Annotated in this window: 52 protein-coding genes and 1 riboswitch (1 of these 53 cut by a window edge); of the genes, 25 read left to right on the top strand and 27 right to left on the bottom strand. The window is 70.5% G+C overall.

Annotation, left to right across the window (positions count from 1 at the left end):
• A protein-coding gene (locus tag ACZ6Z4_RS35845; protein ID WP_465575632.1) for a carbon-nitrogen hydrolase family protein crosses the window boundary here: on the bottom strand, positions 1–589 show its 5' portion. It extends 218 nt beyond the left edge of the window; only the first 589 of its 807 coding nucleotides appear in the window; it begins with the start codon at positions 587–589; its stop codon lies beyond the left edge, outside the window.
• Between the two features lie 28 nt (positions 590–617).
• On the opposite strand from ACZ6Z4_RS35845, the gene ACZ6Z4_RS35840 reads away from it, so the two are divergent.
• A complete protein-coding gene (locus ACZ6Z4_RS35840) occupies positions 618–1,256 on the top strand; it encodes a GntR family transcriptional regulator (RefSeq protein ID WP_465575628.1) in 639 nt (212 codons plus the stop codon).
• Here ACZ6Z4_RS35840 and ACZ6Z4_RS35835 read toward each other — a convergent pair.
• Positions 1,243–2,580: an MFS transporter gene (locus ACZ6Z4_RS35835; protein WP_465575626.1), complete on the bottom strand. Its 1,338-nt coding sequence runs from the start codon at positions 2,578–2,580 to the stop codon at positions 1,243–1,245. The genes ACZ6Z4_RS35840 and ACZ6Z4_RS35835 overlap by 14 nt on opposite strands.
• Before the next feature lie 77 nt (positions 2,581–2,657).
• Between ACZ6Z4_RS35835 and ACZ6Z4_RS35830 the strand changes: the two genes are divergently transcribed.
• Together ACZ6Z4_RS35830 and ACZ6Z4_RS35825 are read left to right on the top strand one after the other, a co-directional pair.
• Complete coding sequence (locus ACZ6Z4_RS35830; protein WP_465575623.1) at positions 2,658–3,341, top strand: DUF2848 family protein; 684 nt, start codon at positions 2,658–2,660, stop codon at positions 3,339–3,341.
• Between the two features lies 1 nt (position 3,342).
• Positions 3,343–3,666 (top strand): cupin domain-containing protein, encoded by a 324-nt coding sequence (locus ACZ6Z4_RS35825; RefSeq protein ID WP_465575616.1) that lies wholly within the window; start codon positions 3,343–3,345, stop codon positions 3,664–3,666.
• Between the two features lie 21 nt (positions 3,667–3,687).
• On the opposite strand, the gene ACZ6Z4_RS35820 is transcribed toward ACZ6Z4_RS35825, so the two are convergent.
• A complete protein-coding gene (locus ACZ6Z4_RS35820) occupies positions 3,688–5,181 on the bottom strand; it encodes a leucyl aminopeptidase (protein ID WP_465575611.1) in 1,494 nt (497 codons plus the stop codon).
• 166 nt (positions 5,182–5,347) lie between these two features.
• On the opposite strand from ACZ6Z4_RS35820, the gene gcvT reads away from it, so the two are divergent.
• The 7 genes from gcvT (at position 5,348) to ACZ6Z4_RS35785 (ending at position 16,042) form a co-directional block, all read left to right on the top strand.
• Positions 5,348–6,442, top strand: coding sequence for a glycine cleavage system aminomethyltransferase GcvT (gene gcvT / locus ACZ6Z4_RS35815; protein ID WP_465575608.1), 1,095 nt, complete (start codon positions 5,348–5,350; stop codon positions 6,440–6,442).
• Positions 6,443–6,702: 260 nt separating this feature from the next.
• Positions 6,703–9,546, top strand: a complete 2,844-nt coding sequence (locus ACZ6Z4_RS35810) for an AfsR/SARP family transcriptional regulator (protein ID WP_465575604.1) — start codon at positions 6,703–6,705, stop codon at positions 9,544–9,546.
• A gap of 377 nt (positions 9,547–9,923) precedes the next feature.
• Positions 9,924–10,931 carry an ABC transporter permease gene (locus tag ACZ6Z4_RS35805; protein ID WP_465575601.1) on the top strand — a complete coding sequence of 336 codons (1,008 nt, stop codon included), beginning with the start codon at positions 9,924–9,926 and terminating at the stop codon, positions 10,929–10,931.
• 40 nt (positions 10,932–10,971) lie between these two features.
• Entirely contained in the window at positions 10,972–12,729 is a 1,758-nt protein-coding gene (locus tag ACZ6Z4_RS35800; protein ID WP_465575598.1) for an ABC transporter substrate-binding protein, read from the top strand.
• A 105-nt stretch (positions 12,730–12,834) separates the two neighbouring features.
• On the top strand, positions 12,835–13,827 hold the full coding sequence (locus ACZ6Z4_RS35795; RefSeq protein ID WP_465575594.1) for an ABC transporter permease: 993 nt from the start codon (positions 12,835–12,837) through the stop codon (positions 13,825–13,827).
• Positions 13,828–13,865: 38 nt separating this feature from the next.
• A complete protein-coding gene (locus tag ACZ6Z4_RS35790) occupies positions 13,866–14,972 on the top strand; it encodes an ABC transporter ATP-binding protein (protein WP_465575591.1) in 1,107 nt (368 codons plus the stop codon).
• A gap of 8 nt (positions 14,973–14,980) precedes the next feature.
• The gene (locus ACZ6Z4_RS35785; protein WP_465575588.1) at positions 14,981–16,042 is read left to right on the top strand and encodes an ABC transporter ATP-binding protein; all 1,062 of its coding nucleotides are present in this window, start codon (positions 14,981–14,983) and stop codon (positions 16,040–16,042) included.
• Positions 16,043–16,110: 68 nt separating this feature from the next.
• Here the strand turns inward: ACZ6Z4_RS35785 and dnaN are convergent, their stop codons facing one another.
• Positions 16,111–17,199 (bottom strand): DNA polymerase III subunit beta, encoded by a 1,089-nt coding sequence (gene dnaN, locus ACZ6Z4_RS35780; protein ID WP_465575585.1) that lies wholly within the window; start codon positions 17,197–17,199, stop codon positions 16,111–16,113.
• Between the two features lie 149 nt (positions 17,200–17,348).
• Here dnaN and ACZ6Z4_RS35775 point away from each other — a divergent pair, with 149 nt between their 5' ends.
• The 4 genes from ACZ6Z4_RS35775 to ACZ6Z4_RS35760 are packed head-to-tail and all read left to right on the top strand — an operon-like array spanning position 17,349 to position 20,976.
• Positions 17,349–18,377, top strand: a complete 1,029-nt coding sequence (locus tag ACZ6Z4_RS35775; protein ID WP_465575579.1) for an NAD(P)-dependent alcohol dehydrogenase — start codon at positions 17,349–17,351, stop codon at positions 18,375–18,377.
• Between the two features lie 9 nt (positions 18,378–18,386).
• Positions 18,387–19,415 (top strand): amidohydrolase family protein, encoded by a 1,029-nt coding sequence (locus ACZ6Z4_RS35770; RefSeq protein ID WP_465575574.1) that lies wholly within the window; start codon positions 18,387–18,389, stop codon positions 19,413–19,415.
• Positions 19,412–20,113 carry an iron-sulfur cluster assembly protein gene (locus ACZ6Z4_RS35765; RefSeq protein ID WP_465575571.1) on the top strand — a complete coding sequence of 234 codons (702 nt, stop codon included), beginning with the start codon at positions 19,412–19,414 and terminating at the stop codon, positions 20,111–20,113. The genes ACZ6Z4_RS35770 and ACZ6Z4_RS35765 overlap by 4 nt, the downstream gene beginning before the upstream one ends.
• Positions 20,114–20,172: 59 nt before the next feature.
• Positions 20,173–20,976, top strand: a complete 804-nt coding sequence (locus ACZ6Z4_RS35760; protein WP_465576273.1) for an IclR family transcriptional regulator — start codon at positions 20,173–20,175, stop codon at positions 20,974–20,976.
• Between the two features lie 116 nt (positions 20,977–21,092).
• Here the strand turns inward: ACZ6Z4_RS35760 and ACZ6Z4_RS35755 are convergent, their stop codons facing one another.
• The 7 genes from ACZ6Z4_RS35755 to ACZ6Z4_RS35725 all read right to left on the bottom strand — a co-directional run bounded on the left by ACZ6Z4_RS35755 (position 21,093) and on the right by ACZ6Z4_RS35725 (position 28,049).
• Positions 21,093–22,385 (bottom strand): sugar ABC transporter permease, encoded by a 1,293-nt coding sequence (locus tag ACZ6Z4_RS35755; RefSeq protein WP_465575565.1) that lies wholly within the window; start codon positions 22,383–22,385, stop codon positions 21,093–21,095.
• The gene (locus ACZ6Z4_RS35750; RefSeq protein ID WP_465575562.1) at positions 22,382–23,191 is read right to left on the bottom strand and encodes an ATP-binding cassette domain-containing protein; all 810 of its coding nucleotides are present in this window, start codon (positions 23,189–23,191) and stop codon (positions 22,382–22,384) included. Before ACZ6Z4_RS35750 ends, ACZ6Z4_RS35755 begins: the two co-directional genes overlap by 4 nt.
• A gap of 93 nt (positions 23,192–23,284) precedes the next feature.
• Positions 23,285–24,361, bottom strand: coding sequence for an ABC transporter substrate-binding protein (locus ACZ6Z4_RS35745; protein ID WP_465575557.1), 1,077 nt, complete (start codon positions 24,359–24,361; stop codon positions 23,285–23,287).
• A gap of 164 nt (positions 24,362–24,525) precedes the next feature.
• Positions 24,526–25,701: an ROK family transcriptional regulator gene (locus tag ACZ6Z4_RS35740; protein WP_465575552.1), complete on the bottom strand. Its 1,176-nt coding sequence runs from the start codon at positions 25,699–25,701 to the stop codon at positions 24,526–24,528.
• A gap of 199 nt (positions 25,702–25,900) precedes the next feature.
• Positions 25,901–26,779 carry an adenosylcobinamide-GDP ribazoletransferase gene (locus ACZ6Z4_RS35735; protein WP_465575549.1) on the bottom strand — a complete coding sequence of 293 codons (879 nt, stop codon included), beginning with the start codon at positions 26,777–26,779 and terminating at the stop codon, positions 25,901–25,903.
• Positions 26,780–26,806: 27 nt separating this feature from the next.
• Positions 26,807–27,508: a bifunctional adenosylcobinamide kinase/adenosylcobinamide-phosphate guanylyltransferase gene (locus ACZ6Z4_RS35730; protein WP_465575546.1), complete on the bottom strand. Its 702-nt coding sequence runs from the start codon at positions 27,506–27,508 to the stop codon at positions 26,807–26,809.
• Positions 27,501–28,049 carry a TetR/AcrR family transcriptional regulator gene (locus tag ACZ6Z4_RS35725; protein ID WP_465575543.1) on the bottom strand — a complete coding sequence of 183 codons (549 nt, stop codon included), beginning with the start codon at positions 28,047–28,049 and terminating at the stop codon, positions 27,501–27,503. Before ACZ6Z4_RS35725 ends, ACZ6Z4_RS35730 begins: the two co-directional genes overlap by 8 nt.
• A 109-nt stretch (positions 28,050–28,158) precedes the next feature.
• Between ACZ6Z4_RS35725 and ACZ6Z4_RS35720 the strand changes: the two genes are divergently transcribed.
• Entirely contained in the window at positions 28,159–28,692 is a 534-nt protein-coding gene (locus ACZ6Z4_RS35720; RefSeq protein WP_465575540.1) for a hypothetical protein, read from the top strand.
• A 4-nt stretch (positions 28,693–28,696) separates the two neighbouring features.
• On the opposite strand, the gene ACZ6Z4_RS35715 is transcribed toward ACZ6Z4_RS35720, so the two are convergent.
• The 8 genes from ACZ6Z4_RS35715 to ACZ6Z4_RS35680 form a co-directional block, all read right to left on the bottom strand.
• The gene (locus ACZ6Z4_RS35715; RefSeq protein WP_363671312.1) at positions 28,697–29,494 is read right to left on the bottom strand and encodes an ECF transporter S component; all 798 of its coding nucleotides are present in this window, start codon (positions 29,492–29,494) and stop codon (positions 28,697–28,699) included.
• Positions 29,491–31,092 (bottom strand): ABC transporter ATP-binding protein, encoded by a 1,602-nt coding sequence (locus ACZ6Z4_RS35710; protein ID WP_465575535.1) that lies wholly within the window; start codon positions 31,090–31,092, stop codon positions 29,491–29,493. The genes ACZ6Z4_RS35715 and ACZ6Z4_RS35710 overlap by 4 nt, the downstream gene beginning before the upstream one ends.
• Positions 31,089–32,186: an energy-coupling factor transporter transmembrane component T gene (locus tag ACZ6Z4_RS35705; protein ID WP_465575531.1), complete on the bottom strand. Its 1,098-nt coding sequence runs from the start codon at positions 32,184–32,186 to the stop codon at positions 31,089–31,091. The genes ACZ6Z4_RS35710 and ACZ6Z4_RS35705 overlap by 4 nt, the downstream gene beginning before the upstream one ends.
• A gap of 4 nt (positions 32,187–32,190) precedes the next feature.
• Positions 32,191–32,976, bottom strand: coding sequence for an SCO2322 family protein (locus ACZ6Z4_RS35700; RefSeq protein WP_465575528.1), 786 nt, complete (start codon positions 32,974–32,976; stop codon positions 32,191–32,193).
• Between the two features lie 298 nt (positions 32,977–33,274).
• Positions 33,275–33,484, bottom strand: a complete 210-nt coding sequence (locus ACZ6Z4_RS35695; protein WP_465575522.1) for a hypothetical protein — start codon at positions 33,482–33,484, stop codon at positions 33,275–33,277.
• Positions 33,481–34,494: an aldo/keto reductase family protein gene (locus tag ACZ6Z4_RS35690; RefSeq protein ID WP_465575517.1), complete on the bottom strand. Its 1,014-nt coding sequence runs from the start codon at positions 34,492–34,494 to the stop codon at positions 33,481–33,483. Before ACZ6Z4_RS35690 ends, ACZ6Z4_RS35695 begins: the two co-directional genes overlap by 4 nt.
• A gap of 46 nt (positions 34,495–34,540) precedes the next feature.
• Positions 34,541–35,884, bottom strand: a complete 1,344-nt coding sequence (locus tag ACZ6Z4_RS35685; protein ID WP_465575511.1) for an MGH1-like glycoside hydrolase domain-containing protein — start codon at positions 35,882–35,884, stop codon at positions 34,541–34,543.
• Positions 35,885–35,898: 14 nt separating this feature from the next.
• Entirely contained in the window at positions 35,899–36,489 is a 591-nt protein-coding gene (locus ACZ6Z4_RS35680; RefSeq protein WP_465575508.1) for a DUF3043 domain-containing protein, read from the bottom strand.
• A 167-nt stretch (positions 36,490–36,656) separates the two neighbouring features.
• On the opposite strand from ACZ6Z4_RS35680, the gene ACZ6Z4_RS35675 reads away from it, so the two are divergent.
• The 9 genes from ACZ6Z4_RS35675 (at position 36,657) to ACZ6Z4_RS35635 (ending at position 45,790) form a co-directional block, all read left to right on the top strand.
• Positions 36,657–37,466, top strand: a complete 810-nt coding sequence (locus ACZ6Z4_RS35675) for a PspA/IM30 family protein (protein WP_465575504.1) — start codon at positions 36,657–36,659, stop codon at positions 37,464–37,466.
• On the top strand, positions 37,463–37,738 hold the full coding sequence (pspAA, locus tag ACZ6Z4_RS35670; RefSeq protein ID WP_465575500.1) for a PspA-associated protein PspAA: 276 nt from the start codon (positions 37,463–37,465) through the stop codon (positions 37,736–37,738). The genes ACZ6Z4_RS35675 and pspAA overlap by 4 nt, the downstream gene beginning before the upstream one ends.
• Before the next feature lie 257 nt (positions 37,739–37,995).
• A complete protein-coding gene (locus ACZ6Z4_RS35665) occupies positions 37,996–39,519 on the top strand; it encodes a sugar transferase (RefSeq protein ID WP_465575495.1) in 1,524 nt (507 codons plus the stop codon).
• A gap of 77 nt (positions 39,520–39,596) precedes the next feature.
• On the top strand, positions 39,597–40,349 hold the full coding sequence (locus ACZ6Z4_RS35660; RefSeq protein WP_465575492.1) for a 3'(2'),5'-bisphosphate nucleotidase CysQ: 753 nt from the start codon (positions 39,597–39,599) through the stop codon (positions 40,347–40,349).
• Entirely contained in the window at positions 40,346–41,251 is a 906-nt protein-coding gene (gene cysD, locus ACZ6Z4_RS35655) for a sulfate adenylyltransferase subunit CysD (protein ID WP_465575489.1), read from the top strand. The genes ACZ6Z4_RS35660 and cysD overlap by 4 nt, the downstream gene beginning before the upstream one ends.
• Positions 41,252–41,258: 7 nt before the next feature.
• Positions 41,259–42,503: a sulfate adenylyltransferase subunit CysN gene (gene cysN, locus ACZ6Z4_RS35650; protein WP_465576271.1), complete on the top strand. Its 1,245-nt coding sequence runs from the start codon at positions 41,259–41,261 to the stop codon at positions 42,501–42,503.
• On the top strand, positions 42,500–42,997 hold the full coding sequence (gene pssD, locus ACZ6Z4_RS35645) for a PssD/Cps14F family polysaccharide biosynthesis glycosyltransferase (protein ID WP_465575486.1): 498 nt from the start codon (positions 42,500–42,502) through the stop codon (positions 42,995–42,997). The genes cysN and pssD overlap by 4 nt, the downstream gene beginning before the upstream one ends.
• Complete coding sequence (locus ACZ6Z4_RS35640) at positions 42,994–43,611, top strand: glycosyltransferase (protein ID WP_465575482.1); 618 nt, start codon at positions 42,994–42,996, stop codon at positions 43,609–43,611. Before pssD ends, ACZ6Z4_RS35640 begins: the two co-directional genes overlap by 4 nt.
• A gap of 222 nt (positions 43,612–43,833) precedes the next feature.
• A riboswitch (cyclic di-AMP (ydaO/yuaA leader) is annotated at positions 43,834–43,993 on the top strand.
• Positions 43,994–44,107: 114 nt separating this feature from the next.
• Positions 44,108–45,790 (top strand): CBM96 family carbohydrate-binding protein, encoded by a 1,683-nt coding sequence (locus ACZ6Z4_RS35635; RefSeq protein WP_465575478.1) that lies wholly within the window; start codon positions 44,108–44,110, stop codon positions 45,788–45,790.
• Positions 45,791–45,850: 60 nt separating this feature from the next.
• On the opposite strand, the gene ACZ6Z4_RS35630 is transcribed toward ACZ6Z4_RS35635, so the two are convergent.
• A complete protein-coding gene (locus ACZ6Z4_RS35630; RefSeq protein ID WP_465575475.1) occupies positions 45,851–46,576 on the bottom strand; it encodes a class I SAM-dependent methyltransferase in 726 nt (241 codons plus the stop codon).
• Between the two features lie 140 nt (positions 46,577–46,716).
• Here ACZ6Z4_RS35630 and ACZ6Z4_RS35625 point away from each other — a divergent pair, with 140 nt between their 5' ends.
• Positions 46,717–47,823 carry a glycoside hydrolase family 26 protein gene (locus ACZ6Z4_RS35625; protein WP_465575472.1) on the top strand — a complete coding sequence of 369 codons (1,107 nt, stop codon included), beginning with the start codon at positions 46,717–46,719 and terminating at the stop codon, positions 47,821–47,823.
• Between the two features lie 6 nt (positions 47,824–47,829).
• On the opposite strand, the gene ACZ6Z4_RS35620 is transcribed toward ACZ6Z4_RS35625, so the two are convergent.
• From ACZ6Z4_RS35620 to ACZ6Z4_RS35590, 7 genes are all read right to left on the bottom strand, one after another.
• On the bottom strand, positions 47,830–49,125 hold the full coding sequence (locus tag ACZ6Z4_RS35620; protein WP_465575469.1) for an RCC1-like domain-containing protein: 1,296 nt from the start codon (positions 49,123–49,125) through the stop codon (positions 47,830–47,832).
• A 116-nt stretch (positions 49,126–49,241) separates the two neighbouring features.
• The gene (locus ACZ6Z4_RS35615; protein ID WP_465575466.1) at positions 49,242–50,834 is read right to left on the bottom strand and encodes an oligosaccharide flippase family protein; all 1,593 of its coding nucleotides are present in this window, start codon (positions 50,832–50,834) and stop codon (positions 49,242–49,244) included.
• A complete protein-coding gene (locus tag ACZ6Z4_RS35610; protein WP_465575461.1) occupies positions 50,834–52,570 on the bottom strand; it encodes a P-loop NTPase family protein in 1,737 nt (578 codons plus the stop codon). Before ACZ6Z4_RS35610 ends, ACZ6Z4_RS35615 begins: the two co-directional genes overlap by 1 nt.
• A gap of 29 nt (positions 52,571–52,599) precedes the next feature.
• The gene (locus ACZ6Z4_RS35605; RefSeq protein ID WP_363671269.1) at positions 52,600–53,538 is read right to left on the bottom strand and encodes a glycosyltransferase family 2 protein; all 939 of its coding nucleotides are present in this window, start codon (positions 53,536–53,538) and stop codon (positions 52,600–52,602) included.
• Positions 53,535–54,833 (bottom strand): hypothetical protein, encoded by a 1,299-nt coding sequence (locus tag ACZ6Z4_RS35600; protein WP_465575456.1) that lies wholly within the window; start codon positions 54,831–54,833, stop codon positions 53,535–53,537. The genes ACZ6Z4_RS35605 and ACZ6Z4_RS35600 overlap by 4 nt, the downstream gene beginning before the upstream one ends.
• Positions 54,830–55,735, bottom strand: coding sequence for a sulfotransferase family protein (locus tag ACZ6Z4_RS35595; protein ID WP_465575453.1), 906 nt, complete (start codon positions 55,733–55,735; stop codon positions 54,830–54,832). Before ACZ6Z4_RS35595 ends, ACZ6Z4_RS35600 begins: the two co-directional genes overlap by 4 nt.
• On the bottom strand, positions 55,732–56,902 hold a 1,171-nt coding region (locus ACZ6Z4_RS35590; RefSeq protein ID WP_465575450.1), incomplete at its 5' end, for a hypothetical protein. The genes ACZ6Z4_RS35595 and ACZ6Z4_RS35590, both read right to left, overlap by 4 nt.

Genomic DNA, 56,902 nt, shown 5'->3' with positions numbered 1-56,902 from the left:
TCAGCAGATCCCACTGCTCCTCCTTGCCCGGCCCAGCACCCCAAGAAGCCGGTACGACGACCAGCTCCGCGCCCAGCCGCCCCAGCGCGCTGAACTGATCCGCGAACCGCAGGTCGTAGCAGGTCGCCAGCCCCACCGTCAGCCCGCCCAGCGCGAACGTCACCAGCTCCTTGCCCGGAGCAACCAGGTCGGACTCGCGCGACCCGAACGCGTCGTACAGGTGGATCTTGCGGTACGACGCCTCGACGCCCGGCCCGGTCGCGAGCAGCGTGTTGTGCACCCGCCCGTCGGCCGCCGGCTCGAACAGGCCCGCGACCACGACCACACCGGTCTCCTCGGCGACCTTGCGCAGCCCGGTCGCGAACGGCCCGTCGAGCGGCTCGGCGACCGCCCGCAGATCACTCCCGAACGCGGCCAGCGTGGCCTCCGGCAGCGCGACCAGCTGCGCCCCGGCGTCCGCGGCCCGCCGGACGGCGTTGATCGCGGCAGCTAGATTGGCGACAGGATCGGCACCGGTCAGGATCTGGGCGGCAGCAACCACGATCGGCATCGACTCGCCAGCAGCATTCTGCGCGGTCAGGGATGTCATGAACCCTCCAAGGCTGTATACATTGAGTATGCAATTGAGTGGGGACTCCGGCCGCGACCGCGCCTACCAGTACCTGCGAGGGACCGTGCTCAGCGACCCCGCGGTCTCCGGCACGTTCATCAACGAGCAGGCCGTCGCGACCGAGGTCGGGATCTCCCGGACGCCGGTCCGGGAGGCGCTGCTGATGCTGGCCGCCGAGGACCTGGTCCAGCTGGTCCCGCACCGCGGCGCGTTCGTCGCGCCGGTGCCCGGCCGCGAGATCGCCGAGATGATGCAGGCCCGCGGCGTGATGGAGTGCTGGGCCGCGACCACCTGTCTGGCCGCCGGTACGACGCCGGTCGCGCCGATGTCCGCCGTACTGGAGCAGCAGCGGGCGATCGTCGAGTCCGGCGACGCCAAGGACTTCATCGAGCTGGACAGCCAGTTCCACGCGCTGCTGATCGAATCGGCCGGTAACTCGGTGCTCGGCCGCCTGTACGACAGCCTGCGTGCGCGGCACGTGCTGCTGGGCGTCGTGGCGCTCGGCCGCAGCGCCACCCGCCGCCAGGACGTGCTGTCCGAGCACCAGGCCATCGTGGACGGCCTGGCCGGCGGCGACAAGGCAGCTGCCGAGGCGGCGATCCTCCGCCACCTCGACACCACCGGGGCCATCCTCATGCAGGGCTAGTCGTTGCCGCGGCGTCCTGCGGGCTGGCCGCCGCATCGTCCTGTACGGCGCGGCCGAGCCGCAGCCCGACCAGCGTGACCACACAGGCGACCACGATGTACGCCGCGATCACGTACCCGGTACCGGCCTTGGCCAGGAAGTACGTGAACGCCAGCGGCGCGAGCGCCCCGCCAATCACCCCGGCCAGCGTGTAGGCCAGCGAGCTGCCGGTGTAGCGGAGCCGGGCGGTGAACTGCTCCGAAACGAACGCCGCCTGCGGTCCGTACATCAGCGAGTGGAACACCAGCCCGATCACCACCCCGGGTAGCACGGTGGCCAGCGACGACGCGATGGCGAAGAACACCACGCTCCACACCGCTCCGCCGACCGCGCCGATCGCGTAGACCAGCCGCCGCCCGTACCGGTCGGACAGCCAGCCCGACAACGGGATGAGCCCGACCTGGAACGCCGAGCCGACCAGTACGGCGGTGACCGCCTGGCCGCGGCTCATGTCGAGCTCCTGCGTCGCATAGGTCAGCACGAACACGGCGAACATGGCGTAGAGCACGTCCGGCCCGACCCGGGCCAGGATGGCTGCTGCCAGCCCGCGCCGCTGCGTCCGGAGCACCTCGGTGACCGGTGCGGTCGGCCGGTCGCCGCGCGCCTCCAGCTCCTTGAACACCGGAGTCTCCTCCAGCCTGGTCCGGATCAGCAGACCGAACCCGACCAGTAGGGCGGACAGCAGGAACGCCACCCGCCAGCCCCAGCTCAGAAACGCGTCCTCCGACAGCGCCCCCGCCAGCACAGCCAGTACGCCGTTCGCCATCAGCGTGCCCAGCGGCGGACCCACCTGCGCGGCCGACGCCCAGAACCCGCGCTGACCGGCCTGGCTGAACTCGCTGCTGAGCAGTACCGCACCGCCCCACTCGCCGCCCACTCCGACGCCCTGGACGAAGCGCAGGAACACCAGCAGCGTCGGTGCGATCGCACCGGCCTGGGCGTGCGTCGGCAGCAGGCCGATGAAGAAGGTGGCCACCCCGATCAGCAGCAGCGTCGCGACCAGCACCCGCTTGCGGCCGATCACGTCGCCGAGCCGGCCGAAGAAGATCCCGCCGAGCGGCCGCGCGACGTACCCCACGGCGTACGTCGCGAAGGCCTGCAGGGTCCCGGTCAGCGGGTCGCTGCCCGGGAAGAACAGGTCGCCGAAGACCAGGGCGGCGGCGGAGCTGTAGACGGCGAAGTCGTACCACTCCAGCGACGTGCCGGACAGGCTCGCGGCGAACGCCTTGTAGAGGCTGCGGCGGTCGCCCTGGGCGGCGGATCCCGGGCTGGTGGGCAAAGGCATCGGGTGGACCTCCTTCGGTCGATGCTCCATACTCGTCGTATACAACGTGTTCACGCAAGTGCTGACGGAGGTTTCCAATGTCCCAGGTCCTGCGCTTCACGCTCCCGGACGGTCGGGAACGGGCGATCCAGGTGCGCTACGCGCTCAACGCCGGGTACGCCGGCCGCGACACCGCGCAGGTCCAGCACCACGTCGACGAGCTGGCCGAGCTGGGCGTGCCCGCGCCGCGGCGGATCCCGACGCTCTACCCGCTGTCGGCGTCGCTGGTCAGCCGCCCGGAGGTGGTCCAGGTCGCGCACGGGCGGACCTCTGGCGAGGCGGAGTGGGCGCTGATCGTCGGCGACGGGCCGGACGACCTGCTGCTCACCGTAGCGTGCGACCACACCGACCGGGCGCTGGAGGTGCACGGGGTCGCGTGGAGCAAGCAGACCGCGCCGGACGCGCTGGGGGACGTCGCCTGGCCGCTGCGGGAGGTGGAGGCCGAGCTGGACGGGTTCACGCTCAAGGCGTGGGTGCGGCACGGCGACGACGAGCAGCTGATCCAGGACGGGACGCTGGCGCAGCTGCTGCCGCCGTCGTACTGGGTGAAGGAGCTGGGCGACCTGCTGCGGCCGGGGACCGTGCTGCTCAGCGGGACGATCCCGATGATCGCCGGGGTCGACCAGTTCGCCGACGCGTGGCGGGTGGAGCTCACCGACCCGCGCGGACTGACCAGCCGGATCGAGTACGCCGTGGAGCAGCTCGCCGAAGCGTGGGACTGACATGAAGGCCCAGCACGAGTTCTTCCCCGTCGACCAAGTTGAGTGGACCGAGTCCGGTGGGATCAGCCAGCGAGTGTTGAGCGACGGCCCCGAGGACAACCTCACCCGGATCGCCCGCTGGGCTCCTGGGACCACCACAGATGAGGTGATCAGGCACGAGTACTTCGAGGAGGTCTACCTCCTGGAGGGCTCGCTGACCGACCTCACGCTGCAGCAGACCTTCACCGCCGGCCAGTACGCCGCCCGGCACCCCGGCATGCCGCACGGCCCGTACCGCACCGAAGAGGGCTGCACCATGCTCGAGGTCCGCTACCCAGCCGGGTAGCGGACCTCGAGGCAACGAACGTCAGCTGGCCGCCGCGGCCAGCTCCACCAGCGTGCGGACCGAGTACCCGGTACCGCCGGTGGGGGTGTAGCCCGAGGGGCCGCCGTCGTTGAACGCCGGGCCGGCCACGTCCAGGTGCACCCAGTCGATGCCGTCGGCAACGAAGTCGCCGAGGAAGGCGGCCGCGGCGAGCGCGCCGCCCCACGGCTCGCCGGTGATGTTGGCCAGGTCGGCGACCTTCGAGTGCGAGCGCAGCTTGTCCAGCATCTCGGCCGGGATCGGCAGCGGCCACATCGCCTCGCCGGCCGCGACCGCGGCGTCGACGACCCGCTCGCGGGCGGTGTCGGTGTTCGCGAACGCACCGGCCACCTTGGTGCCCAGGGCAACGACACAGGCGCCGGTCAGGGTGGCCACGTCGACGATCAGGTCGGGTGCGTCCTCTGACGCCCGGACCAGCGCGTCGCCGAGCACCAGCCGGCCCTCGGCGTCGGTGTTCAGCACCTCGACCGTCTTGCCGCCGTACATGGTCAGCACGTCGGACGGCCGGGCCGCCGAGCCCGACGGCATGTTCTCGGCCATCGCGGCGTACGTGGTGACCTGGACCGGGAGGCCGAGCCGCGCGATCGCGAGGGTGGCCCCGACGACGGCGGCGGCGCCGGCCATGTCGGCCTTCATGCTGACCATGCCGGACGCGGTCTTCAGCGACAGGCCTCCGGAGTCGAAGGTGATGCCCTTGCCGACGAAGGCCAGGTGCGTGACCGGCTTCTTCGGGGTGTAGCTGAGCCGGACCAGCCGCGGCGGGTTGGTCGAGCCCTGGCCGACGCCGAGGATGCCGCCGTAGCCGCCCTTGGCCAGCGCCTTCTCGTCGAGCACCTCGACCTTGACGCCGTACTCCTTGGCCAGCTTCTGCGCGTGCGTGGCGAACTCGGCCGGGTGCAGGTCCGACGGCGGCGTGTTCACCCAGTCGCGGACCTGGTGGACCGCGTCGGCGACGATCTGGGCCCGCTCGAGCGCGGCCTTGGCGTCCTTGTTGCGGGCCAGGTCGGTGATCAGCGTCAGGTTGCCCGGGGCGTCGGTGGAGGCCTCGGACTTGTACGCCGTGAACGAGTAGCGGCCGATCAGCGCGCCCTCGGCGACCGCGCGGACGCAGTCGGCGTCGGGGGTCGGCAGCGCCAGCGCGACCGACTGCGTGGTCTTGGCGGCGCGGACGCCGACACCGGCGGCGGTGCGCAGGTCCTCGGTCTTCAGCGCGCCGTCCGGCGCCGTCCCGAGGCCGACCGCGATCAGCGTCGCCGACTTGCCCGGCTTCGGGCCGGGGACCTTGGTGACCTCACCGGCCTTGCCGGTGGCTCCGAGCCCGGACAGCACCTCCACCAGCCGGCCGTCGTACGCGGCGTTCAGCGACTCGGTGCCGGCCGGCAGCGCCACGCCGCCGTCGAGCTTGACGACACCGATGACGACGGCGTCGGTCCGGACGCCGGCCGCATCTGACTTGCTCAGGGTGATGGTGCTCACGAAATCCTCAGTCCTCCTTGACCGGATGGCAGGTGCGCCGGTCGTGACGGTACGTGAAAGCTGCTTCAGCATGCTACGTGGCGGCGGCGGTGGAGATGCGTGCCACACCACGACCGCTGCCCGATCGGGCTCCGCGGGCCGCCGCCGGTCCGGTAGGTTCCGCTGCATGACCAGCTTGAAGAAGTCCCCGCTGCACGAGCGGCACGTCGCCCTGGGAGCCAAGTTCGCCGAGTTCGGCGGCTGGGAGATGCCCCTGGAGTACAGCGGGGTGGTGGCCGAGCACACCGCGGTCCGGACCTCGGTCGGCGTCTTCGACGTCAGCCACCTGGGCAAGGCGACGGTGAAGGGTCCCGGCGCCGCGGCGTACGTGAACTCCTGCCTGACCAACGACCTGGGCAAGATCGGGCCGGGCCAGGCGCAGTACACGCTGTGCTGTGCCGAGGACGGCGGCGTGGTCGACGACCTGATCGCCTACCTGCACGCCGACGACGACGTCTTCCTGATCCCGAACGCGGCGAACACCGCCGAGGTCGTCCGCCGGCTGGCCGAGCAGGCGCCGGACGGCGTCGTGGTGACCAACACCCACGACGACTACGCGATCCTCGCCGTCCAGGGCACGCACTCCGACGACGTGGTCGCCGCGATCGGCCTGCCGACCGGCCACGACTACATGGCCTTCGCCGTCGCCGAGTACGCCGGTACGCCGGTCGTCGTCTGCCGCACCGGCTACACCGGCGAGCGCGGCTACGAGCTGGTCGTCCCGAACGCCGCCGCCGTCGCGGTCTTCGACGCGCTGCTGGCCGCGGGGGAGCAGTACGGCATCGTCCCGGCCGGCCTCGGCGCCCGCGACACCCTGCGCACCGAGATGGGGTACCCGCTGCACGGCCAGGACATCTCGCCCGAGATCACCCCGGTCCAGGCCCGCTCGGGCTGGGCGGTCGGCTGGAAGAAGGAGCACTTCTGGGGCGACGCCGCCCTGCGCGCCGAGAAGGAGGCCGGTCCGAAGCGCGTCCTGCGCGGCCTGCGCGCCGTCGGCCGCGGCATCCCGCGCCCGCACATGACCGTCGCCGGCCCCGACGGCACCCTCGGCGAGGTCACCTCCGGCACCTTCTCCCCGACCCTCAAGAAGGGCATCGCCCTGGCCCTCCTCGACGCCTCGGTCAAGGAAGGCGACCAGGTGACCGTCGACATCCGCGGCCGCCAGGAGGCCTTCGAGGTCGTCAAGCCCCCGTTCGTGACGGTCAACGTCCGCCAGGACTGACTCCGCCGCCGGCTCACCACCCGGGGGCCGATCGGAAGTCGCGGCGCCGCACTCCCACGACAGTGGGCCTGCGGCGCCGCTGCCGTCCCGCACCAGCTGCTGCCGGGGGCGCCCGTCAGCAGCATGCCGGTCAGCAGGGCGAGCCCGGCCGCAATGGCAGTCCATGGTCTGTGCACGCGTCACTCGCTTCCGGGGAGGCTGGGCGGACAGCATGCGGGCGGGTTGTTACCCGGCTCTTACCACCGCACTACGCTGCGTCCGTGGAGTTCCGACTGCTTGGGCCGGTCCAGATCTGGATGGAAGGGCAGCAGGTCGAGCTGAAGCGCAGGCAGGAACGCCTGCTGCTTGCCGTCCTGTTGCTCGAGTCGGGCAAGGCGGTGCCTGCCGACCGACTCATCGAGCTGCTCTGGCCGGAGGAGTTGCCGGGTAGTCCCAAGCGCGCGCTGCAGGTGTACGTCTCACGCCTCCGCGCAGTGCTGGCGACCGGGGACAGCAAGCTGGTCAGCAGCCCGCACGGCTACGCCGTCGACGCTCCGCGCGGTCGCACCGACGTAGAGCTGTTCGCTGCGCTCGTCGAGCAGGCCAAGCCGCTGGAGGATCTGGAGCAGCGCCACAAGCTCCTGACCGACGCACTGGCGCTCTGGCGAGGCCCGGCGCTGGCGGACGTAGCGTCCGAGGACGTACGCCGACGCCTGTGCGCGGGCCTCGACGAATCCCGCTGGGCGGCGCAGGAGCTGCGGCTGACCACCGAGCTGGCTCTGGGACGCCACCGCGAGGTCCTGCCCGAGCTGGCCGAGCTCACAGCCGAACAGCCGACCCGGGAGTCACTCGCTGCGACCCGGATGTTGGCGCTGTACCGGTCCGGTCGCCAGACAGACGCGCTGGCGGCGTACGCCGACCTGGTTCGGCACCTGTCCGACGAACTGGGTGTCGAGCCCGGGCAGAAGTTGCGCGACCTCCAGGTCGCGATCCTGCGCCAGGACGAGTCCCTGGACTTCCGGGAGGCCGAGGCAGGTCCCCGCGAGCTACCTGCCGACATCGGTGTACTGGTGGGGCGGGACAACCTACTGGCTGAGCTGACCGGCGTACTGCGACACCGCAGCGGCCCGCCCCCTGTCGTCTGCCTGTACGGCGCCGCCGGGACCGGCAAGTCCGCCACGGCCGTGCGGCTCGGCCACACACTGGCGGCTGAGTTCCCCGACGGGCAGCTGTTCGCCCGGCTCCAGGACATCAACGGTGAGCCGGTGCCGCCCAACCTCCTGCTTGGACGGCTGCTGCGCTCGCTGGGCATCGAGTCCGTACCGGAGTCGCTGGAGGAGAGGGCAGCGCTGCTGCGTTCCACTGTGGCCGGCAAGGCGGTGCTGCTGGTGCTCGACGACGCAGCGGACGCCGGTCAGTTGCGGCCGTTGCTGCCCGCTGACAGCAGATGTGCCGTAGTCGTCACGTCGCGACGGCCGCTGCTCGGGCTGGAGGACGCGGTCCACCAGGAGATCACCGCACTCGACGACGCAACCAGCGCGGAGCTGCTGGCCGCACTCTCCGGCCGCCCAGCGGAGGAGCTGCAGGAGATCGTCGACTACTGCGTCGGGCTCCCGCTCGCGCTGCGGATCGTCGGGTCGCGGCTGAGCCTGATCCGTGAGGACGTCGCCGACGTGGTCCGCTCCCTGGCCGACGAGACGAGCCGCCTCGACTACCTGGTCGCCGGCGACCGCGCCGTACGAGCCAGCCTCGACCTGACGCTGCGAACGGCGGGCGAGACCGCCCGCCGCCTCTTCGGCTACCTGGCGCTGGTCGGCGCCGACGAGTTCTCGGCCTGGGTCGCGGCGCCGCTGCTCGACCTGGACGAGCATCCGGCGCGAGGGATCCTGAACGAGCTGGTCGCGCTGGGGCTGGTCCAGCCGCGGCGGATCAGCCCACCGACGTACGGGCTGCACGCGCTGGTGCGGGCGCGGGCGGTCGAGGAGCTCAGGACGGTCACCGACCGCGAGACGGTCGAGGTCCGGTACCTGCAGGCGGTGCTGCGGCTGCTGGCGATTGCGGGGGAGACGATCGGTGAGATCCTGCCGCGACGGATGCTGTACGACGCAGGCGAGGGTCGGATGCTCGTCGACGCGGAGCGCGAAGCCGCGCGCGGGGCCGACTGGCTCGCTGTCGAGGCTCCGCTGGTAGCGGCCGCGGTGCGGCTCGCTTCCGGGCACCCGCGGCTCGCGGCGATGCTGGCCATGCGCCTGGACGACTTCCTGGTGCTGCGGGACCTCCGCGAGCTGCGTCAGGACGTTCTGGCGGTGGCCGACGCGACGACCAGCGGCACGGACCCGGAGCTGGAGTCGGAGGTGCTCAAGCGCAGGTTCGGTGCCGAGGCGCAGGCGAACGCGGCGGATGTGCTGGTCGAGATCGGGCAGCGCGCGCTGGACGCCGCGGAGCGGGCCGGCGATCCCGATCTGCGGTCCGGAGCCCTGCTGATGCTCGCCTACCAGGCCGGCGAGGCCGGCGACTACGCGACGACGGTCGCGACCGCCGAGCAGATGCTCACCCTGGTGGACCGGTGCTCGGACCCCGCGACTGTCGAGGCGCGGGCGCTGGATCACCTGGCCTCGGGCCTTGCGGGACTCGGACGGCGCTCCGAAGCGATCGAGGTCCGGCGCCGGCTGCGGGCCGTCAGTCCGCCGGGCTCGCGGCTCCATGCCATCCGGCTGGTGCTGTTCGCCCAGGCGCTGGCCGGCGGCGAGGGGCAGGGAGCCGAGCACCGCGGCGAGCTGACGGAGGTCGTGGCGGAGGCGGGGGAGATCATCGACCGGATCGGCGACGACCTCGGCCGGGCGCACGTGGACATCGTCGAGGCCCGGGTCAGGACGCTCGGTGCCGACTTGGCCGCCGCGGCGGAGCTGCTCGACCACGCCGCGGCGGTGTTCGCCGAGCGACCGGACCAGTGGGGCGACGTACAGCTCCGCAGCGCCCGAGCGTGGCTTGCGGTGCACAGCGGGGATCGCGCCGGAGGCCGGCGGTTGCTGACCGAGGGGATCGCGGCGATGACCGCGTCCGGGTACGTCCCCGGCGTACAGGAGCTGCGTCGCCAGTTGGAACTTGCCGAATCAGGCACTTGATCACCGTCGGTGATGTTTCACCGAGAAACCGGATTCCTGCACTGTCCGTGACAATCTGGCACAAAATGGCCATTGTCGGTGCTGTGCCGCCGCGAATTGTCGATCATCGGTTGCTCAGTGTGAACATTCGTTCCAAATGTACCGCCCTGGTACTCGTTCCGGTAACGATTTGTACACTGCTGCCGGAAGCCGCTGGTTTGGCCGAGATGTGTCGGGCAGGCTAGCGCGCGGTGTGGCGCCGGTCGTTGTCAAGGGATTTCGGCTGCACCTTGCTGCACCTGGTTCCCTGACCGGGGAACGGCGCGATCTACAGACCGTGGCCGGTCCCGTCCCCGGAATCTGGCTGACAGAGCTGACACAGAGCTGACGGAGTGCGAATGAGCATCGGTTCACCCGACTCGACCGTAGGTGTCGAGGACCACCCGTCGTCGGCGGAGCCCGTACGCGACGCGAGTGTGGCGCACGGGAAATCGCCGACGCGGATCGCGATGGACCGGCTCCGCAAGGACCGGGTCGCGGTGATCTGTGCCTGCGTGGTGCTGTTCTTCATCCTGATCGCGATCTTCGCGCCGCTGCTGACGAAGCTCGAGGGCGGTGACATCAGCACGTTCACCCCTGACCTGGTCGACGAGTACGGCTTCCCGACCATCGGAATCACCCCGGACCACTGGTTCGGGGTCGAGCCGAAGACCGGCCGGGACAACTTCGCCCGGTGGGTCTACGGCGCGCGCCCGTCGCTGATCGTCGCGTTCGTGGCGACACTGTTCGGTACCGCTGTCGGGGTGGTGATGGGCCTGCTGGCCGGATTCCTCGGTGGTTGGGTGGACCGGCTGATTTCCTGGATCATCGACTTCGTTCTCAGCCTGCCTTACCTGCTGTTCGCGATCGCGATGGTGCCGATCGTGGAGAACATGCGCGGCGGCTCGTTCAACCTGACCCCGGACGAGCAGGCCTCGACCCGGTTCTTCGTGCTGATCTTCGTCCTGTCGTTCTTCGGCTGGGCGGGCCTGGCCCGGATCATCCGTGGTGAGGTGCTGTCGCTGCGCGAGCGCGAGTTCGTGCTGGCCGCGAAGGCGATCGGCGTGCCGACCCGGCAGGTGCTGTTCAAGGAGCTGCTGCCGAACCTGGTCGCGCCGATCGTGATCTCGGCGTCGCTGGCGCTGCCGGCGTACGTGACGGCTGAGGCAGGGCTCTCGTTCCTGGGCGTGGGACTGATCGAGCCGATCCCGTCGTGGGGTCAGACGATCGCCACCGCGACCAACTGGTTCAAGGCCGACCCGTTGTACCTGTGGCTACCGGTGCTCGGCATCACTGCCCTCGTGCTGGCCCTCGCCCTGCTGGGCGACGCGGTCCGGGACGCCTTCGACCCGAAGACTCGCCGGTAGCCCGGCGTTGCCCCAGCGGCAGAAAAGGAGAAAGACAACAATGCAGTGGAAGCGGATCACCGCTGTCGCGGCGACGGTCATGCTGGCCGCCGTGGCCTGTGGCACCCCGTCGTCGAACAACGGGAGTGGTAACCAGAACTCGGGCGACGCGGGCAAGGCGCAGGAGAAGGCGACCGACCCGACGGTGAAAGGCCCGGCGGCCGAGATCGACGGCGCGAAGAAGGGCGGCACCGTGACGGTGCTGTCGGACGTGACGCCGAGCACCTTCGACCCGACCAACATCTACTACATCGACGGTAACCAGATCGGCAAGCTGATGTACCGGGCGTTGACCCAGTACAAGCTGGACGACAAGACCGGGAAGCCGGTGCTCGTCCCGGACCTCGCCGAGGACCTGGGCACCAAGTCCGCCGACGGCCTGACCTGGACGTTCAAGCTCAAGCAGGGCATCAAGTACATGGACGGGTCGCCGGTCAAGGCCGCCGACTACGCGTACGCGATCAAGCGGTCGTTCGCGCACGACCTGTACGACTCGGGCCCCACGTACCAGCAGCAGTTCTTCAAGGACGGCGACAAGTACACGGGGCCGTACAGCGACGGTGACAACTACGCCGGCGTCGAGACCCCGGACGAGTCGACCCTGGTCATCCGGCTGGCGAGGAAGTTCGACGACCTTCCGTTCTACGCGGCGTTCCCGATGTTCACGCCGATCCCGAAGGCCAAGGACACCAAGCTGTCCTACGAGCAGAAGCCGATGGCGACCGGTCCGTACATGGTGGAGAGCTACACCGCCGGATCCCAGCTGAAGCTGACCAAGAACCCGAACTGGGACCCGAACACGGACCCGGTCCGGCACCAGTACCCGGACAACTGGGACTTCAAGTTCTCCCAGGACCTGCTGAAGGTGCAGCGCCAGGTGCTGGCCAGCAACGGCGCCGACGCGAACGCGCTGAGCTACAGCAACCTGGACGCCAGCCTCGTGCCTGAGGTCAAGGACCAGAGCCAGATCATCCGCGGCGGATCGCCGTGCGACGCGGTGCTCGGCATGGACACCCGCAAGATCCCGCTCGAGGTCCGCAAGCTGATCGCCAAAGCCTTCCCGTACGACAGCTGGCGCAAGGTCCGCGGTCTCACCCCGGACACCGCGATCCCCGCGTCCGGCTACCTTCCGCCGGCCGTCCCGGGCTACGAGAAGTACGAGCTGCCGGGCCTGACCGGAACCGGTAAGGGTGCCGAGGACCCGGCCGTCGCGGCCGAGATCAAGGACAAGCTCAAGGAGCTCGGCAAGGAGAACTTCGAGCTGAGCTACTACTACTCCAACGACGACAAGATCCGTCAGCAGCAGAACCAGCTGTGGACCCAGACGTTCACCGCGGCCGGGTTCAAGGTCAAGTCGGTCGGTGTGCCGAAGGCCAAGATCCGCAGCCTGACCAACGACATGAGCGCTCCGGTCAACCTGGGCCAGGGGCCTGCCGGCTGGTGCTCGGACTGGCCGTCCGGAACCAGCTGGTACCCGGTGCTGTTCAGGTCCGACGCGGTCAAGCTCAACAACAGCATCGGCATGATCCAGGACAAGGCTCTGGACGCCGAGATCGATCGGGTCGCGGCGCTGACCCCGAACGAGCAGCTGAAGGAGTGGTCGAAGATCGACCGCAAGATCCTCGAGGAGTACCTGCCGGCGGTTCCGCTCTACTTCAGCGCGAGCGCGTTCCCGGTCGGCAAGAACATCGGTCACGCCATCAACGACGTGACCCAGGGCATGCCCGAGTTCACCTCGATCTACCTGAAGCAGCCCTGATCGGTTCCGGTCCGCCGGAACTCCTAGCAGTCTGATCATCTGATGGTGGGGTGGTGACCGGACCTCGGTTCGGTCACCACCCCGATCGGTGAGGAGAAAACCCCCGTGCTCTACTTCGTGGCGCGCCGGCTGGTGAGCGCGCTCAGCGTGGTACTGGTCACGCTCATCGCGACCTTCACGCTGTTCTTCGTCGCCCCGACCGACCCGGCCGCGGCGATCTGCGGTGAGCGCAACTGCACCCAGGAGCGCTACAACGAGATCAAGGAGAACCTGCACCTGGACCGACCCAAGGTGCAGCAGTTCGCCGAGTACACGGCGGGGATCTTCGCCGGGCGGACCTTCGAGACCGCCGGTGTCGTGCAGGACTGCAAGGCGCCCTGCCTGGGCTTCTCGTTCAAGAACGACCGGCCGGTGACCCAGATGCTGAAGGACCGGCTGCCGGTCACGGTGTCGCTGGTCGCCGGGTACGCCGTTCTGGTGCTGACGATCGGTGTCTTCGTCGGTTCGATGGCCGCGAAGAGACGCGGCAGCACCGGTGACCGGGTGCTGATGACCAGCACGCTGGTGCTCAGCTCGGTGCCGTTCTACATCGTCGCCCTGATGGTGTCGCTCTACCTCACGATCCTCTACCCGATCCTGCCCCGTGGTGGCTACACGCCACTGTCGGACAACCCGGGCAAGTGGTTCCTCGGGTTGCTGACCCCGTGGCTGGTGATCGGGGTCTACAACTGCACGCAGTACGCGCGCTACTCGCGCGGCTCGATGGTCGAGACGCTCAGCGAGGACTACATCCGTACCGCCCGGGCCAAGGGCCTGTCGGACCGCAAGGTGACCTACAAGCACGCCCTGCGCTCCGGCCTGATCCCGGTGATCACGATCTTCGGCCTGGACATCGCCGGCTCGCTGGCCGGTGCCATCTTCACCGAGCGGATCTTCGACCTGCCCGGCCTGGGCAACCTGGTGCTGGAGAGCCTGCAGAGCTACGACCTGCCGGTGATCATGGGCACCGTGCTGATCGCCTCGGTCATCCTGGTCTCGATGAACTTCCTGGTCGACATCGCCTACAGCATCGTCGACCCGCGGGTGAGGCTGTCGTGAGCACCCCAGTCAACGAGCCCGGGAAGGACAGTTCCACCATGAGCGACTCCGCAGCCGACACCCCGCGCGGGCCGTCGATCGCGACCCGCGAGCGCCGGCAGGCCTCGCTCAACCCCAGCGGCGAGACGCCGTACCTCGAGGTCACCGACCTCACCGTCAAGTTCCCGACCGCCGACGGCCTGGTCAGCGCCGTCAACGGTCTGTCGTACGCCGTACCGCTGGGCCGGACGCTGGCCATCGTCGGCGAGTCCGGCTCCGGCAAGTCGGTCTCCAGCATGGCCGTGATGGGCCTGCACGACCCCAAGCGGACCCGGATCACCGGCTCGATCAAGCTCGGCGGCGACGAGATCGTCGGCCTGCCCGAGAACGACCTGATGAAGGTCCGCGGCGACGCCGTCTCGATGGTCTTCCAGGACCCGCAGTCGTCGCTGCACCCGCTCTACACGGTCGGCAACCAGATCGCCGAGGCGTACCTGGTGCACCACAAGGTCTCCAAGGACGTCGCCAAGAAGCGCGCCCTGGAGATGCTCGACCTGGTCGGCATCCCGAACCCGCAGCGCCGGTTCAAGCAGTACCCGCACGAGTTCTCCGGCGGGATGCGGCAGCGCGCGATGATCGCGATGGGCCTGGTCAACGACCCGAAGCTGGTGATCGCCGACGAGCCGACCACCGCGCTCGACGTCACCGTCCAGGCGCAGATCCTGGACCTGCTGAACAACCTGCAGAAGGAGTTCGGCTCGGCGATCGTGCTGATCACGCACGACCTCGGCGTGGTCGCCGAGATGGCCGACGACGTGCTGGTGATGTACGCCGGCCGCTGCGTCGAGTACGGCACCGCCGAGGACGTGCTGGCCAACCCGCGGATGCCCTACACCTGGGGCCTGCTGGAGTCGATCCCGACGGTGTCGGCGGCCAGCGAGAAGCTGCGCCCGATCAAGGGCCTGCCGCCGAGCCTGCTGAACCTGCCGAGCGGGTGCTCGTTCAACCCCCGCTGCCCCTACCAGGAGCGGGTCAAGGGCGAGCGCTGCACCACCGAGCTGCCCGAGCTGCTGCCGGTCGACGGCGCCGGCGCGCACACGTCCCGCTGCCACCTGCACGACAAGGCCTCGATCTACGAGGCCGAGGTCGCTCCGAGACTGGGCTGAGGAGAGAGATGAGCAACCCTGTGCAAGACACCCCGGCCGCCCGGAACCAGCAGGGTACGCCGCTGCTGCAGGTCCGCGACCTCAAGATGCACTTCCCGATCAAGGAGGCCGCCGGGCTGGGCCGGACCCGCAAGGTGGTCCAGGCCGTCGACGGCGTCAGCTTCGACCTGGCCCCGGGCGGCAGCCTCGGCCTGGTCGGCGAGTCCGGCTGCGGCAAGTCGACCACCGGCCGGATGATCACCCGGCTGCTCACCCCGACGGCCGGCCAGATCCTGTTCAAGGGCACCGACATCGCCCGGATGAAGGAGCGCGAGCTGCGCCCGTTCCGCCGGGAGCTGCAGATCGTCTTCCAGGACCCGTACAGCTCGCTGAACCCGCGGCAGACGGTCAGCAACATCATCAGTACGCCGTTGCGGGTGCACAACCTGGTGAAGAAGGGCAAGGAGCTCGAGCGCGTCCAGGAGTTGCTGGAGCGGGTCGGCCTGAACCCCGAGCACCACAACCGGTACCCGAACGAGTTCTCCGGCGGTCAGCGGCAGCGGATCGGGATCGCCCGGGCGCTCGCGGTCGAGCCCGAGGTGATCATCGCCGACGAGCCGGTCTCCGCGCTGGACGTGTCGATCCAGGCCCAGGTGATGAACCTGATGGAGGACCTGCGCCGCGATCTGGGCATCGCGTTCGTCTTCATCGCGCACGACCTCGGCGTGGTCCGGCACTTCTGCGACACCGTCGCCGTGATGTACCTGGGCAAGATCGTCGAGCAGGGCCCGCGGGAGCAGATCTACACCGCGCCGCAGCACCCGTACACCCAGGCGCTGCTGTCGGCCGCGCCCGACCTGGGCACGATCCGCGGCGTCCCGCCGAAGGAGCGGATCCGGCTGGTCGGGGACGTCCCGTCGCCGATCGACCCGCCGAGCGGGTGCCGGTTCCGCACCCGGTGCTGGAAGGCGCAGGACATCTGCGCCACCCAGGAGCCGCTGCTGGAGATCAAGCCGCGCTCGTCCGGCGGCCAGACCGTGGCCTGCCACTTCGCCGAGCCGAAGGTCGACCTGACCGCCGCCACTGCCTGAGTACGCTCACCCGGCCCCGTCTGCTGCCCGCAGGCGGGGCCGAGTTGTGTTCCAGCGGCGTCCGCTTTTCAGGTCTGCGGAAGGAGCCGAGGCGTGATCACGTGCAAGTAGTTCTGTTCTCCGGTCAGCACCGCCGGTTTGCGCCCTCCTGTGTAGGACATCGTCAGGTGCTCGCTCCCGAACGAGTCGATCGCGTCGAGCAGCAGCTGCGCGGTGAACGCGACCGTCAGCGGGTCGCCTTCGCGGGTGATCGGGAGGGTCTCGGCGCCGGCCGCGTCGTCGCCCGAGCCCGCGTGGACGCGGACCGAGCGTTCGCCGTACTCGAGCCAGATGGGGGTCATCCCGTCGGCGACGACGCTCAGCCGCTTCACCACGTCGCGCAGCGCGATCCGGTCGACGGTGGTGGTGATCGGGGTGTCGTCGGGGACGATCCGCCGGTAGGGGAGGTACGGACCGCTGAGCGTGCGCACCCAGGCCGAGCGGTCGTGGTTGCGGAGCAGGAGGGTTTCCTCGGACAGCGACAGCTGCACCTGACCGCCGTCTGCCGCGAACCCCCGGCTCAACTCACCCAGAGTTCTGGCCGGCACCAACGCCTCGAACTCCACCGGCTCGCTGACCGGAACCTGAGCGATCCCCAGCCGGTACCGATCGGTGGCGGCCAGCTCGACGGCGCCGCCGGAGAAGCTGAGATTGATGCCGGACAGAGCAGGCACCACGTCGTCACGAGCGGCAGAGACCCCGACCTGCTGAACAGCTGCAGCAAACGCGGCTGAATCCGCAGCTGTACCGATTTCCCCTTCAACCGAAGGGTTTTCCGGGTGGTCGGCCACCGGAAGCAACGGGAGTGAATAGACAGCGTCGTGGCTACGGATCACGCATCTGTTGTCGACCGCGCTGAGCGTGACCGGCCCCGGTGGCAGCAGCTTGGTGATCTCCGCCAGCATCCGCCCCGGCACCAGACAGGTGCCTTCGGCATCGACCTGGCAGTCCAGTCTGACCTGCACGGTCATCGCGTGATCGGTCCCGGTGATGACCGTGCTGGAGCCGGCGGTGAAGAGCAGGCCCAGCAGCACCGGCGTACTGGTCCGGTGGGGGAGTCCCTTGGCGACCCAGCCGACGGCCGCGGCCAGCTGCTGCTGATCTGCTACGAGCTTCATCCGCGGCAGCCTAGAAACCCACCCGGTGGAGGAAACCTTCAGCTAGGTCGAAGGGGCGTTATCGGAAGGCGATAACGCCCCTTCCGGTCCGCCGGGAGCCACCGCGACCATCGGACGACCATCGCAGACCCCGAAAGGTTGTGGCCACGGTGAAGGCAGTGCGCGTGCACGAGTACGGCAAACCACCCACCCTCGACGACATCCCCGACCCGGGCCTGCAGGGGCCGCTCGACGTGATCGTGAAGGTGGACGCCGCGGGCGTCTGCCGGACCGATCTGCACATCATCGAAGGGCAGTGGGCCGCCAAGAGCGGGGTCGCGCTGCCGTACGTGATCGGCCACGAGAACGCCGGGACGGTGCAGGAGGTCGGGGCCGCGGTGTCGGCGGTCCGGCCGGGCGACAAGGTGATCCTCCACCCGCTGGTGACGTGTGGACTCTGCCGTGCTTGCCGGGCCGGTGACGACGTGCACTGCGGCGACTCGCTGTTCCCGGGCATCAATACCGACGGCGGCATGGCCGAGTACCTCCGTACGTCGGTGCGCTCGATCGTGAAGCTCGACGACGGCCTGGCGCCGGCCGACGTCGCGGCGCTCGCCGACGCCGGGCTCACGGCGTACCACGCGGTCCGCAAGGCGGTCCCGCTGCTGCACCCGGCCGACCGGGTGGTGATGATCGGCGCCGGCGGCCTGGGGCACATCGGGCTGCAGTGCCTGGTCGCGATGACGCCGTCGAAGGTGATCGTCGTCGACCGCTCCCAGGAGGTGCTCGACAAGGCACTCGCGCTCGGCGCCTACTCCACCGTGCTCAGCGACGGTGGCCAGGTCGAGGAGGTGCTGGAGCAGACCGGCGGCGCGGGCGCCCAGGTGGTGCTCGACTTCGTCGGCGAGAACGGCACCGAGGCCGACGGCGTCGCGATGACCCGCGACTCCGGCTCGTACTTCGTGATCGGGTACGGCGGCAAGGTCGACGTCCCGACCATCGACGTGATCTCCCGCGAGATCAACGTGGTCGGCAACCTGGTCGGCTCCTACAGCGACCTGGCCGACCTGATGGAGCTGGCCGCGCAGGGCCGGGTCCGGCTGGCCACCCAGCAGTACTCCCTGGACGACGCGCTGACCGCGCTGGACGACCTGGACGGCGGCCGGGTCCCCGGCGGCCGCGCCATCCTGACGAGCTGAGGAGATCGCATGTACAGCAAGGACGGCAACAGCTACTTCATCGTCGACAGCCACATCCACGCCTGGGACGCGACCCCGGCCAACCAGGCCAACCGGTACGGCGAGGGCTTCATCAACTGCTTCTACGACTACCACCGCAACCTGTCGCCGGCCGACAAGGTGTGGACGCTGGAGGAGTTCCACAAGCAGTCCGAGGACAGGATCATCAAGGACCTGTTCACCGACGGGTACGTCGACCGGGCGATCTTCCAGCCGACGTACCTGACCGACTTCTACGTCAACGGGTTCAACACCACCGAGCAGGACGGCGTACTGGCCGAGCGGCATCCCGACAAGTTCATCGTCAACGGAGCCTGGGACCCGCGCGACGGCGAGGCCGGCCTGGACAAGCTCGCCGAGCTGTCGGAGCGCTGGAACCTGCGCGGCGTGAAGCTCTACACCGCGGAGTGGAAGGGCGACTCGAAGGGCTGGAAGCTGACCGACCCGTGGTCGTACCGGTACCTCGAGAAGTGCGAGGAGCTGGGCATCAAGAACGTCCACATCCACAAGGGCCCGACGATCTACCCGCTGAACCGGGACGCGTTCGACGTCGCCGACGTCGACGACGTCGCGTCGGCGTTCCCCGGGCTGAACTTCATCGTCGAGCACGTCGGCCTGCCGCGGCTGGAGGACTTCTGCTGGATCGCGACCCAGGAGCCCAACGTGTACGGCGGTCTCGCGGTCGCGATGCCGTTCATCCACAGCCGGCCGAAGTACTTCGCGCAGATCATCGGCGAGCTGCTGTACTGGATCGGCGAGGACCGGATCACCTTCGCCAGCGACTACGCGATCTGGACGCCGGCCTGGCTGATCGAACGCTTCGTCGACTTCTCCTACCCGCCCGAGCTGACCGAGTACCCGGAGCTGACGGTCGCGGCGAAGAAGAAGATCCTCGGGCTGAACGCGGCCAAGCTGTACGACATCGACGTACCGGCCGAGCTGCGGCTGCCCGAATCGGCCGACGGTGCCGTCGGCTCCGAACCGGTCCCGGTCGCATGAGGATCACCGAGGCGCTCGCGACCGTGCGCGACCCCGAGCTCGACGCACCGATCACGGAGCTGGGGTTCGTCGCGAGCATCGAGGAGAACGGCGGCGAGGTCGAGGTCGAGCTGCGGCTGCCGACGTACTTCTGCGCGCCGAACTTCGCCTACCTGATGGTCGCCGACGCGTACGACGCCGTCGCCGCGGTCCCCGGCGTGACGAAGGTGGTGATCCGCCTGGAGGACCACTTCGCCTCCGACGAGATCAACTCCGGCGTCGCCGCCTCCCGCGGCTTCGAAGGCTCGTTCCCCGGGCTCGCCGACGGGGAGCTGGAGGAGCTCCGCCAGACCTTCCGCCGCAAGGCCCACCGCGCCTGCCAGGAACAGGTCGCCACCCGCCTCCTCAAGGCCGGCTGGACGATGCTGACCCTGGCCGACACCACGCTCGGGGAGGCGGACGCGGCGCTCGAGTCGAAGGTCGAGCTGGAGAGACTTCTGAGAAGAAGGGACGACCTGGGCCTCGACCACGGACCTGACGCCGCCCTCCTCGTACAGGACGACGGCACTCCCATCACCGCGGTGGATCTTCCTCTCCAGCTCAGGATGGCGAAGACCACCCGGATCAGCATCGAGGGGAACTCCGGGCTCTGCCGCGGGCTGCTCAGCGTGCGGTACGGGCTGCCGCGGCCGCCGGGTGTCGACCAGGCGGCCGGGTGAAGGCCGCGCGGAACGGCGGTGCGCCCGCGCTGGTTTCAGGGCAGGCTGTCAGGGTGAGCATGCCCGCGCACCCTTTCGACCCACCCGCGGCCACCGGTACGCCGGCCGCCGGGACGGTGCAGTCGGTGTCGCGGGCGCTGAAGGCGATGGAGTTCGTCGCCGCCAGCCGTGACGGCGTCACCGCCAAGGAGATCGCGGCGCATCTCGAGCTCGCGCTGCCCTCGGCGTACCACCTGCTGGCGACGCTCACCGAGTCCGGCTACCTCGTCCACCTCGCGCAGGACCACCGCTACGGCCTCGGCTACCGCGTCCGCCTGCTCGAGCAGGGGTTGCAGCGGCAGCTCGAGGTGCCGCCGCTGATCGCGTCCGCCGTCCGGCGGCTGCATCTGGAGGCCGACGCGGCGGCGTACTACGCGGTGTACCGCGAGGTCGACGTCGTGATCGCCCACGTCGTCGACTCCGAACGGCGGCCGCGGGTGCAGGTGCTCGACATCGGCTTCCACCAGGCGACCCACGCGACGGCGTTCGGCAAGGTGATGCTCGCGGCGATGAGCGAGCAGGCCCGCGGCGCCTACCTCGACCGGGTCGGCCTGCGGCAGTGCACGGCGAGCACGATGACCGACCGCCCGACCCTTGAGACCCACCTCGACCAGGTCCGCCGCTCCGGCGTGGCGCTGGAGATCGGCGAGTTCCAGGACGGCCTGTCCTGCCTGGCCGCGCCGGTCCGCTCGTCGGCGGGCGTCGTCCTGGCGTCGGTGGCGATCTCGCTGCCGTCGGCGGACTTCGCCGCTCGCCGCTGGGCGCTGGAGCGCGCCGTACGGCGTGGTGCGCTGGTGGCGACCCGGGCGGTCAACGCGCTGTAGGAACGAACAGGCCGCCGTCCGGGCGGAGACGGCGGCCTGTCCTGCGGGGGAGGGGATGGATTGGAACGGCGGGCTGCTGCCGATGCAGGGGATTCAGACAGCAGCCCACCGGGCTTCTAAGCTCGGCCGTGCGCCTGGCGGCTGCGGCGGCTGAGCGAGTCGATCGTGACGGCGACCAGGAGGACGCCGGCGGTGACCATGTAGCGGACGCTGGAGTCCAGGCTGAGCAGCGCCAGGCCGTTGGAGATCGACATGATCACCAGCGCGCCGAGCAGTGCCGAGTACGCCGAACCGCGGCCGCCGAACAGGCTGGTCCCGCCGATGACGGCGGCGGCGATCGCGTTCAGGTTGGTGTCGGCGCCACCGCTGCTCTGGTTCACCGCGACCAGCCGGGCTGCCGCGAGCAGCCCGCCGACGGCGGCGAAGGTGGAGCAGGCGGCGAAGACCGACAGGTAGATGAACCGGACGTTGATACCGGCCCGGCGGGCCGCCTCGACGTTGCCGCCGACCGCCATCACCGAGCGGCCCCAGCGGGTCTTGCGGATCGCGAAGTCGGTCGCCATCACCAGCACCAGGAACAGCACGAACATCGACGACACACCACGGTCGCCGTTCAGCACCAGGACCGGGATGAGCAGGACCAGGGCCAGGGCGGCAGCCTTGATCGCGATCATCGACGTCGGGGCCGCGGACAGACCGGCGGCGGCGCGGGCGCCTCGGGCGCGCAGCCGGGTCAGCGCGTACACGGCGACGACGACCGCGACCAGCACGTAGGCCAGCACCGGCGACAGGAAGCTCCGGGTGGCGAACCCGACCAGCGCCGAGTCGAACGGCAGGTTGAGCGAGCCCTCCTTGCCGAGCACCAGCAGCTGCAGACCGAGGAAGCCGAGCAGACCGGCCAGCGTGATCACGAAGCTCGGTACGCCGAACCTGTTGTAGAGCGTGCCGTAGAACAACCCGATCACCAGACCGAGCAGCACGCCGACGACCAGCGAGAGGAACAGCGGCCAGCCCTTGTTGACGAACGTGACACCCAGTACGGCGGCCGCCAGACCGCTCACCGAACCGACCGACAGGTCGATCTCACCGAGCAGCAGGACCAGCACGATCCCGATCGCGATCACGCCGACCGACGTGGTCTGCAGGGTCAGGTTGACCAGGTTGCGGCTGGACAGGAAGTTGCTGTTGGCGATCTGGAAGACCGCCCAGATGATGATCAGCCCGACCACCACCGGGACCGAGCCGAGGTCACCGGTGCGCAGCCGCGCGGTGAACGCCGACACCGCCCCGCTGATCCCGTGGCTGGCGATCAGCCGCTCGTCCTGCAGGTCTGCCGGCAGCGCGGAGCCGTTGGTGGGTACGGCGGGCACGGTGTCCTGCACGGGTGCCTTCGAACCGTCGACCGTCATGATGCGGCCCCTTCCTCGTGCGTCCGGCGCGCCGCGCGCTCGGAGACCGCGTTGTCCGTCGCGCCGGTGATGGCGGCGATGATGTCCTGGGTCTTGGTCTCGCTGACCGTGAAGATGCCGTTGTTGCGGCCCAGCCGCAGCACGGCGACCCGGTCGGCGACGGCCATCACGTCGGCCATGTTGTGGCTGATCAGGATCACCGCGAGACCACGCTCGCGCAGCCGCTCGACCAGGTTCAGCACCTCGGCGGTCTGCGCGACGCCGAGCGCCGCGGTCGGCTCGTCGAGCATCACGACCTTGGGGTCGCCGAGCAGGCTGCGGGCGATCGCGACGGTCTGCCGCTGGCCGCCGGACAGGCTGGCCACCGGGATCCGGACGCTCGGGATCTTCGCCGACAGCTGGCGCAGCAGCTCCCAGGAGGAGCGCTCCATCTCGACCTCGTCGAGCACGGTGCCCTTGCGGAGCTCGCGGCCGAGGTACAGGTTCGCGACCACGTCGAGGTTGTCGCACAGGGCCAGGTCCTGGAAGACGGTCGCGATGCCGAGCTGCTGCGCCTCGGCGGGGCTGCCGACCCGGACCTCCTGGCCGTCGAAGACCATCGTGCCGTCGTCGGCGGTGTAGACGCCGGCGATGGTCTTGACCAGCGTCGACTTGCCGGCGCCGTTGTCGCCGACCAGGGCGAGCACCTCGCCGGCCCGGACGTCCAGCTCGATGTTCTTCAAGGCCTGGACCGCGCCGAAGCGCTTGGAGACACCCCGCAGCGCCAGCACTGTGCCGGTTCCGACGGGGGTGGGTGTGACAGTCATCGATTCAGCTCCTGAGGGGTTCGTTCCCGGCCGTGACCCCGGCGGCACCCCCGGCCTCCTCAAGGCCGGGGGTGCCACCGGGGTGTGGCTGCCTTACTTGAGGCCGGCGGCCGTGCAGGCGGTCGCGAACGACGCGGTGCAGATGTCGGTCACCTTGTAGATGCCGTCCTTGACCACAGTGTCGTTGATGTTGGCCTTGGTGACGGCGATCGGGTCGAGGATCGTCGACGGGACGCCCTTGAAGTCACCGGTCGACTCGGCCTTGCCGCCACCGGCCAGCGCGACGGCGGCCTTCGCGGCGGCCTCGGCCTGCGGCTTGACGGCCTTGTAGATGGTCATCGCCTGGTCGCCGGCGACGATCCGCTGGATCGCGGCCAGCTCGGAGTCCTGGCCGGTGACCGGCGGGAGCGGGTTCACGCCGCCACCCTTGAGGGCCGCGATCGCACCGCCCGCGGTGCCGTCGTTGGCGGCGTACACGCCGACCAGGCCGTTCTTGATCGCGCTCAGCTGGCCTTCCATCCAGGCCTGCGCCTTGTCCGGGCTCCAGTCCGGGGTGTCGAACTCGGCGGCGATCTTGTAGCCGGAGCTGTCGAGCACGCTGTGCGCGCCCTTCTTGAAGTCGGCCGCGTTCGGGTCGGTCGGGGCGCCGTTGATCATGGCCAGGTTGCCGGAGGTCTTGCCGGCCGCCTTCAGGGTGTCGACCAGGGTCTGGGCCTGCAGCTTGCCGACGGTCTCGTTGTCGAAGGAGACGTAGAAGTTCGCGCCCTCGATGAACCGGTCGTACGCGATCACCGGGACGTTCTGGCCCTTGGCGGAGGCGACGACCGCGGCGGCGGCCTTGCCGTCGACCGGGTCGAGGACCAGCACGTTGGCGCCCTGGGTGAGGGCGGCCTCGGCCTGGGTCTGCTGCTTGGCGGCGTCCTGGTCGGCGTTGCTGTAGATCAGCTCGCAGTCGGCGCAGGCGGCCTTCAGGGCCTCGGTGAACAGCGGCCGGTCGAGGGCCTCGTAGCGGGTGGTCTTCGACTCCGGGAGGAGCAGGGCGACCTTCTTGCCGCCCGAGCCGCCGGCCGAGTCGGAGCCGCCGTCGTCCGATCCACAGGCGACCAGCGACACAGCCAGGGCCGACACGGCGATACCGAGGCCGACGAGACGAGTTGGTGAAACGGACATCTGGTGACTCCTTGACGTGAGGGCCCGAGTAGGCCTGAGCAGAGTCAAGCCCTCTGGACGGTTGTCGTCAAGCCTTGAATTCAAGAAATAGAAATATCGTTGTCACAGCGATGCCGTACGGCGTGAGAGCGCTCACCGCGACGAGATCGAGCGCGTGCGGTGCGTTACGCGCGGGCTACGCGGGCGTGACTGAGCACGGAAGCCAGTTCGATGGCTCCCAGTACGTCGGCCGCATCGCCCAGTTCGGCCGGGCGTAGCTCGACCGTCGCCGCCGCGCTCGGGATCGCGCAGCGGTCCAGGGCCTCGCGCAGCGGCGCCATGATCAGGTCGCCGGCCTCGGCCATCTTGCCGCCGACGACGATCACCTCGGGGTTGAACAGGTTCACCAGCCCGGCCACCGCGACACCGACCCGGCGCCCGGCGTCCTCGATCACGCGCCGGCAGCCGAGATCGCCGCCGAGCGCGCGGGTGATCACGTCGCGCAGCCGCAGCGGGCCGTGCGACGCGGCGATCGAGCTGAGCAGCGCGCGGGAGCCGACGAAGGTGTCCAGGCAGCCGCGGTTGCCGCAGCGGCAGATCGGGCCGTTCTCGTCGATGGTCAGGTGCCCGATCTCGCCCGCCGTCCCGGCCGAGCCGCGGAACACCTCGCCACCGAGCACGATCCCCGCGCCCACGCCGTACGAGAACTTGATGTAGCACCCGTGCTGCACGTCGCGCAGCGCGCCGGCCCGCAGTTCGCCCAGGGCGGCCAGGTTCGCCGTGTTGTCCAGTACGACGGGCGCCCGCAGGTACCCGGCCATCGCCGCGGCGACGTTCACCCCGCGCCAGCCGGGCAGGACGGCGTCCGACCCGGCCTCTCCGCTGACCGAGTCGACCGGCGTCGGCAGCCCGAACCCGATCGCGCCGATGTCCTCGACGCCCTGGCCGACGGTCTCCGCGAGGTCGGCGAGCAGCCGCGCGGCGCGTTCCATCCCGTCGTCGGCGATGTGGTCGGCCTGCAGCGGCATCAGCTGCTCGGCGAGGATCTCGCGGCTCTCGGACGCGATCGCGACCCGGACGTCACGCTCGCCGAACGCGACCCCGGCGAGCAGGCCGCCGCCGGAGGCGAGCGACACCAGGACGGCGCGGCGGCCGTTGCGGATGCTGGGGGAGACCCCGACCAGACCGGCCTGGTCGAGCTCCTTGACCATGTTGGACACCGTGGCGGCGGACAGTCCGGAGGCGGCGGCGATCTCGACCTGGGTGAGCGGACCGTGCTGCCGGACAACCCCCAGAACACGCTCACGGTTGGCTTCGCGGAGCGAAGCCTGTGAGCCTGGTGCCGGGCGGGTTGCGTTCATTACATAAAGATAACGGATCGGAGGGATTCCGTCGCCGGAATGCTGATCCTCGGCCCGACCGTGATCGCCATGTGTCCTCGCCGTTACGCGTAGTCCTGCCCGTCAGAACGTCCGCCGCGACACTAATGCACCACCAGTCCCAGCAGGGTCGAACCCTCTGAACGTTCGAACGGGTACTACGTGCTGTGCCCGGAGGACCTCAGACAGTGAGCGCGAGGACGAGCAGTGCGAGCGGTACGGCGAGCTCGATGGTCGCGCCGAGGGTGTCACCGGTGATCCCGCCGAGCGCGGTGGTGGCCCGGCGGGTGGCGGCGAGGGCGAGCATGACGCAGAGCATCAGCGCGAGCGCGATGCCGACGAGGATCGGCCAGGTGGCAACCGCGGGGTCCTCGGCGATGCCGAACGTGAAGACGGCGGGGCCGGGCGCGGTTTGATGAGCGCCGCGGAGGACGCCTGCGGAGGGCTCGTCCGCAACCGGGAAGGTGAGCCACGCGAGGGCCACGAGCAGCGCGAGGGCTGCGACGGTGACGAGCGTGGCGGCGTACGGGCGGACGGTGGCGGCGACCATCGCGCCCAGACCCTCCGGGCGGGCGGACGGGACGCGGGTGCGGCAGGACCAGGGCAGGGTGAGCCGGCTCGCGACGGTGGCGACGAGGATCGCCTGCCAGCCGAAGCCGGCCTGGATGCAGGTCGTGAGCGCGGCGACGTCGATCAGCAGGACGGCGGCGATCGCGACCACCCCGAACGGGCCGATGTCGCTCTGCTTCATGATCCGCAGCTTGGTCTCGCGGTCGCGCCGGCTCCCGAACGCGTCGGCGGTGTCGGCCAGCCCGTCCAGGTGCAGCGCGCCGGAGAGTACGCAGAGTGCGACCACACCCAGTACGGCGGCCAGCAGGTCAGCCTCCGGCTGCAGAGCCTGAGCAGCCGCGACCACCGCCGCGGCCAGCCCGCCGATCACCACACCGGCCACCGGTGCGAGCAGCATCGCCCCGCCGGCCACGGCTCGATCCACCCGCCGAGGCGCCGGGGTGGGGAGGACGGTCAGCGTCCCGAACGCGAGCCGCAATCCGTCAAGCATCCCGGCGCCCTCCCGGCAGCGTCGCGCTCACAGCGCGATCGTCCGGCCGGCGACACACCACAGCACCAGGTCGGACTCCCTGGAGATCATCGCGTTCAAGCGACCCATCAGATCCCGGAACAACCTGGTTCCCGCATCGGCCGGCACCACCCCCGACCCCACCTCATTGCTCACAGCAACAATCTTTCGCGACCCCGTCGACCAGGCCGCCGCCAGCTGGTCGATCCGCCGCTCGACCGCCGGCAGATTCTCCGGATGCTCCCAGATCTCACAAGCGTCCATCGTCCGCGCCAGCCACAACGTCAAGCAGTCGATCAGCAGCGGCGGTCCGTCCGCCTCGAGCAACGGCACCAGCTCGATGGTCTCCACCAACCCCCACGACCCCGGCCGCCGCGCCCGGTGCTTCGCGATCCGATCGGCCCACTCGGGATCCGCCGACCCGTCCCCGCCGGTCGCCACGTAAACCGTGTCGGGAGCATCGGCGAGCAACCGCTCAGCCTCGGTCGACTTCCCCGACCGCGCCCCACCCAGCACCAACGTCCGCACCACACCGCCCGGCGCAGTCCACGAAACCCGTTCCCCAGCAGGCGTCAGTACGTCGTACCGAACCCCGCTCCCCGTCCGCACCCGAGCGACCTCGTACCCCGCGACCGGCGTGAATCCATCGGCCGACAACCGCAGTACGCCGTCCACCGTCGCGCTGTCCCCGGAGCTGACCAGCTCAGCCACGAAGCAACGCCTGACCCGCCCGCAGGAACGACTCCGCCGCCGCATCCGCGTCGCCCAGATACCCCGCGACCATCGCCCCGTCGCGCAGCACCATCAGGTCCGCTGCCGTGTGATCCGGCAGCCCGAGCGGCGCGACCATGCGCCCGAACGCCTTCGTCCACCACGCCCGGTGCGAGTCGACGACCCGCCGTACCGGGCTCTCGGCGTCGGCGTACTCCGCGGCGGCGTTGATGAACGGGCACCCGCGAAACCCCGCCGTACAGGCCATCGTCCGCAGTCCTTCGGACATCATCCGCAGCCCAGCCTCGGCGTCACCGCCGGAGGCCTCGATCACCGCCTCGACACCTTCCCGCTCGGCGGCCGCGCGCCGCTCCAGGTAGGCGACGACGAGGTCGTCCTTGGTCCGGAAGTGCCGGTAGAAGGTCACCTTGGTGGTGCCGACCCGGTCGATGATCTTGTCCGCGCTGACCGCGCGCATCCCGTGCGCGTAGAAGAGCTCGTCGGCGGCCGCGAGCAGTCGTTCCCGCACCGGCTCGGTCATGGTCGGCATCGTACGTGGCCTCCTCGTGGGTTGCGCGAAGCGGGCTGGTGGGGGCATGATCGATAGTAGAGTTACTAGTTAGTCTACCTCTCTCGATCGGAAGCCACTGATGTCCACCGCGACCCCCACCTCGCCCACCACCGCCGTCCCGGCCACCCTGCGCCAGCTCTACCTCGTCCGCTTCGGTTTCGCCCTCGTCTGGGCGCTCCTGCTGCTGGTCAGCGCCTCGAAGCTCGGCCCGCTGAGCGTGACGCTGCTCGTGCTCTACCCGCTCTTCGACGTCGCCGCGGCGGTCGTCGACCTGCGCACCTCGAAGAACCAGGTCCTGGTCGCGAACATCGTGATCAGCGCCCTGGCGACCGTCGGCCTCGCGATCGCGGCGGCGTCCGGGATCCCGGCGGTCCTGCGGGTCTGGGGCGCGTGGGCGATCGTCGCCGGGCTGGTCCAGCTCGTGGTCGCGGTCCGGCGGCGCGCGCTCGGCGGCCAGTGGCCGATGATCCTGAGCGGCGGTATCTCGGTGCTGGCCGGCTCGTCGTTCGCGCTGATGGCCTCCGCCGACGACCCGTCGCTGGCCAACATCGGCGGCTACGCGATCCTCGGCGGGATCTTCTTCCTGGTCTCCGCGTTGCGGCTGCGGCGCTGAGCGGTCAGCGCTCGAAGCTGACCGGTACGTCGAAGGCGGCCTTCCGGGCGGTCCGGCGGAAGGCCTTCAGGACCGGGCGGCCGAGCGCGAGCACCAGCACCGCGCAGAGGATGCCGCGCGGGATGTCCCAGCCCAGCGACGTGGCGACCACGAACAGGAAGTAGCGGTGCAGGTTCTCGGCCAGGCCGTCGCCGGGGATGAACGAGAAGTCGCTGCCGAAGGTCGCGTACGGCCAGAACCACAGGTTCATCACCACGCCGTACAGGATGCCGGCGACCAGCGAGTACGCCGCGAGCAGCAGCAGCTCGAGCCGGCCGCCGGCGCGCGGCAGCAGGCCGGCCAGGCAGCCCACCCAGGCGCACGCGAGCATCTGGAACGGCATCCACGGCCCGACGCCGCCGCTGATCAGGGCGCCGGCCAGCAGTGACACAGCGCCCAGCACGAAGCCGAAGCCGGCGCCGAACGCTCGGCCGGCCAGAATCAGGAGGAAGAAGCCCGGCTCGAGACCTGCCGTCCCGGGACCGAGTGCACGCAAGGCAGCCCCGACAGCAGCGAGCATGCCGAGCAGGGAGATCACCTTCGCGTCGATGCCCGACTCGGCCAGCTCAGCCAGTACGACGGCCACCAGCAACGGCAGCAGCAGGACGAACAGCCAGGGCGCGTCAGTGGTGTGGCCGAGCGCGGAGGCGCCGGCCTGGTCGGTCTGCCAGATCAGCGGCCAGCCGAACGCCAGTACGCCGACCAGCGACGCGAGCAGCAGCGTCGCCGTACTGCGAGGCTTCAGCCGAACGAGTCGGTTCAAGATGCCCTCTCCAGGGCGGTGGCGACTTCACCGACGGTCAGGAACGGCAACGGCGCCAGGATCTTGGCGACCTGCGGCGCGAACGCCGGCGAACCAGCGATCACCGTCGCGGTCTCGCCGTCGCTGACCAGCTCACCGTCAGCCAGCACCAGCACCCGCGTCGCGACCTCCGCCACCATCTCCACGTCGTGCGTGGACAGCACCACCGCGTGCCCGTCGGCAGCAAGCTCCCGCAGGATCTCCACCAGCCGCCGCTTCGCGCCGTAGTCCAGCCCACGCGTCGGCTCGTCCAGCAACAGCAGAGGCGGAGCCCCACACAGTACGACGGCCAGCGCCAAGCACAGCCGCTGTCCCTCGGACAGGTCGCGCGGGTGCAGCTGGTCGTCGATGTCAGGCGCCAGCCGCTCCAGCAACGCCCGGCACTTGCCAGCTGCGACCCGGAAGTCGCTGTCAGCACCAGCGCACTCCTCAGCCACCGTCGGCGCGTAGAGGAGATCAGCAGGCTCCTGCGGCACCAGCCCGACCGCCTTGACCAGCTGCTTCGGCTTCGTACGCCGGGGGTCGATCCCCGCCGCCACCACACTCCCGGAGCGCGGCTGCACGAGCCCCACCAGCGCGTTGAGCAGTGTGGACTTGCCAGCGCCGTTGCGGCCCATCAGCGCGACCACCTCACCGGCCCGCAGCTCCAGCGACACCCCACGCAGCGCCGGCACGCTCCCGTAGCTCACGACGAGATCGTTGCACCGGGCAAGCTCTTCGCCGATCGCGGCGACGCGCGGAGCCGGCCGGTGGTCGCCCAGCCGCTCCCGCAGTACGCCGGCCGCCCGGCGCGCGTCCCGCACCGACAGCGGCAGCGGCGACCAGCCAGCAAGCCGCCCCAGCTCCACCACCGGGGGAGCAACGGGTGCGGTGACCATGAGGTCAGCAGGCAGACCAGTGGACACAGCACCGGAGATCTCGATCACTCTGTCGGCGTACTGGATCACCCGCTCGAGCCGGTGCTCTGCCATCACCACCGTCACGCCCAGGTCGTGCACCAGCCGCTGCAGCGCGGCCAGCACCTCCTCAGCGGCCTGCGGGTCCAGCGCCGACGTCGGCTCGTCCAGCACGAGCACCGCAGGGTGGGAGGTCAGCGCAGCGCCGATAGCCGTCCGCTGCCGCTGCCCACCGGACAGCGCGGTCAGTGGCCGGTCCCGTACGTCGGCCAGTCCCAGCAGGTCGAGCGTCTCCTCGACCCGGCGGCGCATCACGTCCGGAGCCACGCCCAGCGACTCCATGCTGTACGCCAGCTCGTCCTCGACCGTGTCGGTGACGAACCCGGCCATCGGGTCCTGCCCGACGATGCCGACCACGTCCGCCAGGTCGCGCGGCCGGTAGTCCTTGGTGTCGCGGCCGTCGACCAGCACTCGGCCGGACAACGTGCCGCCGGTGAAGTGCGGGACCAGCCCGTTGATCGCCCGCAGCAGCGTGGACTTGCCGGAGCCGGTCCGGCCGATCACCAGCGCCAGCTCGCCCTCGGGCACGGTGAAGCTCACGTCGCGCAGCGCCGGCGCGTCGGCGCCGTCGTACGTGACGGTGACCCGGTCGAACTCGATCATGCGGGCACCAGCTCACGTCGTCGGGTCAGGGGAGGAGCGGCGACCGCAGGGGCCAGCCCGATCAGGATGCCGATCACCGGGAGCAGCGGCACCGGCGGTACGACGAGTGGGCCCGGCAGCACCAGGCCCTCGACGCCGCGAGCCGCAGCGACGATCAGCGCCGCCGCAGCGAGCGCACTGGAGCCGATGACGAGCCACTCCGGCAGCGCCCACGGGTCCGGCCGGTAGCGGGTGCGCGTGACGCGCTGCCGCCCGACGGCCATCGCGCCGGTCGCCAGCAGTACGCCGACCGCCAGCGCGCCCGCGGCAACCGGTGCGGCCATCGCGTCGGTGAGCAGGGAGTAGACGCCGAGCATGATGCCCAGCAGCCCGAGCAGCACCGCGGCGCCGGTGATCCGGCGCTGGCGGCGGGGGACATGCGCTGTCCGGCCGTAGCCGCGGGAGTCCATGGCGGCGGCCAGCTCGACCGAGCGGTCCAGTGCGCCTTCCAGGACCGGCATGGCCGTCGTACGGAAGGAGCCGCGGGTGCGGCCGCGGAGGCGGCGAGCGCCACGGATCCGGCGGGCGTCGGTGACCAGCTGCGGCGCGAAGGTCAGTGCGACCACGCAGGCGACGCCCATCTCGTAGAGGGCCCCCGGCAACGACTTCAGCAGGCGGCGCGGGCTGGCCAGCGCGTTGGCGGCGCCGATGCAGCACAGCATGACGGCGAGCTGGCCGCCGTCGTACAGGGCTGTGACCAGGGCCTCGGCCGTCACCTCACCGCCGAGCTTCACACCGTTGGCCCAGTCGGGCAGGGGGATCTGCGGGAGCGTGAAGAGCAGCGTGTTGCCCTGTGAGCGGGTGGAGAGCAGCGCCTGCAGGACGACGCGGACACCGATCACCACCAGCCCGAGCTTCAGGAACGCCAGGTAGCTGTTGGCCCAGGGGGCATCGCTGCGGCGCGCGGCCACGACGAAGCCGGCCACCGCCAGGATGAGGATCAGCAGCACCGGGTTGCGTGTCCTGCTGGCGGCGACCGCCAGGCCGAGGGCCCACAACCACCACGCCCCCGGGTGCAGAGCCCGGGGGAGAGTCAGGTGGTGGACCGCGCGCACCTGATCAGCTCTGCGTACGCCGGCGAGCCAGCACGAAGCCACCACCGGCCAGCAGCAGTACGACGACCGCCGCGACGACGATGCCGGTCACCGGAGCGCCGCCGTCGTCCTCGGCCGTCGGCGGCTGCGCCGCGTTGGTCGGGTTCGGCGCCGGGGTCGGGGTGGCGGCCGAGCCGACCGCCGGGCCGATCTCCAGCGTGACCGGGGCGTCGGTGGCCGGGACCTTGATGTCCTTCACCGCGGTACCGCAACCGGTCGCCGGGTAGCCGGCGATGCCGCAGGTCAGGCCCTTCTCGATCCGGACCGGGCCGGTCGCGGCCAGCACCTTCGCGCCGTTCGCCTTGGCGTCGGTGACGATGCAGGTCCCGGTGGGCGGCGGCGGGGCGACGCCCGACTCGGAGTCGGCCGGCGTACCGGGATCGACGACGAGAGCGACGCGCTTCTTGCCGGTCTCGGCCGGGGTCGCGCCGCAGATGGTGGCGAAGTCGCCGGCGGCCCGGGGGACGCGCGGCTTGGCACCGCCGACGGCGTACCGCCAGCCCTCGACCGAACCGTCGGCCGGGACGATCTGGTCGGCGCCCTTCTGGGCGAACGCCCACTGGCCGTTGGTCCACTGGTAGTAGCCCCAGAACCGGTAGCCGTCCTCGGCCGCGCGGGCCGGGCCGACGGCTCCGGCCGGGCTTGCCTCCGTCGTACCGGTTGCTTGGGCAGCAGCGGCGGTGACGGTCCCCGCCAGCAGGAGACCCGCCAGCAGGCTGAGGACCAGTCGCAGGGTCCGGTGTGCAGTCATCTCGTGTCCTCGCTCGGGCCGAGAGCCCAGCGAGAGGAGAGGCGCCACCGCGGCGAACACGGGGCCGGCTCCTCCCGCGGTCCTCGGCGGGTCGGTGAGCCTGCTGCCTGGACGCAGTGTTCCGGCTCACCGCCGCCCGGCGAGTCCGGGTGCGGCCTACGGTTGCGGGTCAGCGCCGGCTTCGGACCGGCTTCCCTGCGGCACAGCAGTGGTTCGGCCGCAGCTTATCCTGCTCGGACGCAGCGCCGCCCTTCTCCCGAGTCTGCTGGGGAGAAGAGCGGCGCTGTGTTCTTGCTTACTACTCCTGCGCGGCCAGGCTCATCGGGCCGTAGACCTCGCGCCCGTCCTCGAGCAGGTAGACCTGCGCGACGCCCTGCTCGGCCAGCTCGCGCCAGATCTCACCCAGCCAGCTCTCCGCGTCGCCCTGGGCCGAGAAGTCCCCGGTGCCCAGGTCGCCCGGGTCGGCCGGCTCACCGGCGGCGGTCTCGTACCGCCACGTCCAGCTCACGAGCCCGGCCGGGTCTGCGGCGCGTTCTGCGCGGTCTTGGCCGGGTCCCGCTCGACGACGCTGCCGAGCGCCTCGTCGATCCGCTTCAGCAGCGCGTCCTCGAGCTTCACCCCGGCCGCCTTGACGTTCTCGCCGACCTGCTCGGGGCGGGAGGCGCCGATGATCGCCGAGGAGACGTTCGGGTTCTGCAGCACCCAGGCCACGCCCAGCTGCGACATGCTCAGACCGGCCTCGTCGGCGATCGGCTGCAGCTCCGCGACGCGCTCCAGCACGTCGTCCTTGAGCCAGCGGCTGATCATGTTCGCGCCGCCCTTGGAGTCGGTCGCGCGCGAGCCCTCCGGCGGCTGCTGACCCGGCTTGTACTTCCCGGTCAGCACGCCCTGCGCGATCGGGGAGAACACGACCTGCCCGATCCCGAGCTCCTCCGACGCCGGGACGACCTCGGCCTCGATGACCCGCCAGAGCATGTTGTACTGCGGCTGGTTCGACACCAGCGGGATCCGCAGCTCACGCGCGAGCCGGTGGCCTTCACGGAGCTGGTCGGCGGTCCACTCCGACGTACCGATGTAGAGCGCCTTGCCCTGCCGGACGACGTCGGCGAAGGCCTCCATCGTCTCTTCCAGCGGCGTCTCGGTGTCGAACCGGTGCGCCTGGTACACGTCCACGTAGTCGGTCTTGAGCCGCTTCAGCGACGCGTTGATCGACTCGTGGATGTGCTTGCGCGACAGCCCGGTGTCGTTCGGCCCCAACGGCCCGGTCGGCCAGTACACCTTGGTGAGGATCTCCAGCGACTCCCGCCGCTGCCCCTCCAGCGCCTCCCCGAGCACACTCTCCGCCGCGGTGTTCGCGTAGGTGTCCGCGGTGTCGAACGTCGTGATCCCGGCCTCCAGCGCCGCCTTCACACAAGCCTTCGCCTGCTCGTTCTCCACCTGCGACCCGTGCGTCAGCCAGTTCCCGTAGGAGATCTCGCTGACCTTCAGTCCACTGTTTCCGAGATACCGAAAGTCCATGGGTCCGACCCTACTTCCACCGGCGGACAGCCGCTCGCCGAGGCGGTCAGTGGACGTCGATCACCAGCGTGTGGTGACCGGTGAGGTCGGCCGGTACGACGGTGGCCGGGTGGCCGTCGAGCTGTACGGCGGCTGTGGTGCCTGAGCCGGTCAGGGTGAGGTCGAGGGTGGCGGCGCGGTAGCGGAGGCCGGTCAGGTGGAGGTCGCCCAGGCCGTTCGGGACCGTCGGGCGGACGGTGATGCCGTCGGGGGTGAAGTGGAGGCCGAAGAGGGACTCGTGGATCAGGCGGAGGTACGCCGTGGCGGACCAGGTCTGGTGGGGGAGGGACTCCCACTGGCGGCCCACCTGCCAGCCGCCGTCGACGGCGCCGGTCACCGCGTTGTAGAGCTCGAACAGCTCGTCACCGGAGCCGTGGAAGAGGCGGGTCAGGTCGTCGAGGGTCTGGCCGAAGGTCTGGACGTCGCCGGCGGAGGCGGCGGCCGCGCCCCACAGGCCCATCACCATCGGCCAGCAGATCGCGTTGTGGCGGCCGGGGCGGTCGGCGTCGTACCGGTCGAAGTGGGGCCAGACGTTGACCATGCCGTACGGCTCGCGGTGGGCGCTCTCGAGGATCTGGCGGGTGCGCGACGGCCCGGCGATGCCGAAGTCGACGGCCAGCGCGAGCCCGGCGGTCTCCTGGTGCGGGTCGAGGCCGTCCGGGCCCAAGTAGTAGCCGTACTGACCTCTGGCGGCGTCCCAGAGGTGCAGGTTGATCGCGTCGGTCAGTACGTCGGCCCGGCGGTCGAACAGGGGCTCGTCGCCCAGCAGCGCCAGGCAGCGCAGCGCCCGGACGTACACCGCGTTGGTCGACAGACACTGCAGCTCCGCCGTACCCGGGTAGTCGAGCACGAACGACCCGCCCTGCTCGTCCGACGACTCCACTTCCTCGTACGACGGCAGCCCGCTGATCCCGTCCTGCATCAGCGCCGGGCCACGGTACAGCCCGGTCGCCGGGTCGAAGCGCTCCCGGTCGAGGATGGCCAGCGAAGCCCGCCCGATCTCGTACGCCGCCGCGCCGAACTCCCGGTCGCCGGTGACGGCCACGTGCTGCCACGCGCCGATCACCCAGATGATCTGGTCCCACCACTGGTTGTCCTGGGCGACCACTCCGCGGTCCAGGTCGCAGACCTTCAGCAGCGTCGCCCGGGCCACCTCCGGCGCGAGCAGGCTGGCGGCGTTCCAGCAGTTGATCGCGGCATCCCGCGTCCACGGGTCGTCGTAGCCTCCGCCGGCCCGGACGAATCCGGCGGCGGTGACGTTGACGTCCAGCAGGTTGTGCAGCGCCGCGTCGTACAGGCTGCTCAGGCCGGAGGGCCCGTCGAGGCGAGGGCGCGAAGAGTCAGCGGACACCAGCGGTCAGCTGCTCAGGCCGGCTTCTCGCCGCGGGCCACCATCGGCTTGGGCAGCCGCCAGCGCCGCATCTGCATCGTCCGCCGGACGGCGTAGAACCCGATTCCCCGCGTCCCCTCGTTCGGGAACTTGCGAGCGATCGCGCGCTTCAGGCCGGAGGACAGGAAGAACCAGTCCGCCCCGATGCACGCGATCATCACCAGGAACAGCAGGTTCACCAGCCCGGGCAGCCAGGTGAACACGCCGGAGAAGACGACGCCGAGCAACGAGATCACCAGCAGCACCGGCAGCGCGAACTCCATCACCGACCAGCGGGCGTCGACGTAGTCGCGGGCGAACCGGCGGACCGGGCCCTTGTCGGCGGCCGGCAGGTACCGGTCGTCGCCGGTCTTCATCGCGTCCTGCATCTTGGCCCGCTCGGTGCGCATCTTCTCGCGCCGGTACGCCGCCGCCTCCTTGCGGTTGCGCGGCTTCTTCAGCGCGGCCTTGCGGGAGGCCTCGGCCTCGCGCCGGGTCGGGGTCGGGCGGCCCTTGCCCCCGACCTTGCCCTGGGGCTCCGCGGCGGCGGGCTCGGGGGTTGTCTCGGACTTGCTACGGCGAAACACGGGACCTGGACCTCATTCGGGCTGCGTCAAGGGATCTCGGGGTGGTCCCCGGAGGATCGGACCAGTTTATCGGGGCCGGTCCTGATGGTGTCGTGACCCATGGGGACATAGGGTGGATGACACGCACGCCGGGTCCACTCTCCGGCACAGAAGGGGTACGGATATCGATGAGCATCTTCAGGCGGATGTCGACGATCTTCAAGGCCAAGGCGAACACCGCCTTGGACAAGGCCGAGGATCCTCGCGAAACCCTTGACTACTCGTACCAGAAGCAGCTCGAGCTGCTGCAGAAGGTACGCCGTGGTGTGGCCGACGTGGCCACCAGCCGGAAGCGGGTGGAGCTGCAGGCTTCGCAGCTGCAGGCCCAGTCGTCCAAGCTGCAGGAACAGGCGCAGAAGGCGCTGTCGATGGGCCGGGAGGACCTCGCCCGTGAGGCCCTGACCCGCAAGTCGGGCCTGCAGGGCCAGATCGACGACCTGACCGCCCAGCACGCCCAGCTCCAGGGCGAGGAGGAGAAGCTCACCCTCGCCTCGCAGCGGCTGCAGGCCAAGGTGGAGTCCTTCCGCACCAAGAAGGAGACCATCAAGGCCACCTACACGGCGGCCGAGGCGCAGACCCGGATCAACGAGGCCTTCTCCGGTATCTCCGAGGAGATGAGCGACGTCGGCCTGGCGGTCCAGCGCGCCGAGGACAAGACCCAGCAGATGCAGGCCCGGGCCGGCGCGATCGACGAGCTGCTCGCCTCCGGCGCGCTCGACGACGCCAGCGGCACCAGCAAGGACAGCATCACCCTCGAGCTCGAGCGGATGTCCACCGGTTCCGACGTCGAGAGCGAGCTGGCCGCGATGAAGGCGCAGATCGGCGGGTCCGAGGCGCCCAAGCAGCTGTCCCAGGACGCCCCCGGCGGGGCGCAGCCGGCCCAGCAGCCGGTCCAGCAGGCCGAGCCGGTTCGACCGCAGGACGGAGACGTTCGATGATCGTTCGCATCATGGGTGAGGGTCAGTACCGGCTCGCCGACGAGAAGCTCGAGCAGCTGAACTCGGTCGACACCGACCTGGAGAAGGCCGTCTCGGCCGGCGACGAGGACGGGTTCAAGACCGCGTTCGCGGCGCTGCTGGAGTTCGTCCGCAGCGGCGACCGGGTGCCGGACGACGAGCTGCACGACTCCGACGCGATCCTGCCGCCGGGCGACAGCACGCTGGCCGAGATGCGCGAACTGATCAGCGGCGACGGCCTGATCGCCGGCTGACGCCGACGGTGCCGGTCCGGGTTCCCCTCCTGGCGGACCGCCACCGAGTGTGACCATGCGTGAAGAGGGCCGACCTGCCCGGGTCGGCCCTTTTGCGTTGCCCGCCGTTCATCTTGGAACGATCACTCGCCGGATGTGCTGTTCGAGAGCGGTCACGCGTAGTACTCTCAGCTGAACCGCCGCCGACCAGGTGGCGAACATGCGGCAAACCGCACCGGGGGGAACCGGGGGCGGTGTTCACCGGGGGGTGACAGAGGGTGACGGATAGTGCCGTCGTGGGGGAGAAGTCCAAGGATGGCCTGGCGCCGTTGATCGCGGAGGCGCCGGACCGGCGCAAGCCGGTCTGGGTGGTACCGGACACGGTGCCGGCGATCGTTCCACGCTCGACCTGGGCGACCCGCCCGCCGTGGGTCGCGGTGTACCACTGGGCTGCCATCGGTGGCGACCTGCTGGCCGCGGTGATCGGCGCCTCGGTCGCGCTGCTGACCCGCTTCGGGTACCAGATCGGCGGTGGCTACCTGGTCTTCGGCAGCCTGCTGCCGCTGGCCTGGGTGGCCGCGGTCGCGCTGTCGCGCGGCTACGAGTCGCGCTCGTTCGGCTCCGGCGCGGACGAGTTCCGCTCGATCCTGCGGTCCGGCCTCGGGCTGACCGCCGTCGTCGCCGTCGTGTCGTACGCGACCAAGAGTGAGATCGCGCGCGGTTTCGTCGTCCTGGCGATCCCGGCGACGATGGTCCTCGCCTTGCTTCTCCGGTACCTGCTGCGTCGCGACCTGAGCCGCCACCGCTACCGCGGGCGCTGCATGCGCCGGGTCCTGGTCGTCGGCCGGGACGCCGAGGCCGCCACGCTGAGCGAGCGCCTGACCGAGCGTCCCGCGGACGGGTACCGCGTCGTCGCGGTCTGCCGGCCGCGCGGCGACGCCCGGCCGGGACTGGTGCCGGAGAGCATGGACGAGGCCGACATCATGGCGGCCGTCGACCGGCACGCCGTGGACGTGGTCGCGATCGCGGCCGATCCGGAGCTGTCCGGTCAGTCGCTGCGCCGGCTGTCCTGGGCGCTGGAGCAGCGCGGTGTCGAGCTGATCGTGTCGCCCGGCATCATCGAGGTGGCTGGCCCGCGGATCTCGGTCCGCCCGGTCGCGGGTCTCTCGCTGCTGCACCTGGAGCGCCCGTCGTCGAGCGCCGGCCCGCACCTGCTGAAGAGCATCTTCGACCGGCTGATGGCGCTGGTCCTGGTGATCCTGGCGCTGCCGCTGCTGCTCGGGATCGCGCTCACCGTCCGGCTGACCAGCCGCGGCCCGGTGCTGTTCAAGCAGCACCGCGTCGGCCGCGGCAACGTCCCGTTCACGATGCTGAAGTTCCGCACCATGGTGGTCGACGCGGAGGCCCGGCTGGTCGAGCTGACCCCGGCCAGCGACGGCAACGGGGTGCTCTTCAAGCTGCGCTCCGACCCGCGGGTGACCAGGGTCGGCAAGGTGCTGCGGCGCTACTCGCTGGACGAGCTGCCGCAGCTGCTGAACGTGCTGCGCGGCGAGATGTCGCTGGTCGGCCCGCGACCGCCGCTGGAGGTCGAGGTGGCCAAGTACGCCGCCGACGACACCCGTCGGATGCTCGTGAAGCCGGGGCTGACCGGGCTGTGGCAGGTGAGCGGCCGCAGCGACCTGTCCTGGGACGAGTCGGTGCTGCTCGACCTGCGCTACGTCGACAACTGGTCGATGACGCTGGACCTGCTGATCTTGTGGAAGACCGCACGGGCGGTGCTGAAGGGCTCCGGCGCGTACTGAGCCGGACGGCCGCTGGGGGGCGGCTGTGCGGCAGCGACGTCAGTCGCGCGGGGGGACATCTCGATGGAGGGGAACGGATGGCGACTGAAGACGGCCGGTTGGCCGTGGAACTCGCGACGCGGGCGGGCAGACTGCTGCTCGACCTGCGCGCGACTGGGGGTTCGGGCCGCGTCCTGGGCGCCGAGGGCGACCGATCGGCGAACGAGCTGCTGATCGGCGCGCTGCGGGAGCACCGGCCGGGCGACGCCGTACTGAGTGAGGAGTCGGCGGACTCCGCGGCGCGGCTCAGCGCCGAGCGGGTCTGGATCATCGACCCGCTCGACGGCACCCGCGAGTACGGCGAACCGCCACGCGTCGACTGGGCGGTGCACGTCGCCCTGTGGGAGCGCGGCGAGCTGACCGCGGGAGCGGTCGCGCTGCCGGCCATGAACGTTGTCCACGGCACCGAAGACCCGCAGCCGCTGACCGCCCGTGCGGCCGGCCCGCTGCGGATCGCGGTCAGCCGCAGCCGCCCGCCGGCGCTGGTCGAGAAGCTCGCCGTCGACCTGGACGCCGAGCTGGTCCCGATGGGGTCGGCCGGCGTGAAGGCGACCGCCGTACTGCGCGGCGAAGCCGACGCCTACGTGCACGCGGGTGGCCAGTACGAGTGGGACTCGGCCGCACCGGTCGCGGTCGCACAGGCGGCCGGGCTGTTCTGCAGCCGGATCGACGGCTCGGCGCTGCGCTACAACCAGCCCGACCCGAAGCTGCCGGACCTGGTGGTCTGCCGGCCCGAGGTCGCCGACGAGCTGCTGGCCGCGATCGCCGTACACATCCTGGAGCCCCGATGAGTCCCCGGTACCAGCTGACGCAGCTGGAGACGCTGGAGTCGGAGGCCATTCACATCTTCCGCGAGGTCGCGGCGGAGTTCGAGCGCCCGGTGCTGCTGTTCTCCGGCGGCAAGGACTCGATCGTGATGCTCCGGCTGGCGCAGAAGGCGTTCTTCCCGGCCCGGATCCCGTTCCCGGTGATGCACGTCGACACCGGCCACAACTTCGCCGAGGTGCTGGAGTTCCGCGACCGCCGGGTCGCCGAGCTGAACCTGCAGTTGCTGGTGGCAAGCGTTCCGGACGCGCTGGACCGCGGCTTCGTGCAGGCGCCGCCGGACGGGACCCGGAACCGGATCCAGACCCCGGTCCTGCTGGAGGCGCTGGAGAAGCACCAGTTCACCGCGGTCTTCGGCGGCGCCCGCCGCGACGAGGACAAGGCCCGGGCCAAGGAGCGGATGTTCTCGTTCCGCGACGAGTTCGGCCAGTGGGACCCGAAGAACCAGCGCCCGGAGCTGTGGAACCTCTACAACAGCCGGATCCACCTGGGCGAGAGCATCCGGGTCTTCCCGCTGTCGAACTGGACCGAGCTGGACATCTGGCAGTACATCGCCCAGGAGCGCCTCGAGCTGCCCTCGATCTACTACGCGCACGAGCGCGAGGTGTTCGAGCGCAACGGGATGCTGTTCGCGGTCCACGAGTACTGCTTGCCCAAGGCAACCGAGCCGGTGTTCACCGAGACCGTGCGCTACCGGACCGTCGGCGACGCGTCGCTGACGGCCGCCGTACGGTCGGCGGCCGACACCGTCGAGAAGGTGATCGACGAGGTGGCCGGGACCCGGATCACCGAGCGCGGCGCCACCCGGGGCGACGACAAGTTCAGTGAGGCCGCGATGGAAGATCGCAAGCGGGAAGGGTACTTCTGACGTGGACATCCTCAGACTGGCGACCGCGGGATCGGTCGACGACGGCAAGAGCACCCTGATCGGCCGGCTGCTGTACGACACCAAGTCGGTCTTCACCGACCAGATCGAGTCGGTCGAGCGGGCCAGCCGCGACCGCGGTGACGACTACGTGAACCTGGCGCTGCTCACCGACGGCCTGCGGGCCGAGCGCGAGCAGGGCATCACGATCGACGTCGCCTACCGGTACTTCGCGACGCCGCGGCGCAAGTTCATCGTCGCCGACACGCCCGGCCACATCCAGTACACCCGCAACATGGTGACCGGCGCGTCGACGGCCGACCTGGCGCTGATCCTGGTCGACGCCCGCAAGGGCCTGCTGGAGCAGAGCCGCCGGCACGCGTTCCTGTCCACCCTGCTGCACGTCCCGCACCTGATGCTGTGCGTGAACAAGATGGACCTGGTCGACTACTCGGAGAGCGTCTTCGAACAGATCCGGGCCGAGTTCACCGAGTTCGCGGCCAAGCTCGACATCGGCGACCTCACCGTCGTACCGGTGTCCGCGCTGCTCGGCGACAACATCGTCACCCGCTCGGCCGCGATGCCCTGGTACGACGGACCGAGCCTGCTGCACCACCTGGAGAACGTGCACGTGGCCAGCGACCGGAACCTGATCGACGTCCGGTTCCCGGTCCAGTACGTGATCCGCCCGCAGTCCGACAGCCACCGCGACTACCGCGGGTACGCCGGCCAGGTGGCCGGGGGAGTGCTGCGGGCCGGTGACGAGGTGATGGTGCTGCCGTCGGGCTTCACCTCGACGATCCGCTCGATCGAGACCGCCGACGGCGAGGTCGAGGAGGCGTTCGCGCCGATGTCGGTGACGCTGCGGCTGACCGACGAGATCGACATCTCCCGCGGCGACATGATCTGCCGGGTCAACAACGCCCCGACGGTCACCCAGGACGTCGACGCGATGGTCTGCTGGATGGACGACGCGCCGCTGCGGCCGGGCCAGAAGTTCGCGATCAAGCACACCACCCGGACCGCCCGGGCGATGGTGAAGGACCTGCAGTACCGGCTCGACGTGAACTCGCTGCACCGCGATCTGGGCGCCGACCACCTCGGGCTGAACGACATCGGCCGGGTCCGCCTGCGGACCACCCAGCCGCTGCTGTGCGACGAGTACAAGCGCAACCGCTCGACCGGTGGCTTCGTCCTGATCGACGAGGCGACCAACCGGACCGTGGGCGCCGGCATGGTCAACGAGGCGAGATGACGAGCGTCGAGCCCCGGCCGGCCGCCGACGCGGCGGTGCCGGCGATCCGGGTTCTGATGGTGTGTTCCAGCGGCGGCCACCTGGCGCAGCTGATGACGTTGCGGCCGTGGTGGTCCCAGCGGGACGTGTGCTGGGTGACGTTCCCGACCGAGGACGGCAAGTCGCTGCTGGCCGGCCAGCGGGCGGTGTACGCCTACCACCCGACCACGCGGAACGTGAAGAACCTGCTCCGCAACTTCGGCCTGGCGGTCGCCGTCCTGCGCCGCGAGCGGCCGGACGTGATCGTCACCACCGGCGCCGGCGTGGCGCTGCCGTTCTTCGTGCTCGGCAAGCTGGCCCGGATCCCGACGGTCTACATCGAGGTCTTCGACCGGATCGACCACCCGACGCTCACCGCGCGGCTCTGCCGGCCGTTCACCAGCCGGATGCTCGTCCAGTGGGACGAGCAGCAGGCGCTCTACTCCGGGTCCGCCGTCGTCGGGAGGCTGCTGTGAACACGTACGACGTCCTGGTCATCCTCGGCACCGACCACCACCACTTCGACCGCCTGGTCGGCTGGGTGGACGACTTCCTGGAGCTCCCCGGCCACGAGGGCCGCACGGCGCTCGTCCAGCACGGCTCCACGCCCGGGCCACGCCGGGCCAAGGGCGTCGGCATCGTCGCGTACGACGAACTGCAGGCGCTGATGCGCCAGGCCACGGCCGTCGTCTCGCACGGCGGCCCGGCGACGATGCTCGAGGTCCGCAAGCAGGGCCGCAAGCCGATCGTCGTCCCGCGGGACCCGCTGCTGAACGAGCACATCGACCAGCACCAGCAGCAGTTCTCGCGCCGGATGGGCGCCCTGGGCCTGGTCACGCTGTGCGAGGACCGCGACGGCTTCCTGACCGCCCTCACCGGCGTCCTGGCGAACCCGGAAGCGCACACCGTGTCGGCCGAGGAGAACCACCGTGACAGCCTGCAGCTGAGCGCGGCCGTCACCACCACCGGTCGGATCATCGACGCCCTGGGCCGGGAACACGCCTTGAAAACAAGCGTTTCAAAGCATGTAAAGAATGTCATGTTCCGCCCGCGAGAGCGAAACCGAATGCCGGGTGGAGCGTCCGGATAACAGGTTTCGAACACGGTCGGTGACGATTTCGGTTGTTATCTGTCCGTGATCTTACGTTCCGTGAGCTGGCTACGCTCGGTCATGTTAAGAGCGCTCTCGGACATCTTGAGGTCCTCGCCGGGACCTGCGTAAGCTCACCCGCGCCTGGCCCGGCCTGGGGACGTGCGAGGCTCGACCACCGTCGCCGGCGCGCAACGCCGAGTTCCGCCCTCCGGGCCGGCGATCTACCTACCACCCAGCAACAGAGGGCGGAAGTGGGGGAACCACAGGTTCCGCGGAGCACCAGCCCCCGGTGCTCCTTGGGGCGAAGCCGCAGCAGCGGCCGGGTAACACTTCCGACCCGAGCCCGACAGCTAACCTCACAGGCGTGCAGGAAGGACAGCCCCCCATGCGGGACAACCATTCCCGTAGGCATGGCCGACATCGGTCTGCCGTTCCCTCCGACGTACTGAACGAACCGGCCGCCAAAGCAGGCCGGCGGACCCTGATCCCGATCGTGGCAGCGAGCGCCCTGGTGCTGACCACCGCGGGGATCGGCTTCGCAGCTCTGAACGCCGACGAGCCCGCACCCGCCCCGGTGTCGCTCACGGCGACTGCGGACGCCTACGTGTCCACGAAGTCCCCCACCCAGCGGCACGGCTGGTCCACCCGGCTCGTCGTCAAGCAGAACGAGTCCACCAGCTTCGTCCGGTACGCCGTACCGGCCGCTGCCGAGGGGTACGCCCGCAAGGCCACCCTGGTCCTGACCAGGCTGACCGCGAGCAACCCGAGCAAGATCCAGGTCTCCACCGGCCCGGCGAAGTGGACCGAGGCGGTCTCCGCCTCCACCGGTCTGCGCGCCGGTACGGCGATCGCCTCCGCGGCCGACGACGGCAAGTCGAAGGAGCTGCGGATCGACGTCTCGGCCGGAGTCCAGACCGACGGTGCGCTGAACCTGGCGCTGACCCAGCTGGCCGGTCGCGGCGGCTCGGTCTTCGGTTCCCGCGAGTCGGGTGCCACCCAGACGAAGCTGGAGATCAGCTACGTCAAGGGCGACGGCAGCGGTCCGCAGCCGTCGGTGCCGCCGACCACGCCGACGGCTCCGCCCACCACCGGGCCGACCAAGCCGACCACGGCGCCGACCAAGCCGACGACGACTCCGACGAAGCCGACCACGACTCCGACGCAGACGCCGACCAAGCCCACGACGACGCCGACCCAGCCGACCACGCCGCCGTCCACCGGCAACCCGGGCTGCTCGATCTCCGACAAGCTGGTGCCGTCCTGCGGTGCGTTCTTCGGCGCGGCGGCCAACCCGCTGGGCTCGGAGAGCTGGGACGAGGCGCTGACGGCGTTCGAGTCGACGATCGGCCGGACGCTCGACATCGCGCACTACTACAACTCGAGCCCGAAGCTGTTCCCGACGGCCGAGATGATCAAGCGGGCCCGCGAACCCGGTAAGAAGCGGATTCTGCTGCTGAACTGGAAGCCCGAGATGGGCCGCACCTGGGCGCAGGTCGCCGCCGGCGACCCGGAGGTCGACAAGGCCATCGACGCCGAGGCGCAGTACCTGAAGACGACTTTCCCGGAGAAGTTCTTCCTCGGCATCCACCACGAGCCGGAGGAGGAGGTCAAGCCGGCCGCCGGCTCGGGCTACACGGCCAAGGACTACGCGGCGATGTACCGCCACGTCGTCCAGCGGCTGAAGGCCAACGGCGTCACCAACGCCGTCTACGTGATGAACTACATGGGGACACCGCACTGGGGCTCGCAGCCCTGGTTCAACGACCTCTACCCCGGTGACGACGTGGTCGACTGGATCGCGGAGGACCCGTACATCTTCGGTGACGACGCGAACTGGTGGGGTCCGTTCACCACCGGGGTCAACCGTAAGGACACCTACACCAACCCGAGCTGGCCGGGCTTCTACACCTGGGCGACGACCAAGCACCCGGGCAAGCCGATCATGCTCGGCGAGTGGGGGATCGACGAGCAGACCATGCTCGGGATGAACAAGGCCGACGTGCTGCGCAGTGTGCAGGACGGCCTGAAGAAGATGCCGCAGGTGAAGGCGCTGGTCTACTGGAACGAGGCCACCTTCCACACCGTCGGCACGACCCGGCTCGACTCGTCCGCGACCACCAAGGCCGCGGCGCGTGAGGTGCTGAACAGCGGGCTGCTGGCCCGCCAGGTCAAGTAGCGGTACGCCGTACGAAGGCCCCCGTCCACACACCGTGGGCGGGGGCCTTCGCCGTTGCCGTCAGACCTTCTCGAGCACCAGGATCAGCGCCATCCCGAAGAACTCCAGCCGGGACCGCTCGATCGCGTCGGTGACCGGGCGGATCTTGCCGCCCAGGCCGGACCGGTCGAACGGCGGCATGATGTAGTCGACGCCGGTCAGCCGGAAGCCCTTGGCCTCGATCTGCTTCGACAGGCCGCGGACGGTGAACGAGCGGGCGTCGGCGAGCCGCTTGTGCAGCGGCACGATCCAGGGCAGGAACGGCCCGTACTGCGGCGGCCGGCGCTTGCCGGCGACGAAGAACCCGTGCGTCTCGAACGGGAACCAGCGGTTCGGCGACGTGATCAGGAACCGGCCGCCGGGGGCCAGCACCCGGTGGATCTCGCCCAGCGTCAGGTCCAGGTCGGCGACGTGCTCGAGCACCTCGATCGTGGTCACCACGTCGAACGCCTCGTCCGGCAGGTCCAGCTTCTCGCCCGGCATCTGCCGGATCGTCAGCTTGGTTGCCAGCTCGGTGCCTTCGACCTCGGACCGGAAGACCGCCAGCCGCTCGGGCTCGACGTCGACCGCGGTGACCTCGTCGAAACCGGCGGCCAGGCGGCGCGTGTACGTCCCGTCGCCGCAGCCGACGTCCAGCAGGCGTTTGCCGGTCAGCTCGGTCAGTCCGGCGAGCGCGGTGAGTCGCTTCTCGACCCCACGGTCACCCTTGTTGCTCCGATGGGCACCCAAGCCCAGCGCACGTGTCATGCGGATTTCCCCCACCCCTACACAGCAGTACCCAAAGCCCCCCACAGGCTGGTGATTCACCATAACGACCCGGTCGGCCGCTGACAACGATCTGGGGAAATCAACCCTGCAACGGTTGTCACCGGCAGTAGCATCGGGTGATGACTTCGCAACCCCGCAAGGGCTGGACGCGTTGGCTGGTCGGTGCTGGTGGCTGTGCCCTGGTCGCGGCCGTCGCGCTGGTGAGCTGTGCACTGGTCCGCGGAGAGGACCAGCCGTCGAGCCAGCGGACAGCGCCTCCGCCATCGCCGCAGCCGACGCCTGGGTGCACTGTGTCGGCGCTGCTGGTGCCTTCCTGTGGCGTCTGGTTCGGTGCGGCGGCGAACCCGCTGGGGGACGAGTCCTGGGACGAGGCGCTGCCGGCGTTCGAGAGCGTCCTGGGCCGCCCGGTGGACATCGCGCACTACTACAACTCCAGCCCGAAGCTGTTCCCGACCGCGGACATGATCAAGCGGGCCCGCGAGCCGGGGAAGAAGCGGTTGCTGCTGCTCAACTGGAAGCCCGAGATGGGCCGGACCTGGGCCGAGGTCGCGGCGGGCGATCCCGAGGTGGACAAGGCGATCGACGCGCAGGCGGAGTACCTGACGACGACGTTCCCGGAGAAGTTCTTCCTGACCATCCACCACGAGCCGGAGGAGGAGGTCAAGCCGGCCGCGGGATCGGGGTTCACGGCCAAGGACTACGCGGCGATGTACCGCCGCGTCGCCCTGCGTCTGAAGGCGAAAGGCGCGACCAACGCGATCCTGGTGATGACGTACCGCGGTTCGCCGTACTGGGGGGTGCAGCCGTGGTTCGAGCAGCTGTACCCCGGGGACGACGTGGTCGACTGGATCGCCGAGGACCCGTACCTGTTCGGCCCGGACCCGGAGTTCTCCGGCGGGATCAGCCAGGCCGTGAACCGGACCCAGAAGGCCTACCCGACCTGGCCGGGCTTCTACACGTGGGCCACGAGCAAGCATCCCGGCAAGCCGATCATGCTGGCCGAGTGGGGGGTCAGCGACAACCTCGGGGAGGTGAAGCGCAGCGCGGTGTTCAGCACGATGCCCGGGCAGCTGACGGCGTTCCCGCAGGTGAAGGCGCTGGTCTACTGGAACGAGACCGATTTCAAGGACATCGGGGCCACCGAGCTCAAGCCCGGCAGCCAGTCCGTCAACGCTCTCCGTACGGCGCTCAGGTCACCGCAGCTCAAGCCCCCGCCGATCCCGTAGCCGGCTTCAGCGCAGCGCGATCAGCACGTGCCGGCGGCCGACACCGACGGCGGTCACCCAGCTCGGCTCCGGCACGCCGTTCTCGACCGTGACCGGGCCCGGCTTGTTGCGGTCGAGCCGGTCACCGGTGGCGAGCTGACCGCGGCCGTTCGCGCCCCAGGTGAGGATCTCGCCGTTCTGCAGGACGGCGACGCTGTAGCTCTCGCCGGCCATGATGTGCTGCACAGCAAGGAGTTTCGGCTCGCTGCGGCTGCCGTGCACCGGCGTCGCGAACGGCTGGACCTTGACCGTGCCGTTGCCGAGCTGGCCGCCGTTGTTGTGCCCCCAGCCGACGACCGAGCCGTCCTTGAGCAGCGCCAGCGTGTGCTTCTCCGCCGACGAGATCTCGGTCGCTCCGGTCAGCGGCTTGCCCGGGGCAACCAGGACCTCCGCGGGGATGTTCCGGTTGGTCCCGGTGCCGTCGCCGAGCTGGTGGACGTCGTTGCGGCCCCAGGTCACGACCCGCCCGTCGCCGAGCAGCGCGACCGAGTGCTGGCCGCCGATCGCGATCGCCCGTACGCCGGTCAGCGGCGCCTTCCCACGTCCCGTGACCGGGACCGGGAGCTTGGCGACCACCGGCGCCGACGAGCCGAGCTGGCCGTACTCGTTGTTGCCCCAGCCGAGCACGGTGCCGCGGTCGGTGAGCGCGAGCTCGCTGCCGCCGTCGGCCGAGATCGCCCGGACGCCGGTCAGCGGGCCGGTCGCGGTCGGGTTCAGGACGACGCTCGGCGTGGTCGGGTTCGCGGTGGTGTCGGCGTTGCCGCGCTGGCCGGAGTTCGCGCGGCCCCAGACCACCACGGTGCCGTCCTTGCGCAGGGCAACGGAGGTGTTGGAGTCGGCGGCGATGTCGACGACTCCGGTGAGCGCGCCGGGGGCGCCGTCGGGGGCGCGGACCGGGACGGGGACGAGCGAGGCGGCGCGGGTGCCGTTGCCGAGCTGGGCGTCGTCGTTGGCTCCCCAGGCCAGCACGCGGCCGTCCTGCATGAGCGCGAGCGAGTGCTGCTCGCCCGCTGCCAGGCCGATGACGCCGACCAGGTTCGCGCCGTTGCGGTCGACCACGGGACCGAAGCTGGTGCGGATGCCGGTGGGCGCCGACCGACCGAGCTGCCCCGCGTCGGAGAAGCCGCTGGACAGCACCAGCCCGCCGGTGTTGCTGGGCCCCGCCGCCGAGGGCTCAGCGAGCGGCACAGCCTTCGCACACGCGCTGAGCCCGGCGGCGAGTGACATCAGCGCGGCCACCACCAGAAGCGGGCGGCAGGTCATGGGGCCTCCTGGTCTGGACTGAGGAGTGGAGGGAGCGAAGCGACCGGAGCGACGAGGGAAGACCAGGAGATCAAGCCCCATGACCCGCCGAGCCGGAGGCGAGGCATTTGGCACAGTCATGACATCGGCACCGGCTTCGTTTCTTCCGCGGCCGGGATTGCGTCGGCCGGCTGAGGGTTGCGACGGCGCAGCATCGCGGTGAACGCCGTCAGGGCAAGGTGGTCGCGCAGCTTCCACAGCGCGGCCAGGTAGCCGGCGGCCCCCACCGCCAGCACGGCCATCAGCACCCCGTCGGAGGGGTCCGTGGCCAGGTTCAGAACCGTCGGCGGGACGGCGAAGAAGGCGATCGCCAGGCCGCCGACCGTCACCGACAACCGGCTGAACGGCAGCCAGTGCAGGTTCGCCGAGACCTGGATCATCCCGAGCACGTTCCGGACCACGATCGCGGCCGCCCACGCGATCGCCGCGCCGATCATGCCGATCCGCGGGATCAGCAGCAGGTTCAGCGCCAGGTTGACGCCGAGGGCAACCAGCGCGTTGACCAGGCTCAGCCCGCTCCGCCCGGCCATCAGCAGGATCAGGTCGACCGGCCCGCCCGCGGCCGCGAGCAGCGCGGCCAGCGCGAGCACGATCACCACGTCGTCCCCGGCCCGGTACGCCGTACCGCCGAAGACGTGCAGCAGGAACGGCGCCAGCGCCAGGCACGCGAGGAAGAACGGCCACGTCAGCGACATCGTCCACGCGGTGACGGTCTGGAAGACGCGCTTGGTGGCCCGGTCGTCGCCGGAGGAGAGCAGCGCGCTGGTGTGCGGCGCGGCGACCTGCTGGATCGCCTGGGTGCCGAGCTGGCCGATCACGAACAGCCGGGTGGCGACCGTGTAGACCGCGGCCTCGGCGGGGGAGCGGAGCGCGGCGACGAGGACGATGTCGGCGCGCTGCAGGATGCTCTGGCTGATCCGGGAGATCACCCGCGGCCAGGTGTAGACGGCGTACTCGCGCCAGAGGTCGCGGCGGGCCGACGGCGGCAGGCCGGGGCCGGTGCGCGCGGTCAGGCGGCGCTCGATGACGAGGTACCAGGCGATCGCGACGACCGTCGCGACGGCGTACGGGAGGGCCCAGGCGAGCGTGAGTCCGCCGAGGCCGGCGCCCGCGGCGACCGCGACGCCGACGAAGCCGACCTGCAGCAGCGCGCGGCCGATCTTGTCGACCAGGACGGTCGGGCGGATCGTGGTCAGCCCGCGGGTCGCGGACAGGACCGTGTTGGTCACCGCGGCCAGCGGCACGCAGACAGCCAGTACGGCGACCGCCTGCGAGCCCGGCGTACCGCTGCCGTCACCGAGGACGGCGTCGGCGACCTGCGCGCGGAGGACGAGCAGGACGACGGCGACCAGGCTGCCGCCGGCGAACGAGACCAGAGCCGCCATCCGCACGGTGGTGCGGGCGTCGGCGAGCCGGTCCTCGACCAGGAAGTGCGGCAGGAACTTCGACAGCGACACGTCCGAGCCGAGCTCGGCGATCGCCGCGACGATCAGGAACACCGCGGTGAGCGCGAACAGGCTGCCGGCCACGCCGGCTTCCGTCCCGCGCGTCACCACCCAGGTGAGCAGCAGCGTCAGCACCGCGCCGCCGGCGGCTCCCACCAGGTTGGCGGAGCCGCCGCGGGCGATCTTGTTCAGGCTGGCGGGATGCGCACCGGCCGGAGCGGCCACTACACCGATCTCCGCGACGCCGCGTAGCCGGTCTCCTCGTCGTCGGCCCCGCTCTCGGGGAACCACGGCGAGGACTCCTTGCGCTGGCCCTTTTCGTTGCCCTCGGCACCAGCTTTCTCGGTGTCCGGCTCCGGCCGGTCCTCCAGCATGGTCATCTCCTCGGTCCGCTCGTCCACCGCGACGAGCTTCGGCGAGGGAGCCGCCGGCTCCGGAGCGGCGGCGGTCGTTGCCGGCGCGACCTCGGGGGCCGCCACGACCGTCTCTTCGTGCTTGTTCTTGCGGGACTTGCGCGACGACTGGTCGACGACAACACCCACCAACCGCGCCCCACCCCGCGTGACAGCCTCAGCCGCGTGCTGCAGGTCGACCGATGTGGTCTGCCGCAGACTCACCAGCACGATCACGTCCGTGCACAGGTCGGCCAGCGTCAGCGTCTCCGGCGCCGAGGCGATCGGCCCGGCGACCAGCACCCAGCGCGACTCCGGCGTCAGCCCGTCCAGGAACTCCCGCATCTGCGGCGACGCCAGCTTGTCCACCGACGCCGAGAACGTCGGCCCGACCGGTACGAACCGCAGGTTCGGCTGGTACTCGGTCACCACCTCACCCGGCGCGACGACCTCGTTCAGCACGTCAGCAACACCAGCAGTGTCGCCAAGCCCGGTAGCCCGAGTCAGCTCACCACCAGCGTCCACAACAGCAACAGTCTGGTCAGCCCGCGCCAGCGCAGCCGCCAGCGCCAGCGGCGTGGTCGTGTGCGACTCAGCAGCTCCAGCCGGCACCAGCAGCACAGCCCCACCTTCAGGACTCGCCACCCCCAGCACACTCCGCAGCAGCCGAGCCCCATCCGGCAGCCCAGCCGAAGCGTCCACCAGCAACGCGTCAGCGTGCTCGTCAGCAGCCGGCTGCACTGTGCTCAGCACCGGGTACCCCAGCGCCTTCACGTCCTCGACAGTCCGCAGCGTCCGGTCGTTGAGCGCCCGCATCACTGCCAGTACGAGCCCGAGCAGCAGCCCGACCCCAGCACCGGCCACCGGCATGATCCACCCGGGCAGCCCAGCAGCACCGGTCGGCAGGTTCGCCGGGGACAGCACCTGTCCCGGGTCGCCCTGGAACAGCCGCAGGTCGCTGATCTGGTTCTCCAGCTTGGTCGCCTCGGCAGTGGTCGTGGCGACGCGCTGGTCGGCCAGCACGCGGGCCGGCGTACCGGCGGTGGTCTTGTTGAGCGCCTGCAGGTTGCGCTGCAGGGCGGACTGGTTGGCGGTCCGGGCCTTGGTCAGGTTGTTGATCTGGGCCTGCACCGACTCGGCCGCCCGCCGCTCACGAGCGACCAGGTACGCCGAGGCGAACGCGTTCGCGCCGTCGCGGGCCGCGGCCGGGGTGATGTCGGTGTAGGCCACCTCGAGCACCTGCGAGTTCGGCGGGTTGGTGACCGCGAGCTGCTCGACCAGGGCCGCGACCGACGCCTTGCTGCGCAGCGTCGTCTTGGCCAACTGCGCGACCGCGTCGGAGCTGACCAGCTGTGCCTCGGTGCCGAGGTTGGCGAGGTTCTGGCCGCGCGCACCCGGTGCGTACGGGTTGCCGTTGGCCGGCTCGACCAGCACGGTCGCCGTCGCGGTGTACGTCGCCGGCTGCTGCCGGGCGCCGAGGAACCCCAGTGTCGTGCCGACGGCGGCCAGGACCAGAATCACCGGCAGCCGGCGCGCGAGCCCCGACCAGGTGAATCTGCTGCCCTGCACCGGACCTGTCGTCTCCCTCGTCGTGCCGCTCATATTCCCCGCCCTCTCGCATTCGCCCATTGCAGAACTCTGTTCGCCGGGACGACCCCAGATGCGATCGCCAGCGCGAGGTACCCGCGCTTCTCACCAGGCGCCAGCCGCAAGGCCCGCAGGGCCCACCGGCTGGACTCCGTACGGCGCTTGAGCGCGCCGTACGCGACGGCCTTCTGGCCGTAGATCCGGGCCAGCCCGCGCGGGCTCTCCCGGATCACCGCGTGCTTGTCGACCATGTAGTCGAGCGCGTCGATGATCACCGCCCAGCGGGTGGTGAAGAACGACCCCGGGTGCCAGAGCACCTCGACCAGGGGTTTGCTGACCACAGCCACCTTCTCGGCGGCCAGCGCCCGCAGCATCCAGTCGTAGTCCTCGGCGTACCCGCCGGGCAGGTCCTCGTCGACCCAGCCGATCCGGTCGAAGGCGGCCCGGCTGACCACGACGGTCGACGGGTGCGCCTCCATCACCCGGCGCCGGGCCAGCTCGGTGACCGTGACGTCGGCCGGCGTCGGGACCCGGACGTGGGTCTGGTCGCCGATGGTGATCTCGATCCCGCAGACCGACAGCCCGGCGCCGGTGGTGGTCAGCATCGCCACCTGGGTGCCGAGCTTGTCCGGCCGCCAGCTGTCGTCGTCGTCGCAGAACGCCAGGTACTCGCCGCTGGACGCGGTGACGCCGCTGTTGCGGGCGCCGGCGAGGCCGGGGGAGCGGGTGTTGGTGACGACGTTCACCCGGCGCTCACCGGCCTGCCCGGTCAGTGGCAGGTCGGCCGCCAGCGTGGTCTCGGGCTCGCTCTGGTCGTAGACGACGACCAGCTCGACGGGACCGGCGTAGTCCTGGGCGGCGATCGACGCGAGCGCCTTGCGGAGCAGCTCGGGCCGGTTCCGCGTGGCGACGACGACGCTCACCGAAGGAGCAGTGGGCGATGTACTCATGAGGTGCTCCTTCTCAGCACGGCTGGTACGAACCGGTTCGACCCGGACAGCAGAACGATTCCCTGGACGGTGGCCCCGACCTCGGCGATCCGGTGCACGGCCTCGGCCAGCGCCTGGCGCCTGGTGCGCGGGGTGACGATCAGTACGACGTTGCCGGTCATCCCGGCCAGTACGGAGCCCGGCTCGCTGGTGACACCGTTGCTGGTGACCAGCACGGTGCTGGCGCGGGCCCGGGTCCGCGGGACCGGCACGGTGTCGACAGGCAGCACGCTGTGGTCAACGACCCAGGCCCGTCGTCCGTGATGCCGCAGTGCGGCGGACAGCTGGTCGGCCGCGGCGCGTTCGAGTTCCCCGGGCGGCCGGTCCGGTGGAGCGACCATGACAGTGCCCGTCCCCAGACCCAGTACGCCGGCGGTGATCGGGTCCCAGCTCCGAGCCCCTGGTCCGCCGGTCTTGTGCAGCTTGAGCTGGACCACGGCGCTGTCCGGCACCAGGTGGGTGACGTCCTTGGCGCTGCCCAGCCGGGACGAGCGGAACGCCGCGATCAGCAGGCCGCCGAGTCCGCCGAAGACCATGCCGGCCACCGGCGGCACCAGCGGGTTGACCCGCCGGGCGCTCGTCGTACCGCCGACGCGGACGACCTGGCCGGGGTACGCGCTGGTGACGCGGACCTGCCGCGACTCGGTCTGCCGGGCGGCGATCTGGGCCGCGATCGCCTGCCGGGTGGCGCGCTGCTCCGCGAGCTTGGCCGCGGTCGGGCTGCCGGTGATCAGCGTGCCGTCCAGCCGGGCGTTCAGCGTCGCGATCTGCTGGCCGATCAGCTCGACCCGGTGGTCGCGACGGTCCTCGAACTCGGCGCGGCGCAGCTTCAGGTACTCGGTCGTCATCGCGACCGCGCCCTTCTCGGCGGCCCGCCGGTTGGTGGACACGTACGTCACCTTCAGCACCTTGGTGGTCGGCACCGCCGAGATGTGCACCTTGGTGTTGATGTTCTTCTCGCCGGTCGCCCGCCGGGCCGCGTCCAGGATCGGTTCCGAGACCAGCCGGGCCGCCTCGGTGTCGATGGTGAACCACTTCGCGCCCTCCTCGCCCTTGCGGGCCAGGTAGAGCGGCGCGTCCGCGACCAGCACGGCCGAGGTGGACGAGTAGACCCGCGGGGTGCGGACGGTCCAGGCGACACCGGCGGCCGCACCGAGCAGCGCGCAGACGGCAACGGCCACCGCGCCCCTGCGCATCGCGCGCAGGTAGGCGGACAGCTCGACGGCGTCGTCGCGCGCCGGGCGGCCGGGCTTCACAGCCGCCAGCTCGGTGTCTGGCCGAGGATCACCGACAGCTCGGCGTCGGAGGAGTCGAACCGCTCCAGCAGCGAGGAGCGCAGCGAGTCGGCCATCGGCTTGCTCGGCCGCGCGTTGGCCTGCTCGACCTTCGCCGGGTCGTGCACCGGCAGCCCGAGCCACTCCTGCAGCCGGGCGAACTGCTCGACCGGCTCGGCGAAGAAACGGTTCGCGTCGATCACGAAGACCTGCTCCGGCGAGAGCGCCTGCTGCAGCCGGACGATCTGCTCGGCGTACCGGCCGCGGCCGACGTAGGCGTGGTGGCGGTGGTGGAAGCTCTGGTACGACGGGTCGGCCTGGATCCGCTCGACCTCACCGGCCAGCCGCTCGTCCTCCAGCGCCAGCGCGGTCTCGAAGTCCTCGGTCTCGAAGCCGCGGGCCTTCTCGTGCTTGTACGCCGAGAACGCGCGCTCGACCGGGTCACGGACCAGCGTGACCACCTTGACGTCCGGCAGGTGCCGCGCGATCCGCTCGGCGGCCAGCGGGTGGAACATGTAGTACCCGCTGCTGTCGAAGGTCATCGGCCGCCCGTACGCCCGGGTCCGGGCCGCGGCCACCGGCGCGACCGGGAAGTGCCCGCGGTACCACGACCACGGGTGGTCGTAGCCGATGTCGAAGTACCCGATGCCCTTGTGGAACAGGGGCCGCACGATCGCCGGGTGGTCGACCAGCAGCCGGTACAGCGTCGTCGTACCGCAGCGCTGGGCGCCGGCGACGATCAGGTCCGGCAGCATCCGGACGCCGGAGGTGGCGCGGCCGACCGCACGGGTGGCGGTGCGGATCGCCTGCTGGGCGCTGTCCGGGACGACGTCGCGGGTGGATCGCAGGACGGCGGTGCTCCTGCCGGTCAGACCGGTGGTCATCGGACTCCCTTCGCGGCGGCGATCCGCCGGCTGTGCCGGTCCAGTGCTTGCAGCACGGTCCGGGTCGTCGGACGGATGACGTCCCCCTGGTCGCCCTGGCTGCCGATCAGGTAGCGGGCGGTGAGGGACGCGAGGTACAGCCCCGCCAGCAGCTCCTGCTCAGCCGGTGGGCAGTTCGGGTGGTGGGTGAACGGGCTGGTCAGTGCGGTGTCCAGCACGGCGTCGGAGAAGCCCTCAGCGCGCGTGCTGGTGTGCACCACGTAGTGCACCCGGTCCAGCCCAGCCGGTACGCCGGTGGCGAAGCGCTCCCAGTCCCACAGCTGCAGCCGGCCGCCCTTGTGGTTCAGGTTCCACGGCGCGAAGTCCCCGTGCCAGGCGGTCAGCCGGACCAGGTCGTCACCGCGGCTGCGTTCGATGCGCTCCAGCGACGCGTCGTACGACGCCCGGTGGCCCTCGTCCTCGATCTGGTCCCCGGTGGCGCGCAGGTCCTGCCAGTACGCCGTACTGGCGAGCTCCGCCGAGCCTTCGTCGTACTGGTCGTAGAGCTCGTCCAGCGGTTCCAGCGGCGGCTGCAGCAACGCGCCGGCGCCGGGCCGGACGGTGGTGTCGAGTGCTGAGATGACCAGCAGCTCCAGACCCTTCCAGCTGCCGCGGTGCAGCAGCCGGGGGATCTCCAGCAGCTGCCAGTTGTGCTCGGCGAGCAGAGCGAGGTTGGCGCCCTCCTGCCGGACCAGACCGGCGGTGAGCGCGGAGTCGCCGACCTTCACGTACGCGACGCAGCGGCCGCGCCAGTCGAAGACCTGCAGGATCGGCTTCTGGTTGGCCCGCAGCGAGCCGACGCCGAGACCGACGACGACCTCCGTCCCGAGGACGCCGGACAGGTACTGCTCGACCGACTCACCGGCGACGGCCGGCAGCGTGATCCGGATCCGGTCGGCCAGCAGACCCTCGGCGCGAGCCCGGAGTGCGACCGATCCGATCAGCCGGACCGCGCGCTCCTTGCTCGACAGCGCGCGGCTGAACCGGCGCAGCCCGCTGGCCGCGGCGGGGGGGGGGGGGGGAGGGGGGGGCGGGGGGGGGGCGGGCGGCGAAGGAACGAAGACGGTGTCCTCCGCCCCCATTGTCCTCCAGTTGTCGGGGGCGACCGCACACGCCCGCCAGGGCGAA

Source organism: Kribbella sp. NPDC104740 (genome assembly GCF_055583505.1).
Note: the sequence above shows the minus strand (reverse complement) of the source record. Positions and strands in the feature narration are given on the sequence as shown.

Coding starts and splice junctions, on each gene's coding strand:
- ACZ6Z4_RS35745 (WP_465575557.1), bottom strand. CDS start 24,361: ATGTCCGTTTCACCAACTCGTCTCGTCGGCCTCGGTATCGCCGTGTCG.
- ACZ6Z4_RS35740 (WP_465575552.1), bottom strand. CDS start 25,701: ATGAACGCAACCCGCCCGGCACCAGGCTCACAGGCTTCGCTCCGCGAA.
- ACZ6Z4_RS35675 (WP_465575504.1), top strand. CDS start 36,657: ATGAGCATCTTCAGGCGGATGTCGACGATCTTCAAGGCCAAGGCGAAC.
- ACZ6Z4_RS35725 (WP_465575543.1), bottom strand. CDS start 28,049: ATGACCGAGCCGGTGCGGGAACGACTGCTCGCGGCCGCCGACGAGCTC.
- ACZ6Z4_RS35660 (WP_465575492.1), top strand. CDS start 39,597: ATGGCGACTGAAGACGGCCGGTTGGCCGTGGAACTCGCGACGCGGGCG.
- ACZ6Z4_RS35800 (WP_465575598.1), top strand. CDS start 10,972: ATGCAGTGGAAGCGGATCACCGCTGTCGCGGCGACGGTCATGCTGGCC.
- ACZ6Z4_RS35785 (WP_465575588.1), top strand. CDS start 14,981: ATGAGCAACCCTGTGCAAGACACCCCGGCCGCCCGGAACCAGCAGGGT.
- dnaN (WP_465575585.1), bottom strand. CDS start 17,199: ATGAAGCTCGTAGCAGATCAGCAGCAGCTGGCCGCGGCCGTCGGCTGG.
- ACZ6Z4_RS35605 (WP_363671269.1), bottom strand. CDS start 53,538: ATGAGTACATCGCCCACTGCTCCTTCGGTGAGCGTCGTCGTCGCCACG.
- ACZ6Z4_RS35625 (WP_465575472.1), top strand. CDS start 46,717: ATGACTTCGCAACCCCGCAAGGGCTGGACGCGTTGGCTGGTCGGTGCT.
- pspAA (WP_465575500.1), top strand. CDS start 37,463: ATGATCGTTCGCATCATGGGTGAGGGTCAGTACCGGCTCGCCGACGAG.
- ACZ6Z4_RS35710 (WP_465575535.1), bottom strand. CDS start 31,092: ATGATCGAGTTCGACCGGGTCACCGTCACGTACGACGGCGCCGACGCG.
- ACZ6Z4_RS35765 (WP_465575571.1), top strand. CDS start 19,412: ATGAGGATCACCGAGGCGCTCGCGACCGTGCGCGACCCCGAGCTCGAC.
- ACZ6Z4_RS35770 (WP_465575574.1), top strand. CDS start 18,387: ATGTACAGCAAGGACGGCAACAGCTACTTCATCGTCGACAGCCACATC.
- ACZ6Z4_RS35595 (WP_465575453.1), bottom strand. CDS start 55,735: ATGACCACCGGTCTGACCGGCAGGAGCACCGCCGTCCTGCGATCCACC.
- ACZ6Z4_RS35790 (WP_465575591.1), top strand. CDS start 13,866: ATGAGCGACTCCGCAGCCGACACCCCGCGCGGGCCGTCGATCGCGACC.
- ACZ6Z4_RS35755 (WP_465575565.1), bottom strand. CDS start 22,385: ATGACGGTCGACGGTTCGAAGGCACCCGTGCAGGACACCGTGCCCGCC.
- ACZ6Z4_RS35805 (WP_465575601.1), top strand. CDS start 9,924: ATGAGCATCGGTTCACCCGACTCGACCGTAGGTGTCGAGGACCACCCG.
- ACZ6Z4_RS35690 (WP_465575517.1), bottom strand. CDS start 34,494: ATGGACTTTCGGTATCTCGGAAACAGTGGACTGAAGGTCAGCGAGATC.
- pssD (WP_465575486.1), top strand. CDS start 42,500: ATGACGAGCGTCGAGCCCCGGCCGGCCGCCGACGCGGCGGTGCCGGCG.
- ACZ6Z4_RS35630 (WP_465575475.1), bottom strand. CDS start 46,576: ATGACACGTGCGCTGGGCTTGGGTGCCCATCGGAGCAACAAGGGTGAC.
- ACZ6Z4_RS35835 (WP_465575626.1), bottom strand. CDS start 2,580: ATGCCTTTGCCCACCAGCCCGGGATCCGCCGCCCAGGGCGACCGCCGC.
- ACZ6Z4_RS35830 (WP_465575623.1), top strand. CDS start 2,658: ATGTCCCAGGTCCTGCGCTTCACGCTCCCGGACGGTCGGGAACGGGCG.
- ACZ6Z4_RS35620 (WP_465575469.1), bottom strand. CDS start 49,125: ATGACCTGCCGCCCGCTTCTGGTGGTGGCCGCGCTGATGTCACTCGCC.
- ACZ6Z4_RS35760 (WP_465576273.1), top strand. CDS start 20,173: ATGCCCGCGCACCCTTTCGACCCACCCGCGGCCACCGGTACGCCGGCC.
- ACZ6Z4_RS35825 (WP_465575616.1), top strand. CDS start 3,343: ATGAAGGCCCAGCACGAGTTCTTCCCCGTCGACCAAGTTGAGTGGACC.
- ACZ6Z4_RS35720 (WP_465575540.1), top strand. CDS start 28,159: ATGTCCACCGCGACCCCCACCTCGCCCACCACCGCCGTCCCGGCCACC.
- ACZ6Z4_RS35840 (WP_465575628.1), top strand. CDS start 618: ATGCAATTGAGTGGGGACTCCGGCCGCGACCGCGCCTACCAGTACCTG.
- ACZ6Z4_RS35750 (WP_465575562.1), bottom strand. CDS start 23,191: ATGACTGTCACACCCACCCCCGTCGGAACCGGCACAGTGCTGGCGCTG.
- ACZ6Z4_RS35735 (WP_465575549.1), bottom strand. CDS start 26,779: ATGCTTGACGGATTGCGGCTCGCGTTCGGGACGCTGACCGTCCTCCCC.
- cysD (WP_465575489.1), top strand. CDS start 40,346: ATGAGTCCCCGGTACCAGCTGACGCAGCTGGAGACGCTGGAGTCGGAG.
- gcvT (WP_465575608.1), top strand. CDS start 5,348: ATGACCAGCTTGAAGAAGTCCCCGCTGCACGAGCGGCACGTCGCCCTG.
- ACZ6Z4_RS35700 (WP_465575528.1), bottom strand. CDS start 32,976: ATGACTGCACACCGGACCCTGCGACTGGTCCTCAGCCTGCTGGCGGGT.